Annotated in this window: 51 protein-coding genes, 3 tRNA genes and 1 pseudogene (1 of these 55 only partly in view); 26 read left to right on the top strand and 29 right to left on the bottom strand. The window is 68.4% G+C overall.

What is annotated here, in order from left to right; genetic code table 11:
- Window positions 1-311 precede the first annotated feature (311 nt).
- Together arr and LOK44_RS14420 are read left to right on the top strand one after the other, a co-directional pair.
- Complete coding sequence (gene arr, locus LOK44_RS14415) at window positions 312-743, top strand: NAD(+)--rifampin ADP-ribosyltransferase (protein ID WP_237570750.1); 432 nt, start codon at window positions 312-314, stop codon at window positions 741-743.
- A gap of 24 nt (window positions 744-767) precedes the next feature.
- Window positions 768-1,340: a hypothetical protein gene (locus tag LOK44_RS14420; RefSeq protein ID WP_237570751.1), complete on the top strand. Its 573-nt coding sequence runs from the start codon at window positions 768-770 to the stop codon at window positions 1,338-1,340.
- Window positions 1,341-1,369: 29 nt separating this feature from the next.
- On the opposite strand, the gene LOK44_RS14425 is transcribed toward LOK44_RS14420, so the two are convergent.
- Entirely contained in the window at window positions 1,370-2,155 is a 786-nt protein-coding gene (locus tag LOK44_RS14425) for a bestrophin-like domain (RefSeq protein ID WP_237570752.1), read from the bottom strand.
- Between the two features lie 202 nt (window positions 2,156-2,357).
- Window positions 2,358-2,440, bottom strand: a tRNA-Leu gene (locus LOK44_RS14430).
- 214 nt (window positions 2,441-2,654) lie between these two features.
- Here LOK44_RS14430 and LOK44_RS14435 point away from each other — a divergent pair.
- The 7 genes from LOK44_RS14435 to pknB all read left to right on the top strand — a co-directional run bounded on the left by LOK44_RS14435 (window position 2,655) and on the right by pknB (window position 12,382).
- The gene (locus tag LOK44_RS14435) at window positions 2,655-4,124 is read left to right on the top strand and encodes an FhaA domain-containing protein (RefSeq protein ID WP_237570753.1); all 1,470 of its coding nucleotides are present in this window, start codon (window positions 2,655-2,657) and stop codon (window positions 4,122-4,124) included.
- Window positions 4,125-4,304: 180 nt separating this feature from the next.
- Window positions 4,305-4,772, top strand: a complete 468-nt coding sequence (locus tag LOK44_RS14440; protein ID WP_237570754.1) for an FHA domain-containing protein FhaB/FipA — start codon at window positions 4,305-4,307, stop codon at window positions 4,770-4,772.
- Window positions 4,769-6,247, top strand: a complete 1,479-nt coding sequence (locus tag LOK44_RS14445; RefSeq protein WP_237570755.1) for a PP2C family protein-serine/threonine phosphatase — start codon at window positions 4,769-4,771, stop codon at window positions 6,245-6,247. The genes LOK44_RS14440 and LOK44_RS14445 overlap by 4 nt, the downstream gene beginning before the upstream one ends.
- Window positions 6,244-7,659 carry a peptidoglycan glycosyltransferase RodA gene (locus LOK44_RS14450; protein ID WP_237570756.1) on the top strand — a complete coding sequence of 472 codons (1,416 nt, stop codon included), beginning with the start codon at window positions 6,244-6,246 and terminating at the stop codon, window positions 7,657-7,659. The genes LOK44_RS14445 and LOK44_RS14450 overlap by 4 nt, the downstream gene beginning before the upstream one ends.
- Window positions 7,656-9,131 (top strand): D,D-transpeptidase PbpA, encoded by a 1,476-nt coding sequence (gene pbpA / locus LOK44_RS14455; RefSeq protein WP_237570757.1) that lies wholly within the window; start codon window positions 7,656-7,658, stop codon window positions 9,129-9,131. Before LOK44_RS14450 ends, pbpA begins: the two co-directional genes overlap by 4 nt.
- Before the next feature lie 66 nt (window positions 9,132-9,197).
- Window positions 9,198-10,505, top strand: coding sequence for a protein kinase domain-containing protein (locus tag LOK44_RS14460; RefSeq protein WP_237570758.1), 1,308 nt, complete (start codon window positions 9,198-9,200; stop codon window positions 10,503-10,505).
- Window positions 10,502-12,382, top strand: a complete 1,881-nt coding sequence (pknB, locus tag LOK44_RS14465; RefSeq protein ID WP_237570759.1) for a Stk1 family PASTA domain-containing Ser/Thr kinase — start codon at window positions 10,502-10,504, stop codon at window positions 12,380-12,382. Before LOK44_RS14460 ends, pknB begins: the two co-directional genes overlap by 4 nt.
- Here pknB and LOK44_RS14470 read toward each other — a convergent pair.
- The gene (locus tag LOK44_RS14470) at window positions 12,360-13,025 is read right to left on the bottom strand and encodes an aminodeoxychorismate/anthranilate synthase component II (protein WP_237570760.1); all 666 of its coding nucleotides are present in this window, start codon (window positions 13,023-13,025) and stop codon (window positions 12,360-12,362) included. The genes pknB and LOK44_RS14470 overlap by 23 nt on opposite strands.
- Window positions 13,026-13,046: 21 nt before the next feature.
- Window positions 13,047-13,817: a DUF881 domain-containing protein gene (locus LOK44_RS14475; protein ID WP_237570761.1), complete on the bottom strand. Its 771-nt coding sequence runs from the start codon at window positions 13,815-13,817 to the stop codon at window positions 13,047-13,049.
- 131 nt (window positions 13,818-13,948) lie between these two features.
- On the opposite strand from LOK44_RS14475, the gene crgA reads away from it, so the two are divergent.
- The gene (crgA, locus tag LOK44_RS14480; protein ID WP_237570762.1) at window positions 13,949-14,233 is read left to right on the top strand and encodes a cell division protein CrgA; all 285 of its coding nucleotides are present in this window, start codon (window positions 13,949-13,951) and stop codon (window positions 14,231-14,233) included.
- 152 nt (window positions 14,234-14,385) lie between these two features.
- Complete coding sequence (locus tag LOK44_RS14485; RefSeq protein WP_237570763.1) at window positions 14,386-14,805, top strand: PH domain-containing protein; 420 nt, start codon at window positions 14,386-14,388, stop codon at window positions 14,803-14,805.
- A 64-nt stretch (window positions 14,806-14,869) separates the two neighbouring features.
- On the opposite strand, the gene LOK44_RS14490 is transcribed toward LOK44_RS14485, so the two are convergent.
- Window positions 14,870-15,397: a peptidylprolyl isomerase gene (locus LOK44_RS14490; RefSeq protein ID WP_163919850.1), complete on the bottom strand. Its 528-nt coding sequence runs from the start codon at window positions 15,395-15,397 to the stop codon at window positions 14,870-14,872.
- Window positions 15,398-15,498: 101 nt separating this feature from the next.
- On the opposite strand from LOK44_RS14490, the gene cwsA reads away from it, so the two are divergent.
- Window positions 15,499-15,921 (top strand): cell wall synthesis protein CwsA, encoded by a 423-nt coding sequence (gene cwsA, locus LOK44_RS14495; protein WP_237570764.1) that lies wholly within the window; start codon window positions 15,499-15,501, stop codon window positions 15,919-15,921.
- 31 nt (window positions 15,922-15,952) lie between these two features.
- Here cwsA and LOK44_RS14500 read toward each other — a convergent pair.
- From LOK44_RS14500 to dnaA, 10 genes and pseudogenes are all read right to left on the bottom strand, one after another.
- Window positions 15,953-16,025: transfer RNA gene (locus LOK44_RS14500), tRNA-Ala, on the bottom strand.
- A gap of 142 nt (window positions 16,026-16,167) precedes the next feature.
- Window positions 16,168-16,241: transfer RNA gene (locus tag LOK44_RS14505), tRNA-Ile, on the bottom strand.
- Between the two features lie 70 nt (window positions 16,242-16,311).
- Window positions 16,312-17,274: a DUF3566 domain-containing protein gene (locus LOK44_RS14510; protein ID WP_237570765.1), complete on the bottom strand. Its 963-nt coding sequence runs from the start codon at window positions 17,272-17,274 to the stop codon at window positions 16,312-16,314.
- 34 nt (window positions 17,275-17,308) lie between these two features.
- Window positions 17,309-19,834 (bottom strand): DNA gyrase subunit A, encoded by a 2,526-nt coding sequence (gyrA, locus tag LOK44_RS14515; protein ID WP_237570766.1) that lies wholly within the window; start codon window positions 19,832-19,834, stop codon window positions 17,309-17,311.
- 59 nt (window positions 19,835-19,893) lie between these two features.
- The gene (gyrB, locus tag LOK44_RS14520; RefSeq protein WP_237570767.1) at window positions 19,894-21,939 is read right to left on the bottom strand and encodes a DNA topoisomerase (ATP-hydrolyzing) subunit B; all 2,046 of its coding nucleotides are present in this window, start codon (window positions 21,937-21,939) and stop codon (window positions 19,894-19,896) included.
- Between the two features lie 234 nt (window positions 21,940-22,173).
- Complete coding sequence (locus tag LOK44_RS14525) at window positions 22,174-22,749, bottom strand: DUF721 family protein (protein ID WP_308192756.1); 576 nt, start codon at window positions 22,747-22,749, stop codon at window positions 22,174-22,176.
- 56 nt (window positions 22,750-22,805) lie between these two features.
- Window positions 22,806-23,975, bottom strand: coding sequence for a DNA replication/repair protein RecF (gene recF / locus LOK44_RS14530; RefSeq protein ID WP_237570768.1), 1,170 nt, complete (start codon window positions 23,973-23,975; stop codon window positions 22,806-22,808).
- Between the two features lie 37 nt (window positions 23,976-24,012).
- Window positions 24,013-24,915: pseudogene (gene gnd, locus LOK44_RS14535) on the bottom strand (phosphogluconate dehydrogenase (NAD(+)-dependent, decarboxylating)); the annotation flags it as partial.
- Between the two features lie 16 nt (window positions 24,916-24,931).
- Entirely contained in the window at window positions 24,932-26,125 is a 1,194-nt protein-coding gene (gene dnaN, locus LOK44_RS14540; protein ID WP_179973484.1) for a DNA polymerase III subunit beta, read from the bottom strand.
- A gap of 583 nt (window positions 26,126-26,708) precedes the next feature.
- On the bottom strand, window positions 26,709-28,199 hold the full coding sequence (dnaA, locus tag LOK44_RS14545; protein ID WP_237570770.1) for a chromosomal replication initiator protein DnaA: 1,491 nt from the start codon (window positions 28,197-28,199) through the stop codon (window positions 26,709-26,711).
- Between the two features lie 543 nt (window positions 28,200-28,742).
- Here dnaA and rpmH point away from each other — a divergent pair.
- From rpmH to LOK44_RS14590, 9 genes are all read left to right on the top strand, one after another.
- Window positions 28,743-28,886 (top strand): 50S ribosomal protein L34, encoded by a 144-nt coding sequence (gene rpmH, locus LOK44_RS14550; RefSeq protein ID WP_073695092.1) that lies wholly within the window; start codon window positions 28,743-28,745, stop codon window positions 28,884-28,886.
- A gap of 21 nt (window positions 28,887-28,907) precedes the next feature.
- Window positions 28,908-29,249: a ribonuclease P protein component gene (gene rnpA / locus LOK44_RS14555; RefSeq protein WP_237570771.1), complete on the top strand. Its 342-nt coding sequence runs from the start codon at window positions 28,908-28,910 to the stop codon at window positions 29,247-29,249.
- Window positions 29,250-29,314: 65 nt separating this feature from the next.
- Window positions 29,315-29,551 (top strand): membrane protein insertion efficiency factor YidD, encoded by a 237-nt coding sequence (gene yidD, locus LOK44_RS14560; protein WP_237571179.1) that lies wholly within the window; start codon window positions 29,315-29,317, stop codon window positions 29,549-29,551.
- Window positions 29,544-30,734 carry a membrane protein insertase YidC gene (yidC, locus tag LOK44_RS14565; protein ID WP_237570772.1) on the top strand — a complete coding sequence of 397 codons (1,191 nt, stop codon included), beginning with the start codon at window positions 29,544-29,546 and terminating at the stop codon, window positions 30,732-30,734. Before yidD ends, yidC begins: the two co-directional genes overlap by 8 nt.
- A 59-nt stretch (window positions 30,735-30,793) precedes the next feature.
- On the top strand, window positions 30,794-31,318 hold the full coding sequence (locus tag LOK44_RS14570) for a Jag family protein (protein ID WP_237570773.1): 525 nt from the start codon (window positions 30,794-30,796) through the stop codon (window positions 31,316-31,318).
- Between the two features lie 78 nt (window positions 31,319-31,396).
- Window positions 31,397-32,089, top strand: a complete 693-nt coding sequence (gene rsmG, locus LOK44_RS14575; protein ID WP_237570774.1) for a 16S rRNA (guanine(527)-N(7))-methyltransferase RsmG — start codon at window positions 31,397-31,399, stop codon at window positions 32,087-32,089.
- A complete protein-coding gene (locus LOK44_RS14580) occupies window positions 32,086-33,066 on the top strand; it encodes a ParA family protein (RefSeq protein ID WP_237570775.1) in 981 nt (326 codons plus the stop codon). The genes rsmG and LOK44_RS14580 overlap by 4 nt, the downstream gene beginning before the upstream one ends.
- 19 nt (window positions 33,067-33,085) lie before the next feature.
- Window positions 33,086-34,075, top strand: coding sequence for a ParB/RepB/Spo0J family partition protein (locus LOK44_RS14585; protein ID WP_237570776.1), 990 nt, complete (start codon window positions 33,086-33,088; stop codon window positions 34,073-34,075).
- A gap of 215 nt (window positions 34,076-34,290) precedes the next feature.
- Window positions 34,291-35,034: an acetyltransferase gene (locus LOK44_RS14590; protein ID WP_237570777.1), complete on the top strand. Its 744-nt coding sequence runs from the start codon at window positions 34,291-34,293 to the stop codon at window positions 35,032-35,034.
- Window positions 35,035-35,041: 7 nt separating this feature from the next.
- Here the strand turns inward: LOK44_RS14590 and LOK44_RS14595 are convergent, their stop codons facing one another.
- From LOK44_RS14595 to LOK44_RS14610, 4 genes are all read right to left on the bottom strand, one after another.
- Entirely contained in the window at window positions 35,042-36,232 is a 1,191-nt protein-coding gene (locus LOK44_RS14595; protein ID WP_237570778.1) for an N-acetylmuramoyl-L-alanine amidase, read from the bottom strand.
- A gap of 132 nt (window positions 36,233-36,364) precedes the next feature.
- A complete protein-coding gene (trxA, locus tag LOK44_RS14600) occupies window positions 36,365-36,697 on the bottom strand; it encodes a thioredoxin (protein ID WP_163919867.1) in 333 nt (110 codons plus the stop codon).
- 12 nt (window positions 36,698-36,709) lie between these two features.
- A complete protein-coding gene (trxB, locus tag LOK44_RS14605; RefSeq protein ID WP_237570779.1) occupies window positions 36,710-37,681 on the bottom strand; it encodes a thioredoxin-disulfide reductase in 972 nt (323 codons plus the stop codon).
- Between the two features lie 138 nt (window positions 37,682-37,819).
- Entirely contained in the window at window positions 37,820-38,569 is a 750-nt protein-coding gene (locus LOK44_RS14610) for an RsmA family anti-sigma factor (RefSeq protein WP_237570780.1), read from the bottom strand.
- A gap of 127 nt (window positions 38,570-38,696) precedes the next feature.
- Here LOK44_RS14610 and LOK44_RS14615 point away from each other — a divergent pair, with 127 nt between their 5' ends.
- A complete protein-coding gene (locus LOK44_RS14615; protein WP_237570781.1) occupies window positions 38,697-38,981 on the top strand; it encodes a hypothetical protein in 285 nt (94 codons plus the stop codon).
- On the opposite strand, the gene sigM is transcribed toward LOK44_RS14615, so the two are convergent.
- The 4 genes from sigM to LOK44_RS14635 form a co-directional block, all read right to left on the bottom strand.
- Window positions 38,975-39,562, bottom strand: coding sequence for an RNA polymerase sigma factor SigM (gene sigM, locus LOK44_RS14620; RefSeq protein WP_237570782.1), 588 nt, complete (start codon window positions 39,560-39,562; stop codon window positions 38,975-38,977). The genes LOK44_RS14615 and sigM overlap by 7 nt on opposite strands.
- Before the next feature lie 99 nt (window positions 39,563-39,661).
- Window positions 39,662-43,252, bottom strand: coding sequence for a murein biosynthesis integral membrane protein MurJ (murJ, locus tag LOK44_RS14625; protein ID WP_237570783.1), 3,591 nt, complete (start codon window positions 43,250-43,252; stop codon window positions 39,662-39,664).
- Complete coding sequence (locus tag LOK44_RS14630) at window positions 43,249-45,663, bottom strand: hypothetical protein (protein ID WP_237570784.1); 2,415 nt, start codon at window positions 45,661-45,663, stop codon at window positions 43,249-43,251. Before LOK44_RS14630 ends, murJ begins: the two co-directional genes overlap by 4 nt.
- The gene (locus tag LOK44_RS14635; protein ID WP_179973486.1) at window positions 45,660-46,496 is read right to left on the bottom strand and encodes an NUDIX hydrolase; all 837 of its coding nucleotides are present in this window, start codon (window positions 46,494-46,496) and stop codon (window positions 45,660-45,662) included. The genes LOK44_RS14630 and LOK44_RS14635 overlap by 4 nt, the downstream gene beginning before the upstream one ends.
- A gap of 157 nt (window positions 46,497-46,653) precedes the next feature.
- Between LOK44_RS14635 and LOK44_RS14640 the strand changes: the two genes are divergently transcribed.
- Both LOK44_RS14640 and LOK44_RS14645 read left to right on the top strand, forming a co-directional pair.
- Complete coding sequence (locus LOK44_RS14640) at window positions 46,654-48,054, top strand: CCA tRNA nucleotidyltransferase (protein WP_249783590.1); 1,401 nt, start codon at window positions 46,654-46,656, stop codon at window positions 48,052-48,054.
- A gap of 17 nt (window positions 48,055-48,071) precedes the next feature.
- The gene (locus LOK44_RS14645) at window positions 48,072-48,569 is read left to right on the top strand and encodes a pullulanase (RefSeq protein ID WP_237571180.1); all 498 of its coding nucleotides are present in this window, start codon (window positions 48,072-48,074) and stop codon (window positions 48,567-48,569) included.
- A gap of 34 nt (window positions 48,570-48,603) precedes the next feature.
- Here the strand turns inward: LOK44_RS14645 and LOK44_RS14650 are convergent, their stop codons facing one another.
- Together LOK44_RS14650 and LOK44_RS14655 are read right to left on the bottom strand one after the other, a co-directional pair.
- Window positions 48,604-49,380 (bottom strand): TIGR03084 family metal-binding protein, encoded by a 777-nt coding sequence (locus LOK44_RS14650; protein WP_237570786.1) that lies wholly within the window; start codon window positions 49,378-49,380, stop codon window positions 48,604-48,606.
- A 4-nt stretch (window positions 49,381-49,384) separates the two neighbouring features.
- Entirely contained in the window at window positions 49,385-50,674 is a 1,290-nt protein-coding gene (locus LOK44_RS14655) for an MFS transporter (RefSeq protein WP_237570787.1), read from the bottom strand.
- Between the two features lie 157 nt (window positions 50,675-50,831).
- Here LOK44_RS14655 and LOK44_RS14660 point away from each other — a divergent pair, with 157 nt between their 5' ends.
- Window positions 50,832-51,437, top strand: a complete 606-nt coding sequence (locus tag LOK44_RS14660) for a YqgE/AlgH family protein (protein WP_237570788.1) — start codon at window positions 50,832-50,834, stop codon at window positions 51,435-51,437.
- Window positions 51,438-51,443: 6 nt separating this feature from the next.
- On the opposite strand, the gene LOK44_RS14665 is transcribed toward LOK44_RS14660, so the two are convergent.
- On the bottom strand, window positions 51,444-51,794 hold the full coding sequence (locus tag LOK44_RS14665) for a hypothetical protein (RefSeq protein ID WP_237570789.1): 351 nt from the start codon (window positions 51,792-51,794) through the stop codon (window positions 51,444-51,446).
- A 63-nt stretch (window positions 51,795-51,857) separates the two neighbouring features.
- Window positions 51,858-52,760: an LpqN/LpqT family lipoprotein gene (locus LOK44_RS14670; RefSeq protein WP_237570790.1), complete on the bottom strand. Its 903-nt coding sequence runs from the start codon at window positions 52,758-52,760 to the stop codon at window positions 51,858-51,860.
- Between the two features lie 175 nt (window positions 52,761-52,935).
- Between LOK44_RS14670 and LOK44_RS14675 the strand changes: the two genes are divergently transcribed.
- Window positions 52,936-55,875: a leucine--tRNA ligase gene (locus LOK44_RS14675; RefSeq protein ID WP_237570791.1), complete on the top strand. Its 2,940-nt coding sequence runs from the start codon at window positions 52,936-52,938 to the stop codon at window positions 55,873-55,875.
- Window positions 55,876-55,927: 52 nt separating this feature from the next.
- Here LOK44_RS14675 and LOK44_RS14680 read toward each other — a convergent pair whose 3' ends face one another.
- Window positions 55,928-57,610 (bottom strand): amidase, encoded by a 1,683-nt coding sequence (locus LOK44_RS14680; RefSeq protein ID WP_237570792.1) that lies wholly within the window; start codon window positions 57,608-57,610, stop codon window positions 55,928-55,930.
- 6 nt (window positions 57,611-57,616) lie between these two features.
- A protein-coding gene (locus LOK44_RS14685; protein WP_237570793.1) for an SDR family oxidoreductase crosses the window boundary here: on the bottom strand, window positions 57,617-57,671 show its final stretch. Its footprint extends 599 nt past the window's final position; the window shows 55 of its 654 coding nt (coding positions 600-654); the start codon falls outside the window, past its right edge — the gene reads right to left on this strand; it ends in the stop codon at window positions 57,617-57,619.

Below are 57,671 nucleotides of genomic sequence, written 5' to 3' on the forward strand. Positions count from 1 at the left end.
GGGCATCGACCACCACTCCTGGCTCAACGACATCCAGCAGCAGGCAGTCGTCGGCTCGGCCACCTCCACGGTAGGCAACGGCCGCTAACACCACGCCACACCAGAGGGGCACCCGGAAACGGGTGCCCCTCTTGTCGTGTGTGGCACGGCCCCCGAAAGACGAAGGCCGCGAACTCGATTCGAGTTCACGGCGAGACCCACCCGGTGACTGCGACACCCCTGCGCTCCATCCCACTCTCACTATATGGCCGAGGTGGGGGCTTGCCGCAAGACCCGGGTCGTCCCGCACAATCTGCCAACCAACTCACCGGATGGAGGTCGTCGTGACCAAACCCTTCGAAGTGCACGAGTCGGGTGCCTTTCTGCACGGCACCAAGGCCGATCTGTCGATCGGCGATCTGCTCGTCCCCGGCCGCCCGTCGAACTACCAACCTGGCCGCCTCATGAACCACGTCTACGTGACCCGCACGCTCGACGCCGCGGCGTGGGGCGCGGAGTTCGCCGTCGGCGACGGCCCGTGCCGCATCTACGTCGTCGAACCGCTGGGCGCGGTCGAAGACGATCCGAACGTGACGGACAAGAAGCTCCCCGGCAACCCGACGCAGTCCTTCCGCACCCGGGAGCCCGTGCGCATCGTCGGCGAGATCTCCGACTGGCAGGGCCATTCGGAGGAGCAGCTGCAGGCAATGCGGGACGGCCTCGCGGACCTCCGGCGCCGCGGGCTGGACGTCATCTACGACTGACTCGGGTGCGAGATCATGGCCGGCATGCAGATCCTCTGGCAGCAGGCCCACGTCGAACGGCTGCGGGCCGTGCGGGTGGGCTGGGACGGTGCCGAGGTGGGCGCCCCGTGCTTCGGCCCGGACTGGAAATCTCAGCCGGACGACGTGCACCTGCTCCGGATCGCCACCACCTACGGGTCCTGTCCGACCGGCAGCCTCTCGTACCGACGCCCGCCGGCAGACCACGACTACTCGTTCTTCGTCGAGGACCTGCCCGACGACACCGCGTTCGAGTTCTCGGATCGCCACCGTCGCCTGTTGGCTGCGATGAGTTGGGAGCTGTCGGCGCCCTACGGGGACGACGACATCCCCGGCTGCGACCCGAAGCGTCCGTACGGCAACTTCACCTTCTATCAGCTCGAGATGGCGTTGCACCTAGGTCTGATTCCGGCGCAGAAGCCACCGGATCACGACCCGATGACACCGCAGATCGTCGACGCGATGACGGCGCTACACGGGCAGATGCAGCCTGCGCTGCAGGTGTTCCTGCAGAACTTCGACATCGCCGCGGGTCGGCTGTTCACCGGCGAAGACTGGGGCGGGTGGGAGCCTGCCTGAGCGGGATGGGTCCAACCAGCACCGCCCGCTCACGACAGCTGTCGGACGACTTCCTTCAACGGCTCCGAAGACGTCCCTACGTCACCGAGGAATGGGTGCGACAACTCCATGACGAGGAACAGGTTGACCGCCACCAAGACGCCCAGGATCGTCACCATCGCATAGTGCGTCGACGGCTTCTGGACGTCGTAGATGATCGCGCAGGCCAGCATCAGAGCGCTGGTCAGCCAGATGACCGCCCACAGTGACCACGGCGGACCCGTGTCGGTACGCGCCTGCAGGACTCGCTGCGTGTGCGCCTGACTCATGCTGTCGAGATTGCCGTACGAGGCGGACAGCAGCGTCTTCTGCGTATCGGTGCGCGCATTGACCCCCGCATAGGCCGAATACAGTCGCGTCAGCGCTTCGTCGGCCTCGGGATAGGCATTGCCCTTGGCGTTCTCGTTCCACTCCACCAACGCGGCCTGCTGGTATTCGAGCAGGGCCTTCCGGATCCCATCGCGGTCGGGTTGATCGAACGCCATGGCCGTCCTCGCCAGCTGCACGCCAGCCGCTCCCTCGGTCCGCGCTCGCCCGTCCGCATCTCCGATCTGTCCCCACATCGCCGACACGACGAAGCCCAAAAAGAACGCGAACACGAAGCCGATCACCCCGAAGGCGAACTTGATGACGTCGTTGTGCTCCTCCCCCTTCAGGTTCGGGAAGTTGCGGCGCACAACGGTTTGCAGCAGCACCGCCCCGCCTGCGACCACGGCGATGATCGCCACGAGGAGCACCCACGACGGCAGGTTGCTGACCAACCACTGACTGATCATTCGGCTCCAATGCTGAGCGCGCCGGGCAGCTCGGGCGGGCCTGATACCCGCTCGCGCTAGACGTCTCTAGCCGGCGAGTTTCTCGACTCTAGAGTCCGCACGCGTCGTCGGCCGTGCGAATGGTGGCGAGCCCGCGAAACACGAAGGCCGCGAACTCGTCGAGTCCGCGGCCTGCGTTCAGCGATCCGAAGATCGCTCATTGTGGGCGAAGGGGGACTTGAACCCCCACGTCCCGAAGGACACTGGCACCTGAAGCCAGCGCGTCTGCCATTCCGCCACTCGCCCCAACAACCGGGAAAGGCTATCACGCACCCCGGCTGACTCCCCAACCGTGCTGATGGGCCCCGGCGCAAGCCGCTGACCTGGCGTGATCTGATTCTCAGAGATCCGATGGTCACGCCGGGGCACCCATGGCCGATACCATGCGCAGAGGGGAACCGGTCTGCGACACGCGCGGGCCGGCAGAAGCGACGACGACGAAGTGAGGTGGAGCGGGGACATGGGTCTGGTCGACCGCTTCGAGCGCAAACTCGAATCCGGCCTCGGCGACGCGTTCGCCCGGGTGTTCGGCGGATCGATCGTGCCTCAGGAAGTCGAGTCGATGCTGCAGCGCGAGGCGGACGCCAAGGTGCGTGAGCTGCAAGGCGGACACATTTTGGCACCAAACGACTACGTCATTACCCTCAGTGTGCCCGACCATCAGAAGGTGAGTGCCGACCCCGACCTCACGTCGACGAGTTTTGCCAGGCACCTGGAGGGATACATCCATGACCAAGGTTGGCAAACGTATGGTGAAGTGGTCGTCAGTTTCGAACCATCGCCGAACCTGCATACCGGCCAGCTTCGCGTCCGTGGAGCGGTCAATCCCGACAGCCGATCTGACCCCTCATCCACATCCGCGGGCGCAAGTGCCCCTGCCTCATCACACCGCGCGAACACCGCAGAACCAGGAGTTCCTTCGATGACTGACAACCCGAATTACCGCGGCGGCCAGGGACAAGGGCAGCAGCCCGGCGACGAATACTACGACTACGGCCGCCAGGGCGACGATCAGCGCCGCCCCTACCCGCCTCAGGAGCAGGGCGGCTACCCGCCGCCCGCCCCGGGCGCACCCGGCTACCCACCCCGCCAGGGCGGCTACCCCGACCAGGGCGGCTACCCCGAGCAAGGTGGATACCCGGACCAGGGCGGCTACCCCGACCAGGGTTACCCGCCCCCGTCATACGATCAGCGTCCCCCCGCTGGCGGCGGCTACGGCCAGCCCCCGGCGGGCGGATACGGCGAGGGCTACCCACCTGCCCCCGCCGGTGGCTACGGCGCCCCGCAGGGCGGACAGGGCGGCTACGGCGCGCCCGCCGGCGACTACGACTACGGTCGCCCCCCGGCCGCGCCGCCGCGCCACGAGGACTACGGCCGCCCCGAGTCCCGGCCCGGCTACCCCGATCAGGGTGGATACCCGGACCAGGGCGGCTACCCGGATCAGGGCGGTTACCCCGACCAGGGCGGCTACGGCGGTGGCTACGGCCGCCAGGAGTACGGCGGCCAGCCCGCCGGCTACGACTACGGCCAGCAGCCCCAGCAGGGCTACGGCGACCAGGGCTACGGCGCGCCTGCGGCCTACGGCGAGCCCGGTTACGGCCAGCAGGGGTACGGCGGCGCCGGTTACGGCAGCGGCACGGCCGGTGCGACGGTCACCCTGCAGCTCGACGACGGCAGCGGCCGCACCTACCAGCTGCGCGAAGGTGCCAACGTGATCGGTCGCGGCCAGGACGCCCAGTTCCGCCTGCCCGACACCGGTGTGTCGCGTCGCCACCTCGAGATCCGGTGGGACGGAGCAGTCGCACTGCTGTCGGACCTGAACTCGACCAACGGCACCACGGTCAACAACGCCCCCGTCCAGGAATGGCAGCTGGCCGACGGCGACGTGATCCGACTGGGCCACTCCGAGATCATCGTTCGCGTTCACTGAGCACTCGAGCGGGTGTCGGCCGTGGCGAAGCTGCATGCTTCCCCTTCACGTCGATCGCCGCCCAAGTAATGTGACGTTGCCGAAGCTGGCCGAGCAGACCGCGTGGGTCGAAGCGGTACCGTCCACGGGTCGGCTCGGTAGTCGCGAGCGACAACGGGACGGTGACGGAGAGGACGTCGGATGCAGGGGCTAGTACTGCAGCTGACGCGTGTCGGTTTCCTGTTGCTGCTGTGGCTCTTCATCTGGTCGGTGCTGCGCATCCTGCGCACCGACATCTACGCCCCGACCGGCGCCGTCATGGTCAAGCGCGGCCTGGCGCTACGCGGCACCCTGCTGCCCAACCGGCAGGCACGCAACGTCGCCCGACAGCTCGTCGTGACCGAGGGCGCACTCGCAGGCACGCGGATCACGCTGGGCACCCAGCCCGTGCTGATCGGCCGCGCCGACGACTCGACGCTGGTGCTGACCGACGACTATGCGTCGACACGGCACGCCAGGCTCTCTCAGCGAGGGTCCGAGTGGTACGTCGAAGACCTAGGATCGACGAACGGTACATACCTCGACAGGGCGAAGGTGACGACGGCGGTAAGGGTTCCGATGGGCACGCCGGTGCGAGTCGGCAAGACGGTGATTGAGCTGCGCCCGTGACACTCGTCCTCCGCTACGCCGCGCGCAGCGACCGCGGCCTCGTCCGCGCCAACAACGAGGACTCGGTGTACGCCGGTGCCCGACTGCTGGCACTCGCCGACGGCATGGGCGGTCACGCCGCAGGCGAGGTCGCCTCCCAGCTGGTGATCGCCGCCCTCGCCCACCTCGACGACGACGAGCCCGGCGGCGACCTACTGAGCAAGCTCAACCAGGCCGTCCACGAGGGCAATTCGGCAATCGCCGCCCACGTCGACGCCGACCCCGAGCTCGAGGGCATGGGCACGACGCTCACGGCGATCTTGTTCGCGGGCAACAGGCTTGGTCTCTGCCACATCGGCGACTCGCGGGGCTACCTGCTCCGCGATGGCGAACTGACCCAGATCACGAAGGACGACACGTTCGTCCAGACGCTCGTCGACGAGGGCAGGATCACCGCGGAGGAGGCGCACAGCCACCCGCAGCGCTCGCTGATCATGCGCGCACTCACCGGTCACGAGGTCGAGCCCACCCTGACCGTCCGCGAGGCCAAGGCCGGCGACCGCTACCTGCTCTGCTCCGACGGACTGTCCGACCCCGTCAGCCACGAGACCATCGCCGACGCCTTGGCGCTCGAGGACGTCGCCGCGAGCGCGGACCGGCTCATCGAGTTGGCGCTGCGCGGTGGTGGCCCCGACAACGTGACCGTCGTCGTCGCGGACGTCGTCGACTACGACTACGGCCAGACCCAGCCGATCCTGGCCGGCGCGGTGTCCGGGGACGACGACCAGACGGCGCCGCCGAACACGGCCGCCGGACGCGCGTCGGCCTTCAACCCGAAGCGTGCGGCACCGGCCAAGCGCCCGGCCGTCGAACCCGAACCCGCCAAGAAACCCCGCTCGCGCCGCAGGATGATCATCACGGCCGTGCTGCTGGTCCTCGTGGTCTTGGCCGGACTCTTCATCGGCCGCATGATGATTCGCAGCAATTATTACGTCGCCGAGCACGACGGTGCGGTCTACATCATGCGCGGGGTGCAGGGGTCGATCCTCGGCATACCGCTGCAGGAGACGTTCCGCGTCGGATGCCTCGACGGGCGCAGCGAGCTGCGGATCATGGGCGTCGACGACGACCGTGCAAACTGCCAATTGCTCGAGGTCGCCGATCTGCGCGAGTCCGAACGCGCCCAGGTCACCGCAGGCCTGCCCGCGGGCAGCGTCGACGACGCGATCCGTCAGCTGCGCGATCTCGGCACTACGTCGCTGCTGCCGGTGTGTGCGCCTCCGGCGCCGAGGACCACGACGCCGCCACCGCCTCCTCCCCCGACCACCTCGTCGGGCACCCCCACGACCACGTCGCCGCCTCGCGGTCCCGCTCCCGGCCCCGCCCCCGAGACGCCCAACACCGTCACGACTCCCCCACCCCCGCCCACGCCGAGCGTCACGGCGCTGCCTCCCCCACCGCAGGAGCCGGGCACTACCTGCCGGGCCCCGTCATGAGCACACAACCTCAGGCCCCCGTCACCGTCGTTCCGCCCATGCCGACCCGGCGCAACGCCGAGTTGCTCCTCCTCGGCTTCGCCGCCGTCATCACGATGGTGGCGCTGCTGATCGTCGAGGCGAACCAGGAACAGGGCGTCGGTCTGGATCTCCTGCAGTACCTGATCGGCTACCTGGCCCTGTTCGCCGGAGCACACATCGCGGTGCGCCGCTTCGCGCCGTACGCCGACCCACTGCTGCTCCCCGTGGTTGCCCTGCTCAACGGCCTCGGGCTGGTGATGATCCACCGGCTCGACCTTGCGGCGCAGGAGATCTCGGGCGGAACGGACTCCAGCCCCACCGCCAACCAGCAGATGCTGTGGACGCTGGTCGGCGTCATCGCCTTCTCACTCGTCATCGTGTTCCTGACCGACCACCGCATGCTCGCCCGCTACGGCTACGTCTGCGGACTGACCGGCCTGGTGCTGCTCGTCATCCCGGCGATCCTGCCGTCGTCGATGTCCGAGCAGAACGGCGCAAAGATCTGGATCCGACTGCCCGGCTTCTCGATTCAGCCTGCGGAGTTCTCCAAGATCCTGCTGCTGATCTTCTTCGCCGCGGTCCTGGTGTCCAAGCGCAGCGTGTTCACCAGCGCGGGCAAGCACGTCCTCGGCATGAACCTCCCCCGGCCGCGCGACCTCGCCCCGCTGCTGGCGGCGTGGATCGCGTCGATCGGCGTCATGGTGTTCGAGAAGGACCTCGGGACCTCGCTACTGCTGTACGCCTCGTTCCTGGTCCTGGTGTACGTCGCGACCGAGCGGATCAGCTGGGTTCTGTTGGGGCTCACGCTGTTCGCCGTCGGCAGCGTCATCGCGTACTTCGCCTTCTCGCACGTGCAGGTCCGCGTGCAGAACTGGCTCGACCCGTTCGCCGACCCCGACGGCGCCGGCTACCAGATGGTTCAGTCGCTGTTCAGCTTCGCCACTGGCGGCATCTTCGGCACCGGCCTCGGCAACGGTCAGCCCGGCACGGTGCCCGCCGCGTCCACCGACTTCATCATCGCCGCCGTCGGTGAGGAGCTCGGTCTGGTCGGCTTCGCCGGCGTGCTGATGCTCTACACGATCGTCGTCATCCGTGGCCTGCGGACCGCAATCGCGGTGCGCGACAGCTTCGGCAAGCTGCTCGCCGCAGGGCTCGCCTCCACGCTCGGCATCCAGCTGTTCATCGTGGTCGGCGGCGTCACCAAGCTCATCCCCCTGACGGGGCTCACGACTCCCTGGATGTCGTACGGCGGGTCGTCACTGCTGGCCAACTACGTGCTGCTGGCGATCCTGGTGCGCATCTCGCACAACGCGCGCCGACCGATCGACACCAAGGGCCCGAATCCCGCGCCCATCGCCTCCGCAGGGACGGAGGTGATCTCGAAGGTATGAACACCTCCCTACGCCGCGTCTCGCTCGCGATCATGGCGCTGATCGTCCTGCTACTGGGCAACGCGACCCTGACCCAGGTCTTCACCGCCGACGGGCTGCGCTCCGACCCGCGCAACCAGCGCGTGCTGCTAGACGAGTACGCCCGCCAGCGCGGCCAGATCACCGCGGGCGGCCAACTGCTCGCCTATTCGGTCGCGACCGAGGGCCGGCTCCGCTACCTCCGGGTCTACAACAACCCGTTGGCGTACGCGCCGGTCACCGGCTTCTACTCGCTGCGCTACTCCAGCACTGGCCTCGAACGCGCCGAGGGCGAGATCCTCAACGGCTCCGACGAACGCCTGTTCGGCAAGCGGTTGGCCGACTTCTTCACCGGCCGCGACCCCCGCGGCGGCAACGTCGGCACCACGCTGAACCCGCAGGTACAGGAAGCGGCGTGGGACGCGATGGCCCAGGGCTGCAACGGCCCCTGCAAGGGTTCGGTCGTCGCGCTCGAACCGTCGACCGGAAAGATCCTCGCCATGGTGTCCGCACCGTCCTATGACCCGAACCTGCTGGCGTCCCATGACGTCGAGGAGCAGTCCGCGGCATGGGAACGGCTGCGTGACGACCCCAACTCACCGCTGGTGAACCGCGCGATCTCCGAGACCTATCCCCCGGGTTCGACGTTCAAGGTGGTCACCACCGCTGCGGCGCTTGAGTCCGGCGCCACACCCGACACCCAGCTGACGTCGCTGGCACGAATCAAGTTGCCGGACAGCACTACAACGCTCGAGAACTACGGCGGATCGTCCTGCGGCAGCGGGCCGACGGCGTCACTGCGGGAGGCGTTCGCCAAGTCCTGCAACACGGCGTTCGTCGAACTCGGCGGCGACGTCGGGGCCGACAGGCTGCGCGACACCGCCCGCGGATTCGGCGTCGACCAACCGATCCCCCCGATACCCCTGCAGGTGGTGCAGTCCACCGTCGGCCCGATCAACGACGCCGCCGCGCTCGGCATGTCGAGCATCGGCCAGAAGGACGTGGCGCTCACCCCGTTGCAGAACGCGGTCGTTGCCGCCACCGTCGCCAATGGCGGCGTCGCGATGAACCCCTACCTGGTGGCCGACCTCAAGGGCCCCGACTTGTCCAACATCAGCACGACGGCCCCCAGCGAAGCACGCCGAGCGGTATCGGCGCAGGTCGCTACTACACTTACGGACTTGATGATCGACGCCGAACAGGTGACCCAGCAAAAGGGAGCCATCCCCGGCGTGCAGATCGCCTCGAAGACCGGCACGGCGGAGCACGGGACCGACCCGCGCAACACGCCGCCGCATGCCTGGTACATCGCGTTTGCGCCCGCCAAGGCGCCGAAGGTCGCGATTGCGGTCCTCGTGGAGAATGGGGGCGACAGATTGAACGCCACCGGCGGTGCCGTGGCGGCACCCATCGGCCGGGCGACGATTGCGGCAGCGCTGCGGGAGGCATCATGAGTCCCCGAAGCCGAGCGAAGCGAGGCGAGCAGTGAGCCCCCGAAGCCGAGCGAAGCGAGGCGAGCAGTGAGCCCCCGCGTCGGAGTGACGCTGTCCGACCGCTACCGGTTGCAGCGGCTCATCGCGACCGGCGGCATGGGCCAGGTCTGGGAAGGCCTCGACAGCCGCCTCGGTCGGCAGGTTGCGATCAAGGTCCTCAAGGCCGAGTACTCCGAGGACGCCGAGTTCGTCGAACGGTTCCGCGCCGAGGCGCGCACCGTCGCCATGCTCAACCACCCGGGCATCGCCAGCGTCTACGACTACGGCGAGACCGACATGGACGGCGAGGGCCGCACCGCCTACCTGGTCATGGAGCTCGTCAATGGCGAGCCCCTCAACGCAGTGATCAAGCGGACCGGCCGGCTGTCCCTGCGGCACGCGCTCGACATGCTCGAGCAGACCGGCCGCGCGCTGCAGGTCGCGCACACCGCAGGCCTGGTGCACCGCGACGTCAAGCCCGGCAACATCCTGATCACCCCCACGGGGCAGGTGAAGCTCACCGACTTCGGCATCGCCAAGGCCGTCGACGCCGCTCCCGTCACGCAGACCGGCATGGTCATGGGCACGGCGCAGTACATCGCACCCGAGCAGGCACTGGGTCGCGACGCGACCGCCGCCAGCGACGTGTACTCCCTGGGAGTCGTTGGCTACGAATCGGTTTCGGGCCGCCGACCCTTCACCGGTGAGGGTGCGTTGACTGTCGCGATGAAGCACATCAAGGAGCAGCCGGCGCCGCTGCCCGCCGACCTGCCGCCCAACGTGCGCGAACTCATCGAGATCACGCTCGCCAAGGAACCGGGACTGCGCTACCGCACCGGCGGTGCGTTCGCCGACGCCGTGGCGGCCGTGCGGGCCGGACGTCGGCCACCGCGGCCCAACCAAGCCCCAGCCATCGGGCGAGCGACGCCCGCAGCGATCCCGTCGAGCGTCCAGATGCGCTCGGCTGCCGACTTCGCGAGCAGGCCGCCCACCCAGGCGCGGCCACGCCCCGCCGCCGGCAACCATCGACCGCCGGTGGCACCGCGTCGCACGTTCTCCTCGGGCCAGCGCGCGCTGCTGTGGGCCGCGGGCGTGCTGGGAGCCCTGGCGATCGTCATCGCCATCCTGATCGTGCTCAACGCCCAGGACCGCAAGGACCAACAGCTGCCCCCGCCCACGATCACGAACACCACGGTGGTGACGCCGCCACCGTCGCCGTCGGCGATGCCGCCGCTGGGCGTTCCCGAGCCTGCGCCACCGACGCCTGATTGGACCTTGGCGCGTCACTTCGGCGAAGCTTGGGTACAAGACGTGGCGGCGCACTCGAGCGTTCCACCTGAGCAGACATACAGATGACCACGCCTCAGCACCTGTCCGACCGCTACGAACTGGGAGAGATCCTCGGGTTCGGTGGCATGTCGGAAGTCCACCTCGCCCGCGACGTCCGGCTGCACCGTGACGTCGCGGTGAAGGTGCTGCGCGCGGACCTGGCCCGCGACCCCAGCTTCTATCTCCGGTTCCGTCGCGAGGCGCAGAACGCCGCCGCCCTGAACCACCCCGCGATCGTCGCCGTCTACGACACCGGTGAGGCCGAGACCGCCAACGGCCCGCTGCCCTACATCGTGATGGAGTACGTCGACGGCATCACGCTGCGCGACATCGTCCACACCGAGGGACCGATGGAACCGCGCCGCGCGATCGAGGTGATCGCCGACGCGTGCCAGGCGTTGAACTTCAGCCACCAGCACGGCACGATCCACCGCGACGTCAAGCCCGCCAACATCATGATCAGCAAGTCCGGCGCGGTGAAGGTCATGGACTTCGGCATCGCCAAGGCGCTCGCCGACGCCGGTCAGAGCGTCACGCAGACGGCGGCCGTCATCGGCACGGCGCAGTATCTGTCGCCCGAGCAGGCGCGCGGCGAGAAGGTCGACGCCCGCTCCGACGTCTACTCGCTGGGTTGTGTCCTCTACGAACTGCTCACTGGCGAACCACCGTTCGTCGGTGACTCGCCGGTGGCCGTCGCGTATCAGCACGTGCGCGAGGATCCGATCCCACCGTCGCAGCGTCATGCCGGCATCAGTCCGGAACTCGACGCCGTGGTGCTCAAGGCACTGACCAAGAATCCCGACAACCGCTATCAGACCGCGGCGGAGATGCGCGCCGACCTGATCCGCGTGCACAGCGGCGAGGCGCCCGAGGCGCCCAAGGTCTTCACCGACGCCGAACGCACGTCGATGCTGACCGCGCCGGCGCCGTCGGGCCGCAATCAGCCCACCGAGCACATCCCGGCGCAGCGGCGTGGCTACACCGAGCCGAGCCGCAGGAACTCCGTCCGCCTCTGGGTGACCATCGTCGCGATCCTTGCGGTGCTGACGGTCGTCGTCACCATCGCGATCAACTCGATCGGTGGCAGTCCGCGCGACCAGCAGGTGCCGAACGTCTCGAACCAGTCGCTCGACGATGCCCGAGCCACGCTGCAGAACCGGGGCTTCCAGGTCGACGAGCGCCAGGAGGACAGCTCGACCGTTCTGCCCGGGGTAGTCATTCAGACCGACCCGGAGGCCGGCACCGCCGTTGCTGCAGGGGATCAGATCACGATCGTCGTCTCGTCGGGTCCCAAGCAAGAGGTCGTACCCGACGTGCGAACCATGACGCCGGATCAGGCCGAGCAGCGACTGCGGGGCGCTGGATTCGAGAACATCAGACGGTCGCCATCGGCGTCCCTGCCGGAGCAGCGGGACCGGGTCATCGACAGCGTCCCGCCCGCCAACTCCACGTCGCCGATCACCAACCCGGTCACGATCGTCGTGGGCACGGGTCCCGGCACCAGGTCTCTGCCTGACTGCGTCGGCTTCAGCTTCGAAGACTGCGACCGCTTGGTCAAGCAGTCGGGATTCCCGAACACCATCCGCCTCGACGTCGACAGCACCGACCCGTCGGGCCAAGTCATCGGTACCGACCCGGCCGCAGCGGCCGAGGTACCCACGGAAACGCTCATTCAGATTCGGGTGTCGCGGGGCAACCAGTTCGTCATGCCGTCGCTGCGCGGCCAGTTCTGGGATGCCGCCGAGCCGCTGCTACGCAACTCCTACGGCTGGCAGGGCGAGCTGATCAAGCTACCGAACGCACAGAACAGCGGTGTGCCGACCAACGGGATCGTCGATCAGTCGCCGGCGCCGGGAACCCCGCTGAAGTTCAGCGACCCGATCACGCTGAGCTTCGCGCAGTAGCCGCACGCACGGTGTCGGCGACCTCCCGCTCGAGCTGACTCACCAGCGACTCGGCGGGGGCCTCGCCGCACAGCGTCAGCCAGTTGGCGAGCATCCGGTGGCCGCCCTCGGTGAGGATCGACTCGGGGTGGAATTGCACACCGTGAATCGGCAGCTCGGTGTGCTGCACGCCCATGATGACGCCGCCGTCGGTGCGCGCAGTCACCTCGAGGGCGTCCGGCAGCGTCTCCGGCAGGATCGTCAGCGAGTGGTAGCGCGTCGCCGTGAACGGATCCGGAAGACCCTTCAGCACACCCAGGTCGCCGTGGTTCACGGTGCTCGTCTTGCCGTGCAGCAGTTCGGGAGCGCGGTCCACCGTGCCACCGAACGCCACTCCAATCGCCTGATGGCCCAGGCACACGCCGAGCAGCGGTGTCGACGTGGCTGCACAGGCCTGCACCAGCGGGATCGACGCGCCGGCACGCTCGGGGGTCCCGGGGCCGGGGCTGAGCAGGATGCCGTCGAACTCGGCCGCGGCGGCGTCCGGATCGGACAACCGCTCGTCGTCGTTGCGCCACACTTGAGCCGTCACGCCGAGCTGACCGAGGTACTGCACGAGATTGAAGACGAAGCTGTCGTAATTGTCGACGACGAGAACCTGCATAACCCCAGGTTACGCGTCCGCCTAATAGCCCAGCGGCCCGGCAGGCTTGGCGAACCGCAGCCGCACGGGCGCTTCGTAGCCGACCAGGTCGGTCTGCTCCCTGGCCTCCTCGGTGTAACCCAGGCCGAAAGCCACGACGTACTGACGGTAGAGCCGGACCAGGGGAGCGGCGGCCAGCGCAGCCTGCATCCGCGTGACGTCGCCGACGGCGGTGATGACGTACGGCGGGCTGTAGGTGCGGCCGTTGAGCAGCAGCGTGTTGCCGACACAGCGCGGGGCCGATAGACCGATGATCCGCTGGTCCTGCATCTGGACGCCTTCTGCGCCCGCGCTCCACAGCGCATTGAGCACCGCCTGCACGTCCTGCTGATGCACGACCAGGTCGTCGGGGGAGGCGTCGCCCGGGAACCGGCCCTCGGCGTCGCGCTGTGCATCGGTGAGCGTGATCACCAGCCCGGGTCCGCGCAGCGGGGCGACTCCGGCGTCGGCGGCGAGGGCGTCGGTGCGGTCGGTGAGCACTTTGAGTGCGGCGTCGGCGCCGGGTGATCCGCCGTGGTGGTTGTCGACGTCGGCGACGAGTCCGTCGCGTTGGGCGGTCAACCGGTCGACGGACTGCTGCGCCTCGCGGACCAGGTCGACGAGCCGGGGGGCGTCGCTCCGCCGGATCTCGTCGCCACCGGACACCGTGTGCGTGGTCGCGAGCAGCAGGCCCGCGCATAGGCACACCACCGGTACACCGAACCGCCATGCCGACCGCCGCGGAGAGTCGGTGGACCGCGAACCACGCGCCATCGGTTACTCCTTCCCCGCACCGGGTCGTACCGGGGGAGCGGATCGCTGAGCTAGGCTCATACTCGCGACAGATCCCTAGTCCGACTGCTCTTTGCCATCATCGCAGTCGAATCAACCGCCCGAAGGTACCCATGCCCAAGTCGAAGGTCCGCAAGAAGAACGACTTCACCCACAACCCGGTGAGCCGTACCCCGGTCAAGGTCAAGGCCGGACCGTCGCCCATGTGGTTCGTGGTGCTCTTCATCGGGCTGATGCTGCTCGGCCTGGTCTGGCTGCTGGTGTTCCAGCTCGCCGCCACCAACCCCGTCGATGCTCCCGGATTCCTGTCCTGGATGGCGGACCTGGCGCAGTGGAACTACGCGATCGCCTTCGCCTTCATGATCACCGGTCTGTTGCTCACCATGCGGTGGCGGTGACCACCGTCGGGTCGAAGATGAATTCATCTCGTCCAACTGGTGTCAACCTGTGCGCTACCTGCGGGACACGCAATCACATCGATGTGATTCATCCCCATTGGGGATAGCGCCTGTGGATAACCTCGTTGCCCACGCGTAAAGGGTGTTGATAAGTGGATCAGCAAACTCAGTGGGCTCCGCAGACCGGTGGCATTGCGGCATGCTTCGCGTTCGGTTTGGCGATGATCGTCGCCGCTGTGACCGTGGTCACAGACGCACCAGGACGCTTCCTGGTAGGCGTTGCCGGGCTGGGGTTGCTCGCCTTCGCAACGATGTCGTGGCGGGCACGGCCGAAACTGGCAATCACCGGCGAGGGACTGGTGGCCCGCGGCTGGTTCTCCACCCACGAATTGGCGCCCCAGGACATCGCGGCCGTACGCATCACGGAGTTCCGGCGGATCGGACGCAAGGTGAAGCTGTTGGAGATCGATACCGTCCCTGATGACCGCCTGCTGGTGTTCACCCGGTGGGATCTGGGAACCGACCCGCTTCAGGTCCTCGACGCACTCACCGCGGCCGGCTACGTTCCCTGAGCGCTGACGCAACTACGCGCCCGACGAATGGGGGAGACCCGTCGTCGAGCGCGTAGGCGTGGTGTCAGGAAACGGTGATCGACTCGATGACGACGGGCTCGGTAGGCCGGTCGCTGCGATCGACCGACGTGCCGGCGATCGCGTCGACGACCTTCTGCGACTCGGGGTCGACGACCTCGCCGAAGATGGTGTGCTTGCGGTTCAGGTGCGGGGTCTTGCCCACGGTGATGAAGAACTGCGAGCCGTTGGTGCCGGGGCCCGCATTGGCCATCGCCAGCAGGTAGGGCTTGTCGAACTGCAGTTCCGGGTGGAACTCGTCGTCGAACTGGTAGCCCGGGCCACCACGGCCGGTGCCCGTGGGGTCGCCGCCCTGGATCATGAATCCGGAGATGACGCGGTGGAACACGGCGCCGTCGTAGAACGGACCCGAGGCTCCGCCGGTGGCGTTCTCGGTGCTGTAATCCTTGGTGCCCTGAGCCAGCCCGACGAAGTTGGCCACGGTCTTGGGGGCATGATTGCCGAAGAGTGCGATCTTGATGTCGCCGCGGTTGGTGTGCAGGGTCGCGGTCGCTGTCTGAATGGGGCTCGTCACGACAACGAGTCTGCCATTCGCGTTTCCACTCCAGGTTTCGCCCCCGCCCGAATACTGTTGTCCCGTCGTCGGGCCGCGTTCCACCCCAGAGAGGTCGAGTCATGAGAGCCAACACCACCAGGTTGTCGTCGCGGGAGCGATTCGCCCGCGGCCTCAAGTACTCGACGGTGGGTCCGGTGGACCTGACCAGGGGAGCGGTGGGCATCGGCGCGCAGTCCGTTGGCTCGTCGGCGGGCTGGGTCCGCGACCGCTACCGCAGCAGCAAGCTTCGCAGGGACGTCGCGTCGACGCAGGCGACCATCGCGCAGGAGCTCGCAGCCGCCGCGGTGGTCGTGTCGAGCCTGCCGCAGACGATCGCCGACGCACGCCGTCCGAAGCGGCGGCGTCCACGTCCGCTGGTGCTCGCGGCTGCCGGGGCCGCGGTCCTCGCGGTGGGTGCGGTGACCTTCTCGATCGTCAGGCGCTCGACGCAGCCGGAACCTTCGCCGTTGCCGCCGAGTGTGGACGTCACGCCCAGGCCCTGACGGGTGGGGCGGAGTCTCGCGAAAGTGCTTGTGGAGCCTAGGAGATTCGAACTCCTGACATCTGCCTTGCAAAGGCAGCGCTCTACCAACTGAGCTAAGGCCCCTCGGGGTGAATCAGGTGGGCTGCTCGTCGGCGACGTGCCACACCTCGCCGCGGCTGCGCGACCGGATGACCAGCGCGCCCGCCACGAGAATGGTCAGCACCACCAACCTGCGCATGACACACCTTCCTCGGGAGGAAAACCGTGGGCCTAGGAGGACTCGAACCTCCGACCTCTTCGTTATCAGCGAAGCGCTCTAACCACCTGAGCTATAGGCCCTTAGTCGCAAGCGACCGAGCGAGATTACCGCAACGGACGGCCTGCTCCCAAACCGCGCCCGAGCGGGACGTCAGTCCCGATCGGCGAGGGTGACCTCGATGCCACCGACCAGGTCGGTGGTCAGGTTGTAGATGAACGCACCGACGGTCGCCATCGCCGTCAACAGCACGATGTTCACCAGGCCGATCAGTGCCGCACCGCCGAAGATCGTGCCGCTGGAGACGAGTTCGCCGCCGGCGCCGCTCGCGCTGGTCAGGAGGTCGCCGACGTTGCTGTTCAGCTTGCTCCACACGCCCATGCCGCCGAGGACCAGGTACAGGAAGGCGACGGCGATCATCCACACGAAGAACGACGCCACCGACAGCACCAGCGACACCTTGAGGACGCTCCACGGGTCCAGCCGCCGGATCTGCATGCTGGCACGCACCGGACCCTGACCACGGTTCATCGCCGCCGTCCGCGATGCGGGACGGTGCGGTGCATCGCCCGACGGCCGGTCCAGCGGCTTGCGCGGCCCGGAGCGCGGAGCGCCGCCGGACAGGTCGGGGAGCTCGCTCTTGTACACCTCGGCACGCGGCGGCTCGGGTCGCGTCTCGCCACGCGCCGCGGGTGCGGCGGCAGCCTGCGCCGGGTCGATCTCCCGGGTGGGGTTGGCGTCCCGCGTCGCCGTCGCGGCACCCTCGCGTGCCGGACCCTGCGTCGGCCCGCTGTCGCGTGCCGGACCCTGCGTCGGCCCGTTGTCGCGCGCGCCGGCCGGAGCCGGTCCACCCGACATGAAGCGGTTCAGTCGAGCGTCCGCGCCAGAGGCCTGACCGGCGCGTCCGGCTTCCGGCTGGCCCTCCGGTGTCCGCTGCTCGGGACGCGTCCTGGCCGTTCCCCGCTGCCACGGTGGGACGTCGCCGTGCTCACCGGCCGACCCGGGCCGCGCCGGAGCAGCGGCAGTGCCGCCGTCCGTCGCGCCGTTGGCCGAACCGTTGGCACTTCGTGGCCCGTCACCCGCACGCGGGTACCCCGGGTCGTTCGGTGACGTCACGCTCGGCTCCTTAGCTCAGGCTGGTGCACACGCATCACGTCGGATCGGACGTCGGATCGGACTCGATGGCGTCCAGTTCTTCCGCATCCTCGTCGGCGTTGCGCGCAATGGCAATCAGTGTGTCGCCCTCGCCCAGGTTCATCAAGCGCACCCCCTTGGTCTGCCGCCCGGCCTTGCGCACCTGACGTGCCGCGGTCCGGATGACACCACCGTTGGAAGTGATGGCGTAGAGCTCGGTGTCGTCGTCGACGATCAGCGCTCCGACCAGCGTGCCACGCCTGCGGTCGTACTGGATCGTGAGGATTCCCTTGCCGCCGCGGCCCTGGGCCGTGTACTCCTCGATCGCCGTGCGCTTCGCGTACCCGCCCGACGTCGCGACCAGCAAATACGTACCTTCGCGCACCACGTTCAGCGACAGCAGCTGATCCTCTTCGTTGAACCGCATGCCCTGCACACCGGAGGTCGCGCGACCCATCGGGCGCAGCACCTCGTCGGTCGCCGAGAAGCGGATCGACTGGCCCTTGGCCGAGACCAGCAGGAGGTCCTCTTCGGACGAGCACAGCACCGCGCCGACCAGTTCGTCACCGTCGCGCAGGTTCACCGCGACGATCCCGCCCGAGCGGTTGGAGTCGAAGTCGACCAGCCTGGACTTCTTGACCAGGCCCTTGCGGGTGGCCAGCACCAGGTACGGCGCGTCCTCGTACGACTTGAGCTGGATGACCTGGGCGATGCGCTCCTCCGGCTGGAAGGCCAGCAGGTTCGCGACGTGCTGGCCGCGGGCCGTTCGCGACGCCTCGGGCAGCTCGTAGGCCTTCGCCCGGTACACCCGACCCTGCGTGGTGAAGAACAGGATCCAGTCGTGGGTCGAGCAGACGAAGAAGTGGTTGACGATGTCGTCCTGCTTGAGCCCCGCGCCCTGTACGCCCTTGCCGCCGCGCTTCTGGCTGCGGTAGAGGTCGGACTTGGTGCGCTTGGCGTAGCCGGTCTCGGTGATCGTCACGACCACCTCTTCGCGCGCGATCAGGTCCTCGTCGGCGACGTCGCCGTCGGCCGGGATGATGCGCGTGCGGCGGTCGTCGCCGTACTTCTCGGTGATCTCTGCGAGTTCGTCGTGCACGATGGCGCGCTGCCGCTCGGGCTTGGCGAGGATGTCCTCGAGGTCGGCGATCTCGGCTTCGATCTTGGCCAAATCGTCGACGATGCGCTGCCGCTCCAGTGCCGCGAGGCGCCGCAGCTGCATGTCGAGGATGGCCTGCGCCTGGATCTCGTCGACGTCGAGCAGCTCGATCAGGCCGGCCCGCGCGACGTCGACGTTCGCCGACGCCCGGATCAGGGCGATGACCTCGTCGAGCGCGTCGAGCGCCTTGACCAGACCGCGCAGGATGTGGGCCCGCTCATTGGCCTTGCGCAGCCGGTAGCGGGTGCGCCGGACGATGACCTCGAGCTGATGGACCACGTACAGCCGGATCAACTGGTCCAGACGCAGCGTGCGCGGGACGCCGTCGACGATCGACAGCATGTTGGCGCCGAAGCTCGTCTGCAGCTGGGTGTGCTTGTAGAGGTTGTTCAGCACCACCTTCGCGACGGCGTCGCGCTTGACCTCGACGACGATGCGCAGACCGACGCGGTCGCTGCTCTGGTCCTCGATGTTCGAGATGCCCGCGAGCTTGCCGTCGCGCACCTGATCGGCGATCGAGGTGATGAAGTTGTCGTGGTTCACCTGGTAGGGCAGCTCGGTGATGACGAGCAGGGTGCGACCCCGCGCGTCCTCCTCGACTTCCACGACGCCGCGCATGCGGATCGAGCCGCGGCCCGTCGTGTATGCGTCGTGGATGCCCTGGGATCCGACGATCAGGCCGTAGGTCGGGAAGTCGGGACCCTTGACCCGCTCGGTGACCGCGGCCAGCGTGGTCTCCTCGTCGGCCTCGTAGTTGTCGAGGCACCAGAACACGGCCTCGGCGAGTTCGCGGAGGTTGTGCGGCGGCATGTTGGTCGCCATGCCGACGGCGATGCCGCCGGACCCGTTGGCCAGCAGGTTCGGGAACCGGCTCGGCAGGACCGTCGGTTCCTGGACGCGACCGTCGTAGTTCGGGATGAAATCGACTGTCTCCTCGTCGATTTCGCGCAGCATCTCCATCGCCAACGGCGTCAGACGCGCCTCGGTGTACCGCATGGCGGCTGGCGGGTCGTTACCGGGCGAACCGAAGTTGCCCTGGCCGTCCACCAGCGGGTAGCGCAACGACCACGGCTGGGCCATCCGGACCAGGGTGTCGTAGATCGACGAGTCGCCGTGCGGGTGGTAGTTGCCCATCGTCTCCGCAACGGAGCGTGCGGATTTCGCGTGTCCGCGGTCGGGGCGGAAGCCCGAGTCGTACATCGCGTAGAGCACGCGGCGGTGCACGGGCTTGAGTCCGTCACGAACCTCGGGCAGCGCGCGGCCGACGATGACGCTCATCGCGTAGTCGATGTAGCTGCGCTGCATCTCCTGCTGGATGTCGACCGGTTCGATGCGGTCGGTCGTTGCGCCGTCGTCGCCCGGGGGGAGGGTGGTGTCTGTCATGTGCTCCTCGCTCGTCTATGAGCAACTCGGGAAAGTGGGGTCATGAGGATCAAGCGACCTCAGACATCAAGGAAGCGAACGTCTCTTGCGTTGCGGGTGATGAAGCTGCGGCGAGCCTCGACGTCCTCGCCCATGAGGATGGAGAACAGTTCGTCGGCGGCGGCCGCGTCGTCGAGCGTGATGCGACGCAGCACGCGCGCGCTGGGATCCATCGTCGTCTCCCACAGCTCCTTGGCGTCCATCTCGCCAAGACCCTTGTAGCGCTGGATGCCGTCCTCTGTATTGATCCGCCGGCCCGCAGCCCGGCCTGCCTCGAGCAGCCCGTCACGCTCCCGGTCGGAGTAGGCGAACTCGGGCTCGCTGCGCTGCCACTTGAGCTTGTACAGCGGCGGCTGGGCGAGGAAGACGTGCCCATTCTCGATGAGCGGCTTCATGAATCGGAACAGCAGCGTAAGCAGCAGCGTCGAGATGTGCTGTCCGTCGACGTCGGCGTCGGCCATCAGGACGATCTTGTGATAGCGCAACTTCGTGATGTCGAACTCGTCGTGGATGCCGGTGCCCAGCGCGGTGATGATCGCCTGGACTTCGGTGTTCTTCAGCACGCGGTCAATGCGCGCCTTCTCGACGTTGATGATCTTGCCTCGCAGGGGCAGGATCGCCTGGTACATCGAGTCGCGACCGCTCTTGGCCGAGCCGCCGGCCGAGTCACCCTCCACCACATAGACTTCCGAGAGCACGGGATCGGTCGAGCGGCAGTCGGCGAGCTTGCCGGGTAGGCCGCCGATGTCGGTGGCACTCTTGCGACGCACCAACTCTCGCGCCTTGCGGGCGGCCATCCGGGCCTGTGCCGACGAAACCGCCTTGTTCACAACGGTCTTCGCTTCGGCAGGATTCGCCTCGAACCAGTGCTGCAGCTGCTCGTTGCAGATCTTCTGGACGAACGACTTCACCTCGGTGTTGCCCAGCTTGGTCTTGGTCTGACCCTCGAACTGAGGATCGCTGACCTTGACCGAGATCACCGCGGCGAGACCCTCGCGGATGTCGTCGCCGGTGAGGTTCGGATCCTTCTCCTTGAGGAGCTTCTTGTCCTTGGCGTACTTGTTCACCACGGTGGTCAGCGCGCTGCGGAAGCCCTCTTCGTGCGTGCCACCCTCGTGGGTGTTGATGGTGTTCGCGAAGGTGTGCACCGACTCGGAGTACCCGGCGTTCCACTGCATCGCGATCTCGACCTCGTGACCGGGACCCTTGCCCTCGAAGTCGATGATGCTCTGCTGGATCGGCGTCTTGGTGCGGTTGATGTGCTTGACGTAGTCGACCAGGCCGCCGGGGTAGTGGAAGGTGCGGTGCTTGACCTTGCCGACGCCCTTGGCCTCGGTCGCCTTCTCCGCGGCCTCCTCGTCGGCGTTCTTCGGCGCCTCGGCGGTATCGCTGACCACCTCGTCGACGACGTCCTCGGCGCTGACCCGCTCGTCGGTCAGCTCGATCGTGAGGCCCTTGTTGAGGAAGGCCATCTCCTGCAGGCGACGCGCGACGGTCTCGAAGTCGTAGACCGTGGTCTCGAAGATGTCGGGATCGGCCCAGAACCGGATCGTGGTGCCGGTCTCCTTGGACGGTCCGCCCTGGGCGAGGGTGCCGGGCACGGAACGGTCGTAGTACTGGAACCACTCGAATCCGTCACGCCGAATCGTGGCCTCGAGCCTCGTGGACAGAGCGTTGACCACGGAGACGCCGACGCCGTGCAAACCACCCGAGACGTTGTAACCGCTGTTCTCGCCGCCGAACTTGCCGCCGGCGTGCAGCTGGGTCATGACGACGTCGACCGTCGGCGCCCCGCTGGCGTGCATCTCGACGGGAATCCCACGGCCGTCGTCAGTGACCTGCACGCTGCCGTCGTTGCAGATCGTGACGTCGACCCGGGTGGCGTGACCAGCCATGGCCTCGTCGATCGCGTTGTCCACGACCTCCCAGACGAGGTGGTGCAAACCACGCTCGCCGGTCGAGCCGATGTACATGCCGGGACGTTTCCGGACGGCCTCGAGGCCTTCGAGGATGGTGATCGCGGAAGCGCCATACTCTTTTGAAGCGCTCTTCTTCTGGGCAGCCACGTTGAACGCGTCTCCTTGGTCTTTACGGGGGATCGGCGACTAAGGGGCGAAGGCCCCTCGCGGATCTCACGACCCAGTCTACCGTCAGACCCCGTCAGCACTGACTCTGAGGCGGCGTTTCTGGATAGCTATTCACGCCCTCCGCGGAATTTCTCGACCGGAACTGCGTCCCGACGCCCGAGGGCCCGACTTTTGAGATTGTCGCGCCGCTGAGCCGCCGGGCCTGTGGACTTCCTAACCGTAGGTGTCGCGTGGCCCGCGGCCGGAGATGTGGAGCTTGCCCTTGCGCCACGACGGCGCGGTCGGGCCGACGATCTTGAGCGACTTCACCACGCCGTCACCCACGCCCGCGGCGATCTTCGCCAGCAGTTGTGCCTGCACCATGCGGAGTTGGGTGGCCCACGCCGTCGACTCGGCCGTCACGGTCAGCACGCCGTCCTGCAGTGCGGTCGGCGCCGCATGCTCGGCGATCTGCTCGCCGACGACGGATTCCCACTGCCCGAACACCGCGCCCTCTGCCACGCGGGTGGTCCACCCGCGGGTGCGCGCGAGGTCCAGCGTCGCGAAGCCGAGTTTCTGCGGATCCCTACTGTCGGGTCCGGGACCCGACCACGCTCGGCGGCTGCCGCGTCCCGCGACGCGTCGCGTGGGGGAGGTGCGACCACGACCGACGTCCTTGCCCTGGCTCTTCGCGGCGCCGCGCGCCTCCTCGAGGGCCCGGCGAACCAGATCCATCCCAGCCAGGTGCGCTAGGTGCGCCGGCGGACCGGGGTTCGTAGGGTCCTCGGGCGCTGTCTCGCCGTCGGTCACATGCTCCTCGCGCGAGCGCTCGTCGGTCACATGCTCCTCGCGCGAGCGCTCGTCGGTCACGTGTCCTCCCCAATCAGCTCCGACATCCGTCCCCCCTCGTCGTCACGCATCCCGATCTCGACCCGCCGCGCATCCCAGTCGGCGGGTATGTCGTCGTGCACCGCGGCCGTCACCAGCACCTGCTCCGCCGTCGAGGCGACGTTCACCAGTGCCCGGCGGCGGGATTCGTCGAGTTCGGCGAACACGTCGTCGAGCAGCAGGACCGGATCACTTCCATCTTCGCGAAGTAGTTCGTACGCCGCCAGCCGCAACGACAGCGCCATCGACCACGATTCACCGTGGCTGGCGAACCCCTTCGCCGGGTGGTCGCCCAGGCGTAGTTCCAAATCGTCGCGGTGCGGGCCCACCAGGCAGACGCCCCGTTCCAGTTCGGCCGTGCGCCGCCGGGCCAGTTCGGCGAGCAGCGCGGCTTCGTAGATCTCGGCGTCGACGGTTCCGACGGCAGCCTCGGCCTCGACCACGTCGGTGCCGCTGCGGTAGTGAATGGCCGCCGGCCGCGACGCCGGCGCCAACAGTTGGTAGGCCTTCGCGACCTCGGGCGCGAGCTGAGTCACCAGCGCCACCCGGGCCGCGATGAGCTGCGCCCCGAACGTGGCGAGGTGACCGTCCCACACATCGAGCGTCTCCAAAGCCGAACTGTCACCACGGATTCGGGCGCCGGACGCCGTCTTGAGCAATGCCGTGCGCTGCCGCACCACCTTGTCGTAGTCGGCGCGGACGCCCGCGATCCGCGGTCGCAGGATCGTGGCGAGTTCGTCGAGGAAGCGCCTGCGCTCGCTGGGGTCTCCGCGGACCAACGCCAGGTCCTCCGGCGCGAACAACACCGCGCGCAGCACCCCGAGTATCTCGCGCGGGCTCCGTACCGGCGATCTGTTCAGCCGCGCCTTGTTGGCCCGGCCCGCGGTGATCTCGAGGTCGATCGCCAGCTCGCGGCCCTCGTTGACCACGATCGTCGATACGACGGCGCGGTCGGCGCCGGTGCGGATCAGCGGTGCGTCGGACGCCACTCGGTGCGATCCGAGGGTTGCCGAATACCACAGCGCCTCAACAATATTCGTCTTACCGAAGCCGTTGGGCCCGACGAACACCGTCCGCCCGGGCGTCAGATCGAGTTCGACCCGGGGCCACGAACGGAACTCGTTCAGGACGAGGTGACGGACGTACAAGCCCCAGCCCCGCGTCGCATCAGTTCGGTCGGTCGCATCAGCCCGACGTCGAGATTCTCTTCACCGCGTGCCCACCGAACTGATTGCGAAGCGCCGCAACGGCCTTCATGGTGGGGGAGTCGTCCTGGCGCGACAGGAACCGCGCGAACAGCGACGCAGCGATGCCGGGAACCGGAACGCGCAGCCGGATCGCCTCTTCGACGGTCCAGCGGCCTTCGCCGGAATCCTCGGTGTAGCCGGAGATGTCGTTGAGGCCCGGATCGTCCTTGAGGGCCTTGGCCAGCAACTGCTGCAACCACGAACGCACCACGGTGCCGTTGGTCCACGCCTGGTACACCGCCTGCGGATCCTTCACCAGATCCTCGGCGGCCAGCAGTTCGTAGCCCTCGGCGTAGGCGGTCATCAACGCGTACTCCACGCCGTTGTGCACCATCTTCGTGAAGTGTCCGGCGCCGACCGGGCCTGCGTGCACGAACCCGTCGGCGACGTCACCCGGAGGCCGCAGCGCATCGAAGATCGGCATGACCCGCGCCACGTCCTCGTCGCTGCCGCCGACCATCAGTCCGTAGCCCTCGGTCAGCCCCCAGATGCCACCGGAGACGCCGGCATCGATGAACCCAACGCCCCTCTCGGCCAACAACTTCGCGTGCGGAGCGTCGTCGGTGTAGCGCGAGTTGCCGCCGTCAATCACCAGGTCGCCCTCGGTCAGCACCTCCGCCAGCGAGACGATCGTGGCATGGGTGACCTCACCGGAGGGAACCATCACCCAGACCACGCGCGGCGACTCGAGGGCCTCGGCCAGGGCGGCGAGGTCCGGGACGTCGGTGACCTCGGGGCGGGGGTCGTAGCCGACCACCTCGTGTCCGCCTTCGCGCAGCCTCTCGCGCATGTTGAAGCCCATTTTGCCGAGCCCGATCAAACCCAGTTGCATGCGATCTCCCGCTGTTCCGGGCCGGTCAGCCCGGAAGCCGCACCGGCATCAACAAGTACACGTAGTCGGTCTGTCCGGCCGGGAAGGGGCCGCTCGATCCGGCGTGCCCTCCATCATCACCCGTGGGACGCAACACCGCGGGACGACTGGGTGTCGTGAACCCGAACGTCACCTTCTCCGAATGCAACGAGCCGAGGCCGTCGGTGAGGTAGGTCGGGTTGAACGCAATGGTGAGGGGATCGCCAGAGAATTCGACCGGCAGGTCCTCCTCGGCCTTGCCGACGTCTTCTGCGCCCGCGGACAGGTGCAGCACGTCGGAGTCGAATTCCATCCGGACCTGTGCGCCACGGTCGGCGACAAGTGCCACGCGCTTGATGGCCTCGGTGAGCTCGGCGACGTTGAGGGTCGCGACGGCCGTGTGCTCCGACGGCAGCAGCTGGCGGAACTTGGGGAACTCGGCGTCGAGCAGGCGGCTGGTGGTGCGCTTGCCGTTGCTGCGGATGCCCAGCAGGCCGTCCTTGCCGACCGAGTCGCCGGATCCGAGTGACAGGTGGACCTCGGTGCCGTCGGAGCCGGCCTTCGCCGCCTCGGACAGGGTCTTGGCGGGTACTAGCACCGCTGCCTCGACGTCAGCCGCGGCGTTGGCCCAGGTGAGTTCGCGGACGGCCAGTCGGAAGCGGTCGGTGGCCGCCAAAACGACCTTGTCCCCGGAGATTTCGACGCGGATGCCGGTGAGCATCGGCAGCGTGTCGTCGCGACCGGCCGCGACCGCCACCTGGCTGATCGCCTGACCGAACAGATCCGAGGGCACGATGCCCGTCTCGTCGGGCAGTGCGGGCAGCGTCGGATAGTCCTCCACGGCCATCGTCGGCAGCGAGAATCGTGCGCTTCCGCAGCTCAGAGCCACTCGGGTGCCCTCGACGGTCACGTCGACCGGCTTGGCAGGCAGCGACCTGGTGATGTCGGAGAGCAGCCGACCCGACACCAGAACGCTTCCCGGAGAAGCGATCTCGGCGGCGACGCGGATCTCCGCCGACACCTCGTAGTCGTAACCCGAGATCGTCAGCCCGTCGTCGGAGCCGGTGAGGAGCACGCCGGAGAGCACCGGGACGGTCGGCCGGGTCGGCAGGATGCGCGCAACCCACGCCACTGCATCGGCGAAGTCTTCGCGCACCAGGCGAAACTTCAAATCCGTGAGACCAGCAGTCGTCGTGGCCACGTCCATAGCGTCCCTTCGATGAAACCCAAGCGGCAAGCGTCAGCAGCGGAAATGACATTCCGTCGTGACGTCGCAGTGTGACGACCGTACCGGTCGCCGGACTCCAACCGTAGAGCCTCCCGCGTTTTCTTGAAAGCTAATCGATGCCAGGGACGTCTCGGCGTTCGAGCCGGTCAACCCCGGGTCGGATCGCTGCGTCCCCAGGCCTTCTCTTCTAGAAGAAATCCCTTGTAGGTATACGAGTATTAGTAATAGGGCCTGTGCAGGTTGGGGATGGAGGGTGCTCTGCGCAGGTGGGACGTGGTTCGGGCTCGTGCAGCGCTCGTGGAGCGATCTCGGCGTCGAGCAGTCTGCTCGTGGATGGCGGCCGATGTGCCCACGAGCGGTGTCGGTTCGGGCCGATTCGTCCGGAGGTTGTGCACAGGGGAGTGCACGAGCCCAGGCTGTGACTGGTGGTGCGAGAGGTGGCGAAGTTTCTCGGAAATTGGTCGGCTTCGAGGCATGAATCGGCCATGACGAGGCTCCGATGGAGAGTGAAAGGGGTTGATCGGTCCGCGCAGGAGCGTGTGCGGAACGGTGAATGTCAGCGCTTGGAGCGCTGGCGGATCCGCGTGGTGAGTTCGGTGACGTGATCGAAGACCTCGCGCCGCTGGGCCATCTCACTACGAATCTTCTTCTCGGCGTACATGACCGTGGTGTGGTCGCGGCCGAATGCTTGTCCGATCTTCGGCAGGGACAGATCCGTGAGCTCGCGACATAGATACATGGCGATCTGGCGCGACTGAGCCAGGGCGCGGGTCTTGCCGGGGCCCCTGAGCTCCTCTACCGAGATCTCGAAGTAATCCGCGGTGACGGCCATGATCGTGGCCGTACCGATCTGCATGGTGCTCGAGTCGGAGATCAGGTCGCGCAGCACGATCTCCGCGAGCGACTTGTCGATCGTCGTCTTGTTGAGGCTTGCGAAGGCGGTCACGCGGATCAGCGCACCCTCGAGTTCACGGATGTTGCGCTCGATCCGGCTGGCGATCAGCTCGAGGACGTCGTCGGGCACGTCCAGCCGGTCCATCTGCGCCTTCTTGCGAAGAATCGCGATGCGCGTCTCGAGTTCGGGGGGCTGCACGTCGGTGATCAGGCCCCACTCGAAGCGGGTCCGCAGCCGGTCCTCGAGCGTCGCCAACTGCTTGGGCGGCCGGTCGGACGAGATGACGATCTGCTTGTTCGCGTTGTGCAGCGTGTTGAAGGTATGGAAGAACTCCTCCTGGATGCCTTCCTTGCCTTCGATGAACTGGATGTCGTCGACCAGCAGCACGTCGATGTCGCGATAACTCCGCTTGAACGACGCCTTGCGATCGTCGCGTAGCGAGTTGATGAAGTCGTTGGTGAATTCCTCGGTGGAGACGTACTTCACGCGCATGCCGGGGAAGAGCCGTTGGGCGTAGTTGCCCGCGGCGTGCAGCAGGTGGGTCTTGCCGAGACCGGACTCACCCCAGATGAACAAGGGGTTGTATGCCCGGGCCGGCGCCTCCGCGATGGCGAGCGTCGCGGCGTGCGCGAAGCGGTTCGACGCACCGATGACGAAGGTGTCGAACGTGTAGCGCCGGTTGAGGCTGACGTCGGGCGTGGTGTCTCGGCTCGGCGGCCTATTGGAGAAGTAGCTCGGCCAGCTCGCCTCGGCACTCGCGCGTGCCTCGCCGTCCTCGTCCACCTCGTCGGCGTCGGGGAGGGGGGCCAGCACCCGGTCGTCGCCGTCGGAGTCCTCGACCGGGCCGGGGTCGGCGATGCGAACGCCGAGTTCGACGCGCTGTCCGAGGCGTCGGCTCAGGATGGTGACGATGTGCTCGCGCAGGTGTCGTTCGATCTCGTTCTGGACGAAAGGGGTCGGAACGGAGAGAAGGGCAAAGCCCTCGGTCATCACCAGCGGCTTGACCAGCTTGAGCCACGCGCGTTGCTGAGGCGTCAGAGCCGGCAGTGCCGCGAACCCGTTGCTGGTGTCACGGATGGGGGAGTCGCCGTTGAGTTCGGCGACCACGTCGTTCCAGATCGCGATGAAGGGCGGATCGGGGTCCGTGGACAACGAGACGTACCCCCTAGTGGCCAGTCGTCGACCAGGCCGAATATGACGATGCCAAAACTGTCCACATGTTTATCCACAGACTGTGGACAGCGGACGTTGGTGTCGTATTGATGTCTATTCGTGGGGATGAACGTCGCCGGGGCTCGTCACGTGCTCGGCGGCTGTGGGCTCGCGGGTAGTCCATCCTCGATCTGTCGTCTTTACGCCGTTCGCTTCCGAAACGGCACTGCCAGAAGCTAACAGTTTTCATGGCGGGTGCCAACCGTTCTGCAACATTGACGAGACCTTCCGCGGTCGCGTTTTCGCCGACATGACGCGGGGGTGAAAACTGTGACTGATGGTGTCTGGCGGAGTGTCGCTCCCACCGAATGACAGTGGTTTGACCTAGGGAAATCTCGTCAGTACCCTCGAACAGTCGCCCGAACGTGGCGACACGGCTGCGACCTGGGCAACTGGGATATCGGCGCCGGGGCTAGCAAGCGGTACGCACGATCACACCACCTGAGTGATCGGCGCCGCAACACGTAACGAGGAGTGACAGCCGTGGCCAAGGGCAAGCGGACTTTCCAGCCCAACAACCGTCGGCGTGCGCGCGTGCATGGCTTCCGCCTGCGGATGCGGACCCGTGCAGGCCGGGCCATCGTGTCCGCACGGCGTGGCAAGGGCCGCCGCTCTCTCACTGCGTGATCAGACGCAGGTTCTAGCGCAGTGCTTCCGGCTCAGCACCGGATGACACGGTCGACGGACTTCGGGCTGACGGTCAAGCGCGGTATACGCGCTTCTCAGCCCAATCTCGTGCTGCATGCGCTTCATTCCGATGGCGAGCACCTCGAGGCACCCAAGGTTGGCTTGGTCGTATCCAAGGCCGTCGGCAACGCGGTGATCCGGCATCGGGTCTCCCGTCGGCTGCGCCACGTCGCCCGCGACGTACTGGACGACCTGTCTCCCGGCGATCGACTCGTCATCCGCGCTCTGCCCAAGAGTGCCGACGCGGATTCGGCGCGACTCCGACGTGAGCTGACCACCGCACTCGAACGGACTCGTCGGTGACCCGCCGCAGCGTTTCCAGTCGGCTCGCCGGCGGCGCGGTCTATCTCATCGAGCTGTACCGGAACATGATCTCGCCGTTCCGTCCCCCCGCCTGTCGCTTCACCCCAACCTGTAGCCAGTACGCGGTGGACGCGCTGCGCGGCCACGGTCTGATGCGCGGAACATGGCTCACGATCGCGAGGCTCGCGAAGTGCGGTCCGTGGCATCGGGGAGGATGGGATCCGATACCCGAACCGCGGCATGACAACCACACCCACGTAGCTGACGAGGCCGCGACGCTGAGGAGCGATTCACTTGTTTAACTGGGCGAGCCTGGACTACATCTATTACCCGGTCTCGGCGATCATGTGGCTCTGGTACAAGCTGTTCGCCTTCCTGCTGGGACCGTCGAACTTCTTCGCATGGGCGCTCTCGGTGATGTTCCTCGTCTTCACGCTGCGCGCGATCCTCTACAAGCCGTTCGTCCGGCAGATCGAGACCACGCGGCAGATGCAGGAGCTGCAGCCTCAGATCAAGGCGCTGCAGAAGAAGTACGGCAAGGACCGCCAGCGCATGGCTCTCGAGATGCAGAAGCTGCAGAAGGACCACGGGTTCAACCCGATCCTGGGCTGTCTGCCGATGCTGGCACAGGTGCCGGTGTTCCTCGGGCTCTACCACGTGCTGATGTCGTTCAACCGAACGCAGACCGGTTTCGGTCGGCTGGGGCTGAGCGTCGAAGAGAACCGCTCGCTCGGCAACTACCTCTTCAGCGCCACCGACGTTGGACACTTCCTGGACGCGAACCTGTTCGGTGCCCCGCTCGGCGCGTCGATGATCCAGACGGTTGGGCTCGATGCGTTCACGGAGTTCGACCGGATGGCAGTAATCTTCACCGGCATTCCGCTGATGATCATCGCGGGTATCGCGACGCACTTCAACAGCCGTGCGTCGGTCGCCCGGCAGAGTCCCGAAGCCGCGGCCAACCCGCAGACCGCGATGATGAACAAGCTCGCGCTGTACGTCTTTCCGATCGGCGTCGTCGTCGGCGGGCCGTTCCTTCCGCTCGCCGTGATCCTGTACTGGGTGTCGAACAACATCTGGACCTACGGGCAGCAGCACTACGTGTTCGGCAAGATCGAGAAGCGCGAAGAAGCCGAGAAGCTGGCGATCAAGGAGCGACAGGCGTCCAACGCGCCCGCACCGGGAGCTCGTCCCAAGAAGGGTGCCAAGCCGGCCCCGGGTGCGAAGCCTGTCGCAGGCGGCAAGCCGGTGAAGCGCGCTGAAGCCACCGATTCCGCCGTGGAGGACGTCGAGTCGACGGCGATCGTCGAGGACGGTGAGGCGCCGGTCGACACTGCGCCGCCGACGAAGACGCCGCCGACCAAGAAGCCGGCGGCGAAGAATGCTGCCGCCAAGAAGCCACCCGCGAAGGGCAGCACCAACGGTGCTGCCAAGAACGCTCCGCGCCGGAACACCACCAACCGGCCGCGCAAGCGACGAACTTGACCGGAAACGCACGCGGGTAGTCACCCGTGCTTCGACCGGTGAACGAGGAAGGACGAAACATGACAGACGCGGATACGACCGAACGCACCGCTGAGGCGGAGGAGCCCAAGACCGAGGATCTCGAGGAGCGTCTCGTCGCCGAGGGGGAGATCGCCGGCGACTATCTCGAGGAACTGCTGGACCTTCTCGACTTCGACGGTGACATCGATCTGGACGTCGAGGGGGACCGCGCGGTCGTCAGCATCGACGGCGGCACGGATCTCAACAAGCTCGTCGGGCGCAAGGGTGAGGTACTCGATGCGCTCCAGGAGTTGACGCGGCTCGCCGTGCATCAGAAGACGGGGGAGCGCAGCCGCCTGATGCTCGACATCGCGAAGTGGCGTCGCCGTCGCCGTGACGAGCTGGCGGCCCTTGGCGACCGCATCGCCAGGCGGGTGCTGGAGAGCGGCGAGCGTCAGTCGCTGGATCCGATGACGCCGTTCGAACGCAAGATCGTGCACGACGCAGTGGCCGCCGTCGAGGGCGTCCGCAGCGAGAGCGAGGGCGCAGAGCCGTCGCGTCGCGTCGTCGTGCTGCTTGGCTGAGTGTCTCGACGTGAGCGCGGCTCACAAGGAGTTACATCCATGTAGTTCTCTGGGACGAGCGGCGGAGGGATGTTTCACGTGAAACACGGCGAAGCACCTCCGACGCCCCCGGAGGCTGCGGCGGTGTTCGGCCCTGCACTGGGAGCGGCTGAGCACTACGTCCGAATCCTGGCGGGCGCCGGCATCGAACGCGGTCTTATTGGACCTGCCGAGGTCGACCGGCTATGGACCCGCCACGTCCTCAACAGCGCCGCAATTGCGGAACTCGTCGACGACGGTGAGGCGGTGGCCGATGTCGGCAGCGGCGCAGGACTTCCCGGTATCCCGTTGGCGTTGGCGCGTCCGGGAGCCCGGGTGATCCTCGTCGAGCCGCTCTTGCGCCGCTCCGAATTCCTGACCGAGATCGCCGACGAGCTTGGACTCGACATCACCGTGGTACGCGGTCGGGCGGAGGACAAGGACGTCCGGCGCGCCGTCGGAGAGATCGACGCGGTCACTTCTCGAGCGGTCGCCTCGCTCGACAAGCTCACGCGTTGGTGCGCGCCTCTCCTTCGAGAAGGTGGCCGCATGCTGGCGATGAAGGGCGAGCGGGCAGCCGATGAAGTCGACGAGCATCGGCGCGCTATGGCGTCGCTGGGTGTAGACGACGTAAGGGTGGTGAAATGTGGCGTGAGCTTCTTGACTCCACCCGCAACCGTGGTCGTCGGACGGCGAGCGGTGCGGACGTCGCGGTCGCGACGGCCGACACGACCGAGCAGGAGCAAGTCATGACACCACCCATCCGCCGGACGACGCTGGGTCCGCCCACCGACGAGGCACCGGCTCCCGTTTCACGTGAAACATCGCCGGGGCTTGCGACGCCGGACTGGCAGGACCCGACGATCGACACACCCATCGGTCAAGAGGCGGAGCGCGCCGTGCGGGTCCTACACCGCGCCAAGGGCCAAGGTCTGCCACGGCCGCCACGGCAGCGGGTCTTCACGATCGCCAACCAGAAGGGCGGGGTCGGCAAGACCACCACCGCCGTGAACGTCGCGGCGGCGCTGGCGCTGCAGGGGCTGAACACGCTCGTGATCGACCTCGATCCGCAGGGCAATGCGAGCACGGCTCTGGGTGTCGAACACCGCCCGGGTACGCCGTCGTCGTACGAGGTGCTCATCGGTGAGATCACGCTGGAGGAAGCGCTGCACCGCAGTCCGCACAACGAGCGGCTGTACTGCGTGCCAGCGACGATCGACCTCGCCGGAGCTGAGATCGAATTGGTCAGCATGGTGGCTCGCGAAACTCGGCTGCGCAACGCGTTGGCCAGTCTCAAGGAACACGACTTCGACTACGTGTTCATCGACTGCCCGCCCTCACTGGGCCTCCTCACGATCAACGCATTGGTCGCAGCACCCGAGGTTCTGATCCCGATCCAGTGCGAGTACTACGCACTTGAGGGCGTGGGCCAGTTGCTCCGCAACATCGAGATGGTCAAGGCACATCTCAACCAGGGGCTCAACGTCAGCACCGTCATCCTGACGATGTACGACGGACGCACCCGACTGGCCGACCAGGTCGCCGAGGACGTCCGGGCGCATTTCGGCGACAAGGTGTTGCGCACCGTCATCCCGCGCAGCGTGAAGGTGTCCGAGGCGCCCGGCTATGGCATGACGATCCTCGACTACGACCCGGGTTCACGTGGAGCCATGAGCTATCTCGACGCGAGTCGGGAGATCGCCGAGCGCGGCAGCAGGACGACCCATTGATGACGACGGAGGGATGGCGATGACGCAGCCACAGCGCAAGAGGACCGGCCTCGGCCGCGGACTGGCATCCCTCATCCCCACGGGTCCCGCCGACGGTCCCGCCGGAGCCGGCGACATGGGTCCGCGCATGGGAGATGCCGCCGCAGACGCCATGTTCGGTGGTCCGCCCCAGCCACCCGTGGTGACGTCGGAGGTCGGTGCGGTGTACCGGGAGCTGGATCCGGCGTCGATCGAGCCCAACCCACGTCAGCCCCGGACGGTGTTCGACGGCGAGGCGCTGGCCGAACTCGTGCACTCGATCCGCGAGTTCGGACTCATGCAGCCCGTCGTCGTGCGGCCAGTGGACTCCGACGGCGGGGCGCCGCGCTACCAACTCGTCATGGGGGAGCGGCGATGGCGTGCCGCCCAGGAGGCCGGGCTGGCGACGCTGCCCGCGATCGTCCGGCAGACTGCCGACGACAGCATGCTGCGGGACGCACTGCTCGAGAACATTCACCGCGCACAGCTGAACCCTTTGGAAGAAGCTGCGGCCTACCAACAGCTGCTCGACGAGTTCGGCGTCACCCACGAGGAACTCGCCACCCGCATCGGCCGGTCGCGGCCGGTCATCTCGAACATGATCCGGCTGCTGCGGCTTCCGGTCGCGGTGCAGCGCCGCGTGGCCGCCGGCGTGCTCTCCGCCGGGCATGCCCGCGCGCTACTGTCGCTCGAAGGTGGTCCGGAGAAGCAGGAGGAACTCGCCGCCCGCATCGTCGCGGAGGGGCTGTCGGTTCGCGCGACCGAGGAAGCCGTGACTCTGGCCAACCGGGAGGGCCCGGTCACCGGTCCGGCACCGCGCCGCAAGCCGATCCAGATGCCCGGTCTGCAGGAAGTTGCTGAAAACCTCTCGTCGGCGTTCGACACACGCGTCACGGTCAGCCTCGGCAAACGCAAGGGCAAGATCGTGGTCGAATTCGGCTCGGTCGACGACTTGGAGCGAATCGTGTCGATCATGAACGCTGCGAAGTGATGACCCACCACACCGCCTAATTACGTCACTGTGACACATGTTGGCCCCGCGTCGGTGCTCGATGCGGCTCCGAGGAGGAAAACCGTTGTCCGACAGCTGCATTCGGCTCCGAAGGCGGTCGAAGTGATCTCGGAGGCGCGAGGTCTGACGCCGCCACCGGGGTTCTCTATCCTTGAGGGGCAGAATCGGTCGAAGTCGGAGAACGGGGGAGCATAGTGTCCGCACGGATCTCCCCACTTCGGCTTCAGGGGTTCGAACAGCTGCCGAAGCATGCCAGGCGGTGTGTGTTCTGGGAAGTCGACCCCGCGACACTCCCCGACGACCATCATCTCGCCGATCCGGAATTCGAGAAGGAAGCGTGGCTGTCGATGGTCATGCTCGAATGGGGCTCGTGCGGGCAGGTCGCTCAGCCAGTTCGGTCGGGCGAGGACCCGTTGGGGTCGCCCATGCCGGATGACGAGGCGCCGTGTCTCGGATACGCGTTCTACGCGCCGCCGCGTGCGGTCCCGCGCGCAGGTCTCTTCCCGTCCGGACCGGTGAGTGCGGATGCCGTCCTGCTCACGTCGATCGGCGTGGAGACAGGAACCGAGGGGGAGACCCTCACGCGGGGACTCGTCGCCGCCGTCGTCGCGGACTTGGTTCGGCGTGGTGTGCGCGCACTCGAGGCGTTCGGTCGTACCCCGGAGGCCGCCGAACTCGCCGACCCGCGCGCAGTGGATCCGGAACTGCGGCCGGTGGTCCGAGCACTCGGCGACTGCTCGACCGATCAGTGCGTCGTCGAGGCGGACTTCCTCACCGACGTCGGATTCGTCGTCGTCTCACCGCATCGCTACTTTCCGCGCCTGAGGCTGGAACTCGAGCAGGGACTCGGCTGGAAGGCCGGCGTCGAGGCGGCACTGGAGCGACTGCTGGAGAGCGCGCAGCTGACACAGCCCGTGGGGGCCGGCGCAGCGCGCTGATTCCAGATCAGCCGTTGGCGGCTTGCTGCTCCACGGAGAGTTCGTGCGCGAGCAGCTCGGCGAACGTGAAAGTTCCTGTGGGACGGTCGTTCTTGCCGAGCAGGTAGAGCCGCTTCACCGCGGCGAGGATGCCCTCGGCGATGGCGTCGCGGGTGTTCGCCGACACCAGCAGCTCCCGGTCGTGCGGGTTGCTCGTGTAACCCACGTCGACCTGCACCGTGGGCATCCTGGTGAGCCGCAGCAGATCCCACGTGCGGCCGTGCGTGCGGCAATCCCGCAACCCCGTGCGCGCCACCACTTCTCGCTGAATGAAGTCGGCGAGATTGCGGCCGATCGTCGAGACCGAGCCGTGCGCATTGCCGAAGTAGAACGAGGCGACACCGTTGGCCGCAGGCCCTGGCAGCGTCGCGCAGCGCAGGCTGATCATCAGGTCGGCGCCGACAGTGTTTGCGGTGGTTGCCCGTTCGGCGTCCAGCGGACTGCCCGCCACGGGACGGGACAGGAACGTCTCCATGCCGATGGCGGTCATCCGACCCTCGAGCCGGCTCGCGAGATCCCACAGGATGTCGGCTTCACTCACCGGACCGTCGGGTCCCGTCATGATCAGACCGTGGTCGTTACCGCCGCGGCCCGGATCGATGATGATCCGCTTGCCCGACAGGCGCGGGCCGGAGCGACGAACCAGTTCCTCCTCGCGGATCGCGTGCGGCGAACCACCGGTGACGCGTGAGCCGAGGAAGTACAGCGAGCGCAACGTCTCGGGGCCGCAGATGCCGTCCGGGTAGAGGCCGTACTCCCGCTGATACGACATCAGCGAGTTGTGCGTCTGCAACCCGAAGTGGCCGTCGACGAGGTTGTGATAGAAACCGAGGTCCTGTAGCCGCGCCTGCAGCGTCGCCACGTCGTCGCCGTACATCGGGGCGCCGAACTGGTGGGCGAGGGTGCGCGCACCGAGCCGGTAGGACGCCTCCCGCAGGGCCCGGTAGGTGGCCTCGCCGACCACCCCGTCGACCAGCAGGCCGCGGTGCTGCTGGAACGCGCGGACGGCCTGGTCGAGGTCGTCGTCGAACACGTCGAGCGCCACGTGCTTGCCGGTCGTGAGGTCGTCGTCGGGACTGTCGACGAGACCGAGTGCAGCGAGAGAAGCGCGGATCTCGGTGACCGCACCCCCTCGGTCACCACGGCGCAAACTCGACATAACCAGGCCTTTCAGGTCGCGGACGACGACTAACACCCCGCGGCTGTCGCCAAATAGGCTAGCCAGCATTGTCGCAGACCCGCGTGAGAATCCCGAAACGCCGAGGGTGGCCGCGCCGCCGCGGCAGTAGGGCTACTCGGCGTCGGCTAGTTCGCGCAGCAGCGCAGCCTTGCCCTTGGCGCCGACGATCCGCTTCACGGCTTCACCGTTCTTGAACAGGATCATCGTGGGGATCGACACGACCTGGAAGTCGCGGGCGGTGGCCGGGTTGGCGTCCACGTCGATCTTCGCGACGGTCAGCTGACCGGCCTTCTCCGAGGCGATTTCCTCGAGCACCGGAGCGACCATCTTGCACGGTCCGCACCAGCTCGCCCAGAAGTCGACCAGTACGGGCGTGCTGCTGCCCAGGACGTCGGTCGAGAACGAATCGTCGGTGACCTTCACCGTGTTCGAATTTTCACTCATGGCAACTCCTCGTTAGACGGGTGCGGACGTTTCTTCATCATCGGGGCCGGCTTCGTGCTCGGCGAGCCACCGCTCGGCATCGATCGCGGCCGCACAGCCACTGCCCGCGGCGGTGATCGCCTGGCGGTAGATGCGGTCGACCAGGTCGCCTGCGGCGAACACGCCGTCGATGGACGTCGACGTCGTACGGCCCCCGACTGCGACGTAGCCGTCGTCGTCGAGGTCGACCTGGCCGCGGACGAGATTCGAGCGCGGGTCGTGGCCGATCGCGACGAACACGCCGGTGACGGCCAGCTTCGACTCCTCGCCGGTAACCGTGTCGCGGAGGCGGACGCCGGTGACCTTGGGCTCACCCTCGACCTCGGTCACCTCGGTGTTCATCAGCATCGTGATCTTCGGGTTGGCCTTGGCGCGGTCCAGCATGATCCGCGACGCGCGGAACTCCTCGCGGCGGTGGATGAGGGTGACGCTGCGCGCAAAGCGGGTGAGGAACGTGGCCTCCTCCATCGCGGAGTCACCGCCACCGATCACGGCGATGTCCTGGTCGCGGAAGAAGAAGCCGTCACAGGTGGCACACGTGCTCACGCCGGTGCCGATGCGCTCCTGCTCGCCAGGCACGCCCAGGTAACGGGCTGCAGCGCCCATCGCGAGGATGATCGACCGGGCCGCGAAGGTCTCGCCATCGACCGTGACGGTCTTGATGGGTCCCTCGAGCGATACCTCGTCGACGTCCTCCATGCGCAGGTCGGCACCGAAGCGCTCGGCCTGCTCGCGCATCTCGGCCATCAGTTCGGGGCCGGTGATGCCTTGCTTGAAGCCGGGGAAGTTCTCGACCTCGGTGGTCGTCATCAGTGCACCACCGAACTGCACGCCCTCGAAGACCAGCGGCTTGAGCTGGGCACGCGCGGCGTAGATCGCCGCGGTGTAGCCGGCCGGTCCCGAGCCGACGATGATCAGGTCGTGAACCGGGGTAGTGGAGGTCATGTCCATCCTTTGCTTTCAGCCGGTAAGTCCTTCTCGGACCGGCACGCGTATAACACCAGCGTAGGGTGCGCTGTTCCCGGGCCACCGCGTAGGCGGTGAATTCAGCTCAAGCCGCGTAGGCGGTGAAGTGGCGGCGTGTCAGGGCCTACGCAGCGTGGTCGTCGCGATCCGCCCGTCGCCGCCCGCCCCGCACGTCGGGTCGACGACCGCTGCGGTGACGTCACGGGGGTCGTCGCCCGGCAGCACCAGTAGTACTGCCGCCCGGCCGGCGGCGCTGACCGCGCGCGCTCCGAGCGCCGAGGTCCCAGGCGGATACCCCAGCGCGGTCAGACACGCGCTCAGGCGCTGCGGAGCGGACAGCGGGCCTGCGTCGACGGGTCCGTCGATCAGGCCGTAGATCTGTGCGGCGGGCACGGGGAAGTCATCGGGTCCGGCCGTCGCCGTGATGCGGTCGACGGTGTTGCGTGCCGAGGGGACCGCGTCATCCCCGCCGAGCGTGGCCACGGCGACGCCGATCCCGACGACCACCGCGGCCACCCCTACGATCACCGCGACCGTCCGCGGCCTCGGCGAGTGGAACCGGCGCACCGCATGCGTCGCGCCGGGTCGTGGGGGCGGGTCCGCAGCGCGCAGGGCGTCGGCGATCCGGGCAGTCACGTCGTCGGACACGTCCGGCGCCGAGTCCGCATCCCACGCTAGGCCGGCCAGGTCGCGGCGCACCCGGTCGAGCGCTGCCACGTCGCGCACGGCGTCGGGATCGGTGCGGATCCGGCTGCGCAGCCGGGCGGCGGTCTCGTCGTCGAGCAGCCCCGCCTGCAGGTCGGCGATCAGTGACAGGGGCACCGGCGCGTCGGGCGGTGGCAGCCCGTCGGAGCTGGTGGCGGCCATGTGCACTCCCGATCGTGAACCGATCCGTCGCAGCGAGGGATCATCGCGCAGTTTAGGGAATGGCGCCGACCAAACAGGCGTTCAATCAAGTGGGGGTTGCAGCATGTCATTTGGAAGGTCGTCACTCGTGTTCAATCGAAGGCTCGCCACGATTGGCTCGGCGGCCGTGATGGGGATCGGTGCATTCGCCGCTGCGGCGGGTATCGCCGCCGCTCCCACCGCCACCGCGGCACCGTGTAGTCAGTTCATCCAGCCGTTCAACCCGTACCTGCAAACCTGTGGCATCCCGAACAATCCACCAGCGGTGCGCGGGGCTTCGCCGGGAGCGGGCGCGATCATCGCGTGCCGCAACATCCCTGGCTGCCTGTCCTACGTCGTCAACGGCGGACCGGGTTTCCCCGGTTACTACTGAGGCAGGACGTCGGCACGTCGCGCCGAGTCATGCGACAAATAGTCCAGTGTCTCGGCCAGTTTCGCGCGCGCCCGTGCGCAGCGGCTCTTGATCGTGCCCTCCGGTACGCCCAGCAGCAGCGCCGTCTCGGCGACCGAGTAGCCGTGCATGTCCACCGCGACGACGGCGGCGCGCTGCTCGAGTGGCAGGCGCAGCAGCGCCCGTTCGACGACCAGCGCGGTGTCCACGAGGGCCGTCGGGTCGCCCGATGGGTGCGCGTCGTCGAGTAGCGGTGTGGTCGGGTGATTCTTGTTGTGCCGCAAGCGATCCAGGCACGAGTTGACGACGATACGGTACAGCCAGCTGCTGACCGACGCGTCGTAGCGGAACGTCGCGGCCTTGCGGTGCGCCGACAACAGCGCATCCTGCAGGGCGTCGGCCGCGTCGTCGTGATTGCGGCTCGTGAGATGGGCGAGCCGGTAGAGCTGGCGCCGGTGCCGATGGAACAGCGTCGCGAACGCGTGCCGGTCACCGGCGACGTGGGCCGCCAGCAACTGCGCGTCGGACCGGACGTCCTCGGCGGAGTCGGCGGCGTCGTTCACAAGGCAAACCCTAAGCACGCCGGAGCACCCCAGGTGACACCTCTTGTGTTCCGGTACCGCTGACCTGGGGTTAGCGCATCCGAGGCCTGGGGATGGCCGTCAGCCCGCGGCGGTGAGCGTGATGTCCGACAGCGTGGACTCGCTTCTGCCGTCGACGGTACCGAGCGTCGTGATCCACACCAGCACGTAAGAGGTGGGGGAGGCATTGCTGATCGGGATGGTGTTCGAGCCGGTCTTCATCGGCGTGGGCGGCGTCATCTCAGTCGTGTCCTCGAGCGACGCCGGCGTCGCGGACTGGGCCGAACGAATCTGGATCGCCGTGCCGGTGCTGTTGAGGTTCACCGTCACCGACGCGAGCGTCGTGGGCTGCGGCAGCTGCAGCACCAAACCCACGCCGCTCTTGAAGCCAGGGAACGGTGCGGGATCGCTGTAGGTGTCGGTCGGCCATCCGGTGGCGGGATCACCGTCGATGGCGAGGCCGGCGTCACTCGGGTTGTCCGCTTCGCCTCCCGGTGAGAACACCGTCGCGCGAACGGGTTTCACCACTCCGGTGGCTGGGGTGTCAGTCTCGCTGGTCGGGGCGTTGAGGCCCAGCTCGTTCCTGTCGAGCGGCCCGCCGACGTCACCGAACAGGCCACGCAGACCGATCGCGAGGCCGACCAGCACGACGACCAGAATGACGGCGCCGACGGCGATGCCGATGATCATGCCCTTGCGCCTGCGGCGCTGACTCTCGGGATCAGCCGCGGCCAGCGGAGCCTTGCCGCTGCCCCCGTTGGCACCGGGAGCGTCGACGGGCGTGATCAACTCGGTGCGGTCGGCGACGGCAGTGGCCTGCTGCAGGAGGTTGAGCAGCGTGCCCGCCGTGCGGATGCCGCCGTTCTCCTGCACGGCGCGTGCGGCGGCCGCGGAGATCTGGAACGGGATCTCGCGGTCGACGGCACGCGGCTCGACGGGCTGCCCGGAGGCGTCCACGTCGGCCTGGGCCATGCCGCTGTTGGCACCGGACTCCGGCAGGGGCCAGCGGTCGACGAGCAGGGCGTACAGCGAGGCGCCGATGCCGCGGATGTCGTCCTCGGGCTCGGCGTCGGGCATCGTCGCCGGGAAGGCCAGCGCCACGTCACCGTCGATGCTGACCCGGACCCGTCCGGGGTGGTCGATCGAGAGCGCGACGCCCTCGCGGTGGGCTGCCTCGGCTGCCGCGGCGAGGGACTGGATCGCACGGGCGCCGCCGATCGCCGACGGTGCGGTCTCGGCGACCTCGGCCAGCGAGCCGCCGCGGATCCACTCCGCGACGACCAGTCCGCCGGAACCGGTGTTGGCAACGTCGAGCACGCGTGCCACGCCTGGCATGTTCAGCCTGCTGAGCTTCAGCGTGCGGGACAGGATCTCCTGCAGCTCGTCGTCGGGCAGCACGGCATCCGGGTCGACGAACGTGAGCGCAACCTGGCGGTCGAGCGCCGTGTCGAGGGCATGCCAGAACTGCAGGTGCGGCGGTCCGCCGTGGAACACCAGCAGCCGGTAGCGCCCGCCCGCGATCGTGGCGCCGGGGATGAGGTGCACGTCGTCGTCGGTGGCCGCCTCGATCGGCGGCTCGTTGAGCATGCCGAAGGACAGTGCCTCACGGGTCGGGTCGCCGCCGTAGTCGGCGGGCGGCCTGCCCGACGGCGGCTGGCTCACCTCGGTGGGCACGTCGGGCTCGAAGTCGTCGGCCGACGGGCGCGGGATGCGTGTGGTCGCGCCGCTGTCGGCGCCGGTCGCGGGGCCGCCTGCGGGGTCGTTCGTCACCGCTGGTCCTCTCCACGGCCTTCCTCCGGCAACCCCTGCCGGAGGCGCTACCCGTCTGACCGGCCCATATTGACGCGGTGGTAACGGGTGCGAATTCCTGTGCTCAGAGTACGGGACCGCGCTGCTCGGACGCGGTCGGACGGGGGGCAACGGCGGCGTCGCAGGCGCCGGCGAGCTAGCTCCGAGGCGCCGCTTCACGAACACCAGTGCCGACTGCGCCTCGGGCACCTTCGCGGCGAGCAGCACCGCCGCGATGATCGGCACCATGATCAATCCGAGCACCAGCAGCCGCAGCAGCGATCCGCCCGCACCGCTATTCGTGGTGAGCGACTCGAGGCCGAGCAGTTGGTCCACGACGTGTGCGATCAGACCCGCGCCGAGCGAGGCGGCGATCGCGACGAGGATCGTCCGCAGCACCGGCAGTCCGATCAGCCTGCCGTCGGGCGGGCGCAGGTTGGCGCGCAGCACCAGATGTCCGACCGTCGCTCCGGCCAGGAAGCCCAGGCCGTTGGCGAGGCCGAGGTATCCGGCGACGAGCTGGGGGTCGTCGGTGAGATGGGGTGCGGCGAGCGAGGCTACGATCTTCACCGCGGTGATGACGAGGATCAGCGCGATCGGCGTCCACGGCTGCTGCCGGGCGTAGAACACCCGGAGTTGCAGCAGCACCAGCGCATACGGGATCAGCGTGAAGGCCGACAGCGTGATCGCCATGCCCAGGTAGCCGGCGTCGGTCTCGCCGAAGTTGCCGTAGGAGAACAGTGCGCTGCCGATGGCGGGGCCGCCGACGGTCATGAACGCCACGATCGGGATGAGCGTGACCATCGTGAGCCGAGTGGCCAGCGACAGGTCGCGAAGCACCGCGGGAGTGTCGTTGGCGGCGGCGTTGCGCGACAGCCGCGGCATGACCACGGTGAGCACCGTGACGCCGATCATGCCGAACGGCAGCTGCAGGATCAGCCACGCGTAGTTGTAGATCGCAGGGCCCGAAGCGGCTGCGCTGGAGGCGATCTGGTTGCCCACGATCAGTCCGACCTGGCTGATCAGCACGTAGAGCACCATCGCCGCGGCCATCGTGCCGAACTGCTTGAGCCGGTCGTCGATGCCCCACAGCGGCCGCAGGCTGATGCGCTCGCGGCGGATCGCCAGCAGCAGCACCGCCGCCTGTGCGACCACCCCGAGCGTGGTGCCGATGCCGAGGACCAGCAGCTTGGCGTTGCCCATCTCGACGGGGTCGAGTGACATCTCGCCGGGTACCAGGACGTAGACGCCGAGCGTGGCGATTGCCACCAGGTTGTTGATCACCGGCGCCCATGCCGGTGGCCCGAACACGTTGCGGGTGTTCAGGATCGCCATGAAAACCGACGTCAGGCCGTAGAAGATCACCTGTGGCAGAAGCAGATACGCAAACGCCGTGGTCAGTGGCTCGTTCACCAGGGTCTCGGACCCGAGCATGAGCCGCACCAGCAGCGGTGCCGCGGCAACCGAGGCAATGGTGGCCAGCAGCAGCAGCGCGGTGGCGAGGGTGACCAGGCGGCGCACGAAAGCCGTTCCGCCGTCGGCGTCGTCGCGTTCGGCACGCGCCAGCACGGGGACGAAGATCGCCGTGAACGTCGCCTCGAGCACCAGTGCGGCGACGAGGTTCGGCAGCTGGTTGGCCACGGAGAACGCGCTCGACAGCGCGGCGCCGAGGATCGCCGCGAGCAGGACGATGCGGATGAAGCCGGTGATGCGACTGATCAGCGTCGCGAACGCCATGCCCCACGACCGGGACACGACGGCGGAGTCGGACAGCTCCTTGCGGAACTGGGGGCCTGCGACCTGGCCTGCGCGTCGGCGTGGGGCTGGCCCGCGGGGAATCCGCTGACGTGGCGGCGCTGGTGGTGGCCGCCGAGGTGTCGTCACCGCTCGTCCGGGCCGTAGGCGATGGCCGTGTCGACCGGATCGGGCGAGTCGTCGGCAGTGGTCCGGCGGGGCGGCCGGTCGAGGTCGGCGCGGTCGGGCTGGCCGCGGAACCGGTGCCACAGTCGGCGTCCGGCCAGCAGGAACAGCACCGCACCCGCCGACAGCGTGATGATGAACAGCACCTTGCCGTAGGCGTTGGAGTGCAACGACAGTCGCACCGGTTCGCCGAGGGAGAGGCCGTCGACCGTGCGCAGCGACACGTCGACCGCGACGCGCTGGGTGAAGTGCACCTCGACCGGCACCCGCAGCGGCAGGAAGCCCGGCGGCAGCACGATCTCACCCATGTCGGTGACGGTCATCCCGGGTGGGGCGGCCACGTCGAGGCGGACCCGGATCGGTACGGGTAGGTCGTTGCGCAGAGCCAGTGGCAGCGGGCTGCGTTCGGTGGCCAGCGTGTACGAACCGCCGGGGTTGACGATGGTGACGGCGTTGAACAGGTCACCGACCGTGGTCGCGGTTCGTCGAATGCGCTGCTCCGCCAGCCCATTCCGCGCATCGGGGGGTACCGACTGGCTCAGTGCGCGCAGCATGTCCTCGCGCAGCGGCGCGGTGTACTCCGTGCCGGTGAGGCCCGTGCGTTCGTCGGTGGTCAGCGCCGCCGTCAGACCCCACAGCCGGCCGGACGCACCCGAGACCGCCGAGATGACATCGTCGCCGAACCGGGCGCGCGCGTTGCCGAGGGCATCGGCGGGAACCGGCTGCTCGGTGGCAGGCGCGGCGGCGAGGGTCTCGGCGATCACCATGGGCAGCGGCCGCGGCGCGGCCAGGCCCGAGTTGATCGACGTCGCCAGCGCGGACAGCAGGGCCGCGGCGTCGTCCTGCTGCAGGTCCCACACCATCGGCGGCACCAGGATCTCGGCACGCGGCTCGGTCGCGGGTCGCAGCCCGCGCCACAGCATCGCCGCGAGCGCGTCCTGCCGGCGAGCCACCTGCGAGTCCTGCTGCAGCGGTACGTCGAGTGAGCTGTCGAGGTACGACGGGGACGACGGCCTGGCGCCCGCGCCTGCCAATGCCGCGCCGACCGTCGGGTCGACGGGGGCCGTGACGACCTGCCGGGTGTAGCGGCGCGGGGCAAGGTCGACCGGTGGCTGTTCGCCGGATGCCGAGTCCTGCGCGGTGTAGTCCGGTGGGGCGATGGCCACGGTCGGGCCCTGCTCAGACAGCAGCTGCACCGCGGGCCCGGTCAACGGTCCGTCGCCCAGCAGCGTGGCGCCGCGCACCGACGCGATCCCGAGGATCTGGTCGACCACGTCGGGGGACTCGGTGGTCGCGACGGCCGCAAGTCCTGGGTCACCGACGCGCCGCAGTGCGGTCAGGTCGGCCTGGGCGTACACCGACGACGTGACGCACAGCCGTTGGGCAAGCGACTTCAGCCGGCCCAGCCAGTTCACCGCCGCCTCCTGGCCGGTGCCGGGCTGCGTTGGGGCGCTGAGCCCGCCGTCGGCGGACTCCGTGACGACGTAGCCGGTCGTCATCGCGTTGACCGTGACCAGCAGGTCCGGATCGACGGCCAGACACAGCGCGCTGCGGACCTGTCCCGCCGGATCGACCGGGGGACTGGTGGCGAAGTCGGCCGCCGAGAGCAGCGTGTCGAGCCTGCCGCCGGGGGCCAGCGAGGTGGCCAGCTCGTCGTCGGCGAGGCGGACCGGCGTCGTGGCGCCGGGGACGCCCGCCGCGAGTCGAGGTCGGTCGGCGAGCGGCCACAGCATCGTCACGCCGACCGGGCGCGAGGTGTCAGGTGGCACGACGGCGGACACCGGGTCGGTGGACTCGAGCGACGGATCGGGAGGAACCCCGACGACGGGAAGCAGGAAGCGGGCGTCGTCTAGGCGGGCCGGTGCGCCGTAGTCGGGCGTGCCGTTGACGTTGACCAGCAGCGGGTAGACGCCGGGTTCGGAGATGCGCAGCGACGGCTCGGCACCCGACCGCAAGGGGAAGAAGAGGCGGAACGCAGCGCTCTGGCCCTGGCTCAATTCCGGTGCGATGGTCACGAAGCCGCCGACCGGCTCGAACTGGTCACCGCTGCCGGCGAGGCTGGTGCGAAGGCCGGCCGACGTCGTCACCGCCGCCGCGGTCTCGAGCCGCACCACGACGTCGCGAACCGACCGGTCCCCGATGTTCGCCACCCTGCCCGTGACGGTGACGAAGGGTTCGCCCGCGGTGCTGACGATCTCGGGCGTGACGCGATCGATGCTCAGCTTGAGGAACTGGGTGACGCCGGGTTCGCCCGCGGCCGCACGGGGCAGCAGTGCGGGCGCGGCGACCAGCGTCAGGAGGACCACGGCGGCCAGCAAGCGCACGAGCACTCGAGGCACGGTCCCAGCGGCCGAGACTGCCGCCCGAAACGTCATGTTCCCTGGCCGCAGCCGTTCGCCCGCCGGCCGGGTCGCATCTTCCCCCGGTCGCTCCGCTCTGCCCCCGAGGAACGGTCCCCGGGCTCTCTGCGCTCTGCACCGAGGGAAGGGGGAGTGGAGTCGTCGGCACGACGGTGGGTGTGGGAGTGGGTCTGCGGCCTGCGCCGCGGCGAGGTGTGCGGCAGCGGCGGGAGGCTGCCGGGCCCGTCGGTGTGCAGCTTGTCGATGAGTTCACCGGCGACCTGGGCGAGCTTGCGCTCGTCGGCGTAGGCGAGCCGTTTGGGCAGTTCCCGCAGCGGCACCCAGGCCACCTCGGTCACCTCGACGTCTTCGTCGGACAGTTCCCCGCCGAGGAACCGCATGAGGTAGTGGTGCACCGTCTTGTGCACGCGGCGGCCCTCGGTGACGAACCAGTAGTCGATGCTGCCGAGCGCGGCGAGCACGCTGCCCTCGATGCCGGTCTCCTCGGCGACCTCGCGGATCGCGGTCTGCTCGGCGGTCTCGCCCATCTCGATGTGACCCTTGGGCAGCGACCACAGCATGCGGCCGCGACGGTCGAGCCTGCCGATCAGCGCGGCGACCTGAGAGTCCTTCGGGCCGTCGATCCCGTCGATGACGAGGCCGCCCGCCGACGTCTCGTGGACGGTGCGGAGCCGGTCCGGCTGGCGTCGGGGCTGGGGGTTGCGGTGTCCGTTGGCGGCCGGTACGGCGCTGGGGAGCGGGACTACGGAAGCGGGTTGCGGCGCACTGGCCTCGGGCGGCCCTGCCGAGCGTCGGCCGCGGCGCCTTCCTCGGCGCCGTCGTGGTTTGGCTTGTTCGCCCTCCGACACCCAAGCGATAGTAGCTGCCACTTGCTTTCCACCTTGCCGCCACTCGCCGTTGGTGCCGTGCTGAGGCCCAGTCGTTACGCGCATGCGCCGATGGCAACTAGGCTCACCCCCCGTGCCGATCGACCCGAGTGCGGAAGCCGCGCTGCTTGCTGCCGCGATGCGCAGCCTCTCACGGCACGTCACCGTCCTCTCCGAGTTGGGTGCGTTGTTCGCCGACGCGGGCCACGACCTGTACCTGGTCGGGGGCAGCGTGCGCGACGCCGTGTTGGAGCGCGACGTCACGGATCTGGACTTCACCACCGACGCCCGGCCCGACGCGATCCAACGGATCGTTCGGCGGTGGGGTGACGGGATGTGGGACACCGGCATCGCGTTCGGCACCATCGGCGTCGCCAAGGGCGACTACCGGCTGGAGATCACGACGTTTCGGGCCGACAGCTATGACCAGGTGTCGCGCAACCCGACCGTCGAGTTCGGCGACCGGCTCACCGACGACCTGATCCGCCGCGACTTCAAGGTCAACGCGATGGCGGTCCGGGTGACGCCCGAGGGTGTTGGCGAGTTCCACGATCCGCAGGACGGCCTGGCTGACGCCGCGGCCCGCCGGCTCGATACGCCTTCACCGCCGGAGGTGTCGTTCGGCGACGATCCGCTGCGGATGCTGCGGGCCGCGCGCTTCGTCTCGCAGCTGGAGTTCGAGGTGGCGCCTCGGGTACGCGAGGCGATGGAGCGCATGGCCCCGGAGCTCGGGCGGATAACCGCCGAGCGCGTGGCTGCCGAACTCGACAAGCTGCTGGCGGGAGCCGACCCGATTGCGGGCGTCGACCTGATGGTGCAGACCGGGCTGGGCGCGGTGGTGCTGCCGGAGGTCGGCGACATGCGGATGGCGATCGACGAGCACCACCAGCACAAGGACGTCTACCAGCATTCGCTGACCGTGCTGCGCCAGGCGATCGACCTCGAGGATCGGCGCGAGGCGCCCGACCTGGTGCTGCGGTGGGCGGCGCTGCTGCACGACATCGGCAAGCCGGCGACGCGTCGGCACGAGCCCGACGGTGGCGTGAGCTTCCACCATCATGAGGTCGTGGGCGCGAAGATGACCCGCAAGCGGATGCGTGCGCTGAAGTACTCGAAGCAGATGGTCGACGACGTATCGCAGCTGGTGTACCTGCATTTGCGGTTCCACGGTTACGGCGACGGCCGGTGGACCGATTCCGCGGTGCGGCGTTATGCGACCGACGCCGGTCCGCTGCTGTCGCGGTTGCACAAGCTGGTGCGCGCGGACTGCACAACGCGCAACCAGCGGCGGGCGGCGCGGCTGCAGGCCAACTACGACGACCTGGAACACCGGATCGCCGAACTCGCGGCCAAGGAAGACCTCGCCAGGGTGCGTCCCGACCTCGACGGCAACGAGATCATGAAGATCCTCGACATCCCGGCCGGACCGCTCGTCGGTCAGGCGTGGACCTTCCTCAAGGAGCTCCGGCTCGACCGCGGCCCACTCGAGCACGACGAGGCCGTCGACGAGTTGAAGAAGTGGTGGAACGCCAGAGCCTGATCGCGCGTCTTATTCGCATGGACTACTGCCTGGGGGACGGGTTCGGTGCGGCGGCGATGTCGACGGGTGAGCCCACACTCGACCTCGACACCGACGGAGTGCTGGACGCGATCGGTCTCGACTTCGACGGCGACGGCCGCCTCGACGACGCGCTGGCGGATCTCGACGGCGACGGGTTCGCCGATCACGCGGTGCTCGACCTGGACGACGACGGCCACGGCGAGGCGCGGTTCACCGACGACGGGTCTGGCACGTGGGCAGTGAGCGTCGACCGCGGTGCGCAGCTGCGCTGGTTCGGTCTCGACGGTGCCGAGTCGGTCGGCGGGCCGCTGGTCGACTTCGACGGTGACGGACAGGTCGACGACCGGCTGCTCGACGGCGACCGCAACGGTCTTGCCGACCGCGCACTGGCCGCCGAGGATGCCTACGTAGACGCCGACGGCGACGGCCGCTGGGACGTCAAGCTGTCCGATGCCGACGGTGACGGTGCGGCCGACGCGGGCGCCGAGATCTAATCCCTGCCGGGTTGAATGGGGCTCTTCGATTCGTTCATCGCCCGGTTCCTGGCGGGCCCGCGAACGCCTGCGCGATCGTCAGCCACCGCTGGGCGTCCTCACCGACGGCCGTCACGTCGAGCTCCGCGCGGGGCCTGCGCTGCGTGACGAGCATGCAGAAGTGTTCGGCCGACCCGGTCACGCGCTGCGCGGCGTCGTCAGGACCCCACGACCACGTCGAGCCGTCGGGCGCGGACAGTTCCACGTGAAACGGTTCCGCGGGCGGGGTGAGGCCGTGCACCGAGAACGCGAAGTCGCGGGTGCGGACGCCGATGTGGGCGATCGACTTCAGCCGCGCCGTCGGCGGGCGGACGACGCCGAGGGCATCGGCGACGTCGAGTCCGTGCGCCCAGGTCTCCATCAGGCGTGCAGTCGCCATCGACGTGGCGCTCATCGGCGGGCCGAACCACGGGAGCTTGCGTCCGTCGGCGACCCGGGGAAGCGCGTCGTGCAGGCGGGTGCGGGTGGCGCGCCACTCGGTGAGCAGCGTGGTCGGCGGTAGGGCGGCGAGTTCCTCGGCGCCGGCGTCGACGAAACCGGTGGGGTTCGTGGCGGCTTCGGTCAACAGGTCCCTGAAGCCGGCTTCGTCGGTGACGGACACGACCGCCACCCTGTCGGTCCACAGCAGGTGTGCGATCTGGTGCGCGATCGTCCAGCCGGCTGCCGGTGTCGGTGTGCGCCAGTCTCCCTCGGGCAGGTCCGCGACGATGGCGTCGAGTTCGTCGCTCTCCGCGCGTAGGTCTGCGACGGTGCTGCTCAGGGCGTCGGACATGGCGTCACCCTAGACCGGCCGAGCGATGCCCCCGCGCGGTGATCGCGTGCGCGGCCAGACCCACGAGGTAGACGACGGCGCCGGTGCAGGCGAGCACGGGGGAGTGCCCGTCGTCCGGGATCACGGCAGCCGCACCGGCGATGGCGGCGATGAACGACACCCAGAACACCGAGTCCTGCACGGTGAAGACGTGCCCACGCAGTGCGTCGTCGACGTCGATCTGCATCGCCGTGTCCGCGCAGAGCTTGACCACCTGGCCCAGTGCGCCCAGCAGGAAGCCGCACACCGTCATCACCGGGAGCTGCAGGCCTGCGCCGCATAGTTGCACGACGGCGGCGATTGCCAGTGCGCCGTTCGCCGTGCGGTAGCGCCCGAAGCGACGGACCACCGCGGGTGTCAGCAGCGTGGCGAGGAACGAGCCGATGCCCGTTGCGGCCACGAACAGCACCACGGTGCCGAGCCCCGCGACGTTGTGGCTGTCGCCGTGGCGCACCAGCAGCAGCACCAGCAGCGTGTTGATGCCGAACGCGATGCGGTGCGACGCAAGCCCCGAGAGGGTGGCTGCCACGGTCGGAACCTTGGCGACGGTGCTCATGCCGTACCCCCACCCGGTCGCGACCACGTACGCGACCGAGCCGTGGACCGCGCGGCGGGTCTTGTCGGGCCCGAGCACGTGGGGCCCGAATCGGATCGAGAGGACCAGCGCGAGTGCGACCGGCAGCGCCGCGGTGAAGATGATGACCGAGGCGCCGGTATCGCCTGCACCGAACAGCCAGCGCGGTAGCAGCATGAAGTTCGCGCCTGCGAATGCGGCCACTGCGCCGCCTGCGGTGGCGACGGAGTTCATCGACACCACCTCGGCGCGGGGCACGACGTGGGGCAGCGCAGCGGAGAGGCCCGACGAGACGAACCGGGTGAACCCGTTGACGATCAGCGCGCCGCACAGGATCGGCACGTCGCCAGCGCCGAACGCCAGCAGTGTCGCGACGCCGAGCATGAGGACGAGTCGCACCGCGTTGGCGCCGACGAGGACCAGGCGGCGGTCCCAGCGGTCGAGCAGCGCGCCGGCGAAGGGGCCGAGCAGGGAGTACGGCAGGAACAGCACGGCGAAGGCGCCTGCGATGGCCCAAGGTTCGGCGGCGCGCTCGGGGTTGAACAGCAGCGCCCCTGCCATCGCGGCCTGGAACAGTCCGTCGCCGAATTGGCTGACGACGCGCAGTTCGAGCAGACGCCTGAACTCCGGTAGTGACCGCAGCACCTGCAGGACTGCTGCGTGCCCACGCGGGTCTGCCACTTTTGGTTCCGACTCCGCTCTGTCCGGTGATGGTTCGACTCGTTGGTTGGGCACCGCGTTTCGCGACTCGATCCACACTACAAATCTTTCCGCTCGGCAGCGGCGCGGCCGGTTGGAGTTCGTGACCTCGCAGGGTTGCTGGTGACATGATGGACGGGTGGCGCAGTCAGACGATCCGGAGGATTACCTCGCCCCCGCATCGCATCGGGTCCGCGCGGGGACGCTTCTGCTCGCCAACACCGATCTCCTGGAACCCACGTTCCGGCGCAGCGTGATCTACGTCGTGGAGCACAACGACGGCGGCACCCTGGGCGTCGTGTTGAACCGGCCGAGCGAGACGGCGGTGTACAACGTGCTGCCCCAGTGGACGAAGCTGGCGACCAAGCCGAAGACGATGTTCGTCGGCGGCCCCGTGAAGCGTGACGCGGCGCTGTGCCTGGCCACCGTGCGCGTGGGCGTCGACGCCGCCGAGGTGCCGGGGCTGCGGCACGTGCAGGGCCGCATCGCGATGGTCGACCTCGACGCCGATCCCGACGACATCGCTCCGGCGATCGAGGGCGTCCGGATCTACGCGGGCTACTCCGGGTGGACGATCGGTCAGCTCGAGGGCGAGATCGAACGCGACGATTGGATCGTGCTGTCGGCATTGCCGTCGGACGTCCTGGTCGAGCCGAAGGTCGACCTGTGGTCGCGGGTGCTGCGCCGTCAACCCATGCCGCTGTCGATGCTCGCGACCCATCCGATCGACGTCAGCCGCAATTAAGCCGCGTCAGTTGCACGACAGCGTGCAGGATGCGCACGCGTTTCCGCAGCCGCCGGTGGCCGCGCTCGCGGCCTCGGTGCGGGCCACCGCCTTCGCCGCCTGATAGCAGCCCGCGGCGATGGTCCCGATCGCGCCGACCACGCACACCACGAGCAGCAGGACGGCGGATCCGCCAGGAGCCGCAAGTACCGCTGCCCCGCCCGCGGCGAGCATGACCGCTGCCGCGAGTTGAGTGGGTGCGACGGCCCGAAGGACACCGGCGACCGGGTCGTTGGGCCGGGGCCGGGCCAGCAGCCACAGCCCCGCCGCGGCGAAAGCGGCCGCCGCGCTCAGGCACAGGACCGCGGCGATCAGCATGCGATCGAGGATACGAGCCACCACGTCGCGCCGTCGAATCCGCAGATCCCGACGGCACGCCGCCTAGCTGGGGATGCCCGGCAGGGGGGGCAGCGGCGGCAGACCCGGGATGCCCGGCGCCGGGGCAGGCGGCGCAGCCGGCGGCGGCACTGCCGAGCCGACCCGGAAGCCGTTGACGATCGCATCGGTCGCGTCGCCCGCGGCCACGGACACCTGTGCGCTCGTCGTCACCGACAGCGTGACCAGGTACCGGTCGGGGCCGGACTGCGCGATGACGTGCCGGCGGGAGGTGTTCAGCGTCATGTTGTTCTGCCGGTAGGTGCCCTCGATGATCGACGACGGCATACCGCCGAAGTCAGCCATCGAGCCGTCCGTCGAGCGCCATGCCGGTAGCTGCTGGCTCTCGATGAAGCCGTGGCTGATCGCTTCCTTCGGGTCGAAGTCGCCGAGCAGCTTGTAGACGTTGAGCGCGGCGTTCGAGGTGTACAGCCCGTCGCCGCCCAACCGGTCGGCGATCACGGCGAATGCATCGGGGACGTTCGGGTCGGGCACGTGGCTCCACCCGGCCGGCATGGGCAGCACGATGTTCAGCGCGGTGAACCCGTTGGCCACCTGCGGCTCCATGGCGACGTTCTTCGAGCGGAGGAAGTCGGCGATGGTGCCCGAGGTGGCGGGTGGGATGGTCGGCGGTGCTGGCGCGGGTGGCAACGCGGGCGACGCGAGAGCTGCGACGGGGGTGGCGGCGGGACCGGGGGCGCCAGCCGGGGCGATCGCCGGCTGCCCGGCCAGCCCGGGGGTGCCTGCCTGTACGACGACGGTCTGGGTCACCGTGGCCGGCGCGGGCACGGGGGGAAGCGGGAGGCTGGGCTCGGCTGAGGCGGTCGTGCCTGCGAAGCCGACGACGCCGGCGACGCCCACGGCGACACCTCCTGCGACGAACCCCCATCGGCGGGCAGTGGCGAACATCTGACGGCGGTCCTTCCAAGAGCATTGGGGTGCGGCGGAACCGCGGGTCACGTGTGTGGTGCTGAGCAGGCGCCGACCATATCCACGGCCGCGTCGGCGCCACTAGAGGTGAACGGCACCTGCAATCGAGCTCTCACCGGTCTGCAACGGAACCGATACCAAGCGCGGTGCCGCCATGGCGCGCGGCGGAGGGCCGGACCGCCGCCGATCCGGCACTGACTACCCTGTTCACGTGACTGACCGGCCCGTCGACGACCATTCCGACACCCCGAGGCACCGCTACACGGCGGAACTCGCGGGTGCGATCGAGCGCGACTGGCAGGAGACGTGGGCGCAGCGGGGCACCTTCCACGTGCCGAACCCCGTCGGCAGCCTGGCGCCGACCGACGGCTCGACCGTGCCCGCCGACAAGATGTTCGTGCAGGACATGTTCCCGTACCCGTCGGGCGAGGGGCTGCACGTCGGCCACCCGCTGGGGTACATCGCCACCGACGTCTACGCGCGCTACTTCCGCATGACGGGTCGCAACGTCCTGCATGCCTTGGGGTTCGACGCGTTCGGCCTGCCCGCCGAGCAGTACGCCGTGCAGACCGGGACGCATCCGCGCACCCGCACCGAGGCGAACATCGTCAACTTCCGTCGCCAGCTGGGCCGCCTCGGCCTCGGCCATGACGCCCGGCGCAGCTTCGCCACCACCGACGTCGACTTCTACGAGTGGACGCAGTGGATCTTCCTGCAGATCTTCAACGCCTGGTTCGACCCGGCCGTTCAGAAGGCCCGGCCGATCGACGAATTGATCGCCGAGTTCGAGTCCGGGGCGCGCACCCTCGACGACGGCCGGGCGTGGTCGGACCTGTCGGCGGGGGAACGGCGCGACGTCGTCGACTCCTTCCGGCTGGTCTACCGCGCCGACTCGATGGTGAACTGGTGCCCTGGGTTGGGCACCGTGCTCGCCAACGAGGAGGTCACCTCCGAGGGGCGCAGCGACCGCGGCAACTTCCCGGTGTTCCGGAAGCGGTTGCGGCAGTGGATGATGCGAATCACCGCGTACTCCGACCGGCTGCTCGAGGATCTCGACGTGCTGGACTGGCCGGACAAGGTCAAGGCCATGCAGCGCAACTGGATCGGCCGCTCGGTGGGCGCGCAGGTCCGGTTCGCGACCGATGCCGGCGACGTCGAGGTCTTCACGACCCGGCCCGACACCCTGTTCGGCGCGACGTACGTCGTGCTGGCACCCGAGCACGAGCTGGTCGACGCCCTGGTGGCCAACCGGGGCGAGCGAAGCGACGGGGGGTCGGACCAGTGGCCCGACCGGACCGACGAGCGCTGGACCTACGGTGCGGCAACACCGGCCGAGGCGGTGGCGAGTTACCGCACGGCGATCGCCGCCAAGTCGGATCTGGAGCGCCAGGAGAACAAGACCAAGACCGGTGTGTTCCTGGGGGCGTATGCCACCAATCCGGTGAACGGCGAACGCGTTCCGGTGTTCATCGCCGACTACGTGCTGGCGGGTTACGGCACCGGCGCGATCATGGCGGTGCCCGGGCACGACCAGCGTGACTGGGAATTCGCATCGCAGTTCGGTTTGCCGATCGTGCAGGTCATTTCGGGTGGGGACGTCGACGAGTCCGCGTACAACGGCGACGGCACCTTGATCAACTCGGGCGATCTGGACGGCCTGAGCATCGCGTCGGCCAAGGAGGCCGTGATCAACCGGCTCGAGGCCGACGGCCACGGCCGGGCGCGCGTCGAGTACAAGCTGCGCGACTGGCTGTTCGCCCGACAGCGGTACTGGGGCGAGCCGTTCCCGATCGTCTACGACGCCGACGGCCGAGCCCACCCGTTGCCGAATTCGGCTCTGCCGGTCGAACTTCCGGACGTGCCCGACTACGCGCCCGTGCAGTTCGACCCGGATGACGCCGATAGCGAGCCGTCCCCGCCGCTGGGCAAGGCCACCGAGTGGGTGAACGTCGAACTCGACCTCGGCGACGGCCTGCAGAGCTACACCCGCGACACCAACGTCATGCCGCAGTGGGCAGGCAGCTCCTGGTACGAGCTGCGCTACGCCGATCCGCACAACTCGGAGACGTTCTGCGCCAAGGAGAACGAGGCGTACTGGATGGGTCCGCGGCCGGCCGAGCACGGCGCAGGCGATCCCGGCGGCGTCGACCTCTACGTTGGCGGTGTCGAGCACGCCGTGCTGCACCTGCTGTACTCGCGGTTCTGGCACAAGGTGCTCTACGACCTCGGGCACGTGAGTTCCCGCGAGCCGTACCGCCGCCTGGTCAACCAGGGGTACATCCAGGCGTTCGCCTACACCGACTCGCGCGGCTCGTACGTCGAGGCGGCGAAGGTGGTCGAGCGCGACGGGAAGTTCTACTACCCCGGCGACGATGGGGAGATCGAGGTCTTCCAGGAGTTCGGCAAGATCGGCAAGAGCCTGAAGAACTCGGTGTCACCCGACGAGATCTGCGACGGCTACGGCGCGGACACGTTGCGCGTCTACGAGATGTCGATGGGTCCGCTGGAGGCGTCGCGGCCGTGGGCCACGAAGGACGTGGTCGGTGCCTACCGCTTCCTGCAGCGGGTGTGGCGCGTGGTGGTCGACGAGGAGTCGGGCGCCGAGCGGGTCGACGAGCACTCCGCAATCAACGACGCGACCCTGCGGCTGCTGCACCGCACCATCGCCGGTGTCTCGGAAGACTATGCGGCGCTGCGCAACAACACGGCGGCGGCGAAGCTGATCGAGTACACCAACCACCTGACAAAGGAAGGCGTCACCGCGCGCGCGGCCGTCGAGCCGCTGGTGTTGATGGTGGCGCCGCTGGCGCCGCACCTCGCCGAGGAGCTGTGGAAGCGGCTGGGCCACGACACCTCGCTGGCGCACGGTCCGTTCCCGCAGGCAGACCCGGCGTTCCTCGTCGAGGACACCGTCGAGTACCCGGTGCAGGTCAACGGCAAGGTGCGCGGCCGGATCACCGTGGCCGCCGACGCCGATGCCGACGTGCTCGAGGCGGCGGCCCTGGCCGAGGAGAAGGTGGCGGCGTTCCTGGCCGGTGCCAAGCCGAAGAAGGTCATCGTGGTGGCCGGGCGCCTGGTCAACATCGTCGTCTAACCGGCGATTTCGGCGCGCTTTCCCGCGGTCACCGCGGATGAGCGCGCCGAAGTCACGGCAGGGGCGGGGCGAGCGGCGGGGGAATGCGCCGGGAACCCAGCGCCTCGAACGCCGCCGCGTACCCGAGCAGCGCAACGTCGTCGTACGCCTGGCCTGCGAACGTCAGCCCGACGGGCATGCCGATGTCGGCCATCGTGCCCATCGGCACGGTGACCGTCGGGATGCCGAGGTGACGAATGGCCAAGTTGCCGTTCGCAACCCACACGCCGTTGCGCCACCCCAGGTCGGCGGATGCCGGGTTGACGTCCATGTCCGACGGTCCCACGTCGGCGACGGCAGGGAAGATCACCGCATCCAGTCCGAGACCCGTCATCCAGTCCTCGAGGTCGATGCGGCGCGTCTCCTCGAGTCCGCGGAGACCGTCGGCGAGGTGCGGTATGTCGGCGAGTGATTCGACGGGGTGTTCCCGCAGGAATGCGGGGTGTTCATTGATGTCGTCGTCGAAGCCGGTGTAGCGGTCGGGGAGCGCGCCAGGCGGATGCGGGAAGATGCGGCTGCCGTCGACGTCGGCGAGCCGGGACAGCGCGGGATCGCCGTTGGCACGCAGGAAGTCGTCCCACGCCCACGCCGAGAGGTCCCAGATCTCGCGGCGCAGGTAGTCCGGGCTCACCAGCCCGCGAGTGCCAACCGTTGGCGCACCGGCGCGGTCGCCCTCGTAGTTGGTGACGACGGGAAAGTCGACTCCGACCACCCGAGCACCGGCGGCCTCCAGGTCGCGGCGGGCCGACTCGAACAGCTCCAGCACCGACGGCCGGGTCTCGATGCGCGTGCCGGTCGGACCGCCGATCCCGGTGGCGCCCACGCCCGCATCGGGGTCGGCGTTGACGTACATCCGCGGCACGCCGAGGGTCAGCCCAGATAGGCTCCCCGCCACCCCGCGGAACATCGGCGGCCGCAACTCGTCGACGCTGGGTATCGGCACCCAGTCCTGGGTACGCCAGAAGTCGCCCCGCACATCGTGATCGGGTACGACGACGACGTCGAGCACCTCGAGCAGGTCGGCCATCGAGCGGGTGTGCGGGACCACGACGTCCATCGTCGGCACCAGCGGCCAACCGCCCCGGGTCGAGATCACCCCGCGCGACGGCGTGTAGGCGCACAGCGCGTTGTTCGACGCGGGGCCGCGCCCCGACGACCACGTCTCCTCGCCGATCCCGAACGCGCACAACGACGCCGCGGTGGCCGTGCCGGAACCGTTCGACGATCCGGACGCGAACGGCGCAGTGAGAAACGCTGCGTTGTAGGCACTCTCGGCCCGGCCGTAGTGGCCGCGCTGCATGCCGCCGTTCGCCATCGGCGGCATGTTGGTCAGGCCGATGAGCACGGCACCGCCGGCTCGCAACCGCTCCACCACGAACGAGTCGCGCCGAGCGACCAGGTCGGCAAACGCCGGGCTGCCCGCTGCGGCGGTGAGTCCGCGAGCGAGGTAGCTGTCCTTGACGGTGTACGGAATGCCGTCGAGTGGGCCGAGGACGGATCCGGCGGCGCGGCGGGCGTCGGAGGCTTTTGCGTCGGCGCGGGCTGCGGGGTTGACGACGACGATCGAGTTGAGTTGGCCGTCATAGGCCGCGATGCGGTCGAGGTACGCCTCGAGCAGTGCGACCGCCGACGTCCGGCCGTCCTCGAGCGCAGCGCGCAGTTCGGCGATCGACGCCTCGCACACCTGGATCGTCATGGCGCCCTACCGCGGCCGGATGATGACTTCGTGGACGTGCGCGTCGGGCGGGGTGGCCACC

Source organism: Mycolicibacterium lacusdiani (assembly GCF_021916785.1).
In the GTDB taxonomy this organism is placed as follows: domain Bacteria; phylum Actinomycetota; class Actinomycetes; order Mycobacteriales; family Mycobacteriaceae; genus Mycobacterium; species Mycobacterium lacusdiani.

Coding starts and splice junctions, on each gene's coding strand:
- LOK44_RS14420 (WP_237570751.1), top strand. CDS start 768: ATGCAGATCCTCTGGCAGCAGGCCCACGTCGAACGGCTGCGGGCCGTG.
- trxB (WP_237570779.1), bottom strand. CDS start 37,681: ATGACCTCCACTACCCCGGTTCACGACCTGATCATCGTCGGCTCGGGA.
- LOK44_RS14440 (WP_237570754.1), top strand. CDS start 4,305: ATGCAGGGGCTAGTACTGCAGCTGACGCGTGTCGGTTTCCTGTTGCTG.
- arr (WP_237570750.1), top strand. CDS start 312: ATGGAGGTCGTCGTGACCAAACCCTTCGAAGTGCACGAGTCGGGTGCC.
- LOK44_RS14470 (WP_237570760.1), bottom strand. CDS start 13,025: ATGCAGGTTCTCGTCGTCGACAATTACGACAGCTTCGTCTTCAATCTC.
- LOK44_RS14475 (WP_237570761.1), bottom strand. CDS start 13,817: ATGGCGCGTGGTTCGCGGTCCACCGACTCTCCGCGGCGGTCGGCATGG.
- pknB (WP_237570759.1), top strand. CDS start 10,502: ATGACCACGCCTCAGCACCTGTCCGACCGCTACGAACTGGGAGAGATC.
- LOK44_RS14675 (WP_237570791.1), top strand. CDS start 52,936: ATGGCGCGCGGCGGAGGGCCGGACCGCCGCCGATCCGGCACTGACTAC.
- LOK44_RS14435 (WP_237570753.1), top strand. CDS start 2,655: ATGGGTCTGGTCGACCGCTTCGAGCGCAAACTCGAATCCGGCCTCGGC.
- gyrA (WP_237570766.1), bottom strand. CDS start 19,834: ATGACAGACACCACCCTCCCCCCGGGCGACGACGGCGCAACGACCGAC.
- LOK44_RS14450 (WP_237570756.1), top strand. CDS start 6,244: ATGAGCACACAACCTCAGGCCCCCGTCACCGTCGTTCCGCCCATGCCG.
- LOK44_RS14665 (WP_237570789.1), bottom strand. CDS start 51,794: ATGCTGATCGCCGCGGTCCTGTGCCTGAGCGCGGCGGCCGCTTTCGCC.
- yidD (WP_237571179.1), top strand. CDS start 29,315: ATGATCTCGCCGTTCCGTCCCCCCGCCTGTCGCTTCACCCCAACCTGT.
- LOK44_RS14425 (WP_237570752.1), bottom strand. CDS start 2,155: ATGATCAGTCAGTGGTTGGTCAGCAACCTGCCGTCGTGGGTGCTCCTC.
- LOK44_RS14630 (WP_237570784.1), bottom strand. CDS start 45,663: ATGACGTTTCGGGCGGCAGTCTCGGCCGCTGGGACCGTGCCTCGAGTG.
- LOK44_RS14680 (WP_237570792.1), bottom strand. CDS start 57,610: ATGACGATCCAGGTGTGCGAGGCGTCGATCGCCGAACTGCGCGCTGCG.
- LOK44_RS14670 (WP_237570790.1), bottom strand. CDS start 52,760: ATGTTCGCCACTGCCCGCCGATGGGGGTTCGTCGCAGGAGGTGTCGCC.
- LOK44_RS14570 (WP_237570773.1), top strand. CDS start 30,794: ATGACAGACGCGGATACGACCGAACGCACCGCTGAGGCGGAGGAGCCC.
- LOK44_RS14585 (WP_237570776.1), top strand. CDS start 33,086: ATGACGCAGCCACAGCGCAAGAGGACCGGCCTCGGCCGCGGACTGGCA.
- LOK44_RS14595 (WP_237570778.1), bottom strand. CDS start 36,232: ATGTCGAGTTTGCGCCGTGGTGACCGAGGGGGTGCGGTCACCGAGATC.
- trxA (WP_163919867.1), bottom strand. CDS start 36,697: ATGAGTGAAAATTCGAACACGGTGAAGGTCACCGACGATTCGTTCTCG.
- LOK44_RS14610 (WP_237570780.1), bottom strand. CDS start 38,569: ATGGCCGCCACCAGCTCCGACGGGCTGCCACCGCCCGACGCGCCGGTG.
- LOK44_RS14645 (WP_237571180.1), top strand. CDS start 48,072: ATGGACTACTGCCTGGGGGACGGGTTCGGTGCGGCGGCGATGTCGACG.
- pbpA (WP_237570757.1), top strand. CDS start 7,656: ATGAACACCTCCCTACGCCGCGTCTCGCTCGCGATCATGGCGCTGATC.
- crgA (WP_237570762.1), top strand. CDS start 13,949: ATGCCCAAGTCGAAGGTCCGCAAGAAGAACGACTTCACCCACAACCCG.
- LOK44_RS14650 (WP_237570786.1), bottom strand. CDS start 49,380: ATGTCCGACGCCCTGAGCAGCACCGTCGCAGACCTACGCGCGGAGAGC.
- LOK44_RS14580 (WP_237570775.1), top strand. CDS start 32,086: ATGACACCACCCATCCGCCGGACGACGCTGGGTCCGCCCACCGACGAG.
- cwsA (WP_237570764.1), top strand. CDS start 15,499: ATGAGAGCCAACACCACCAGGTTGTCGTCGCGGGAGCGATTCGCCCGC.
- LOK44_RS14640 (WP_249783590.1), top strand. CDS start 46,654: ATGCGCAGCCTCTCACGGCACGTCACCGTCCTCTCCGAGTTGGGTGCG.